Genomic DNA, 57,032 nt, shown 5'->3' with positions numbered 1-57,032 from the left:
CGGGCCAGGCCACTTTGCTCAGGGCGCGTCGTGTCAGCAGGATTTCGCCGCGATCGTTGTGAATATAGCAGGAAAATGCAAGATGCAAGGGTGTCTGGCCGGTATGCACCAGCGCTTTGTCCATGGTGCCCGCCGGTTGATTTTTACCATCAAGTAATACGACTTCTTCAATCATAAAAACTCCCGTTAGTCCTCCATCATAGACCCTGTATAACCTCCTTCCAACCGTTCACTCCCCGTTGACATCCATCCCCTGATGCGGCCTGAGTCAGACATCCTGATCGATGGCGGTGGTTTCGAGGGACGACAATAATTTTCGGTGTTGTTACGCATAGCTTCAACGATGCCACTACGGATGAGTTTGATGATATTCCGTGCATGTAAAAAACCCGGCATTTAGCCGTCTTATTCCATCCTGAGTTATACCAATCTATACATCCTGGTTATTCACCATAAGCGGTTCTTCCATGCATCACTGTATTGAATACCAGCCCGGCTTGCCGCCGGGCTTTGATTACTCTTTCTTTCTCAGTAAAAAGGCGACAAGCCAGATCAGTGAAATGTTCAACAGGAATGAAGTCAGATGGATAAAGGTCATAAAGATATTTGCCCATGATTCTTCTTTTATAAAACCTGTTTTTTCTGTCAAAAGTGAGTACGCGATATTTTCGGGTATTAAGGCGAAAATGGTGACGAGTATTACGACAAAAGACGCCGAGCCAGCCATCCAGATCAGAATATATTGGTATGGTTTCATTAGTACACCTGCACTGTGCCAAACGCTTTCATTGTTGGGCTAACCATCGTGGTTGGTGTCTTGAGTAATGCTTCTCGAAGGATATCGAAGTGTGACTTACTGGTAAATGTTATGCAGCCGTTACTTGTCCCCTGATATCCAGCCGGATGTAATCTGAAATTTCCACGTTCGACATCCTCAATGAAAGTCGTGTCATCAATCAAGCTATCATCGCGAAATAATGCAAACCACGCTGCATGATCTGAACCGCTGACAATTGACTTAAGCCAATCACGCTGCTTGTACATTAAACCCCCCACAGGGCGGGATACGATGTAGTACCTGCCTGGTGGTAGTGGTCCTATGTTTTTGACCGCTGTCTGTTCAGGATCGTTGCGCTGTGCGGGATTGCCTGAGTATGCAGGGAAAAAACCAATTCCCGGGCAACTTAGCGTTGATATACCCGCTCCGTTTAACCGAAACATGCACTTGATCATCTGTCATTCCACGCATCTGAAAAAATGATATTCCCATCGCAATGTTTCCACGTGATCCGCTCGTAACGCAGTGAAATTGACTCAAGATGGTTATGTTTATCAGTGGCAGGGTTTTTGCAATCATGCATTAGCGGGCAAACAGAAACGACCTTTACATTTTCCATCAGCATATTGAAATATTCAGCTTCCTGACCAGCATCGTTGATCCTGTACCACCTTATCTCCGCAGATTTTAAGGTTTGGCCTTTTGCTACGGCCTTGTAAAGGTAGGGCGAAGAGCTATCGAATTCTTTTTCAAAAGTCAGCGCGGAATGTACACGAGTGTACCGGTGATCTTGCCTGTGTTGTTGTCAGTAGGTAAAAACAAGCCGTGCCCAAATCCTTGAACCTCGATACTCCCCTCACGCCCATTCACATCGACAGATCCTTTGATGTCAGCGCCGCCGTCATCTTTAAGCCATAGGTAAGCGGGTATTGCCATTTTGATAAGTCCCTTTTGAAATTGAGGGTATAAGTTATGCCCATCAATCGCCGAAAACAATTAGCGAATATCGTAATAAGTTGATTTTCAGAGGTTTATTATCAGTGAGCGTTCACCTGGGGTAAGGCGCTGAATACAGATTAATGACTGGAATTATGGAACGAAGTGGGCCTTCACCTCATCAAGCCGCAAGGCTTTACGGCAAAGTTATACTGAATCCTCTGTCATAGACTTCAGCAGGCGGACTAAATGCTGTTGATCGTCTGGAGAAAGTCTTGCCAGAAATTCAGTATCTACCTGCTGACCGACCGGCTGGGTTTTCGCGAGAACCGTTTTCCCCTCCGCCGTCAGCGTAATAAAACGCCGGCGTTTATCTGCCGGATCGGCTTCACGGACCAGCAACCCGCGCGTTTCAAGGCGCGCCAGCATTTCCGCCAGTGTCGCTTTGCTGCTGACGGCGACATCCGTGAGCAGCACCTGCTCAATGCCGGGATTTTCAGCGACAGAGCGCAACACCGCATATTGCGGTTTGGTCAGTTCCGGGATGCACTGCTGCTATCTCGCGGTGTGTTGCTGGAAAACCTTGCGCATTAAGTGAAAGGCTTCCTGTCTCAGTTCTGTGCTCATCATCACTTCCCGAATTTCTTATTGGTCTGCCTCTATCTTAGCAATCTCTGAAGCGCGAACGCCACCGGCCGTATCGGCGAAGGCGCCCCGCGCTGTATTTCGATAATGTGGAAGGATTTACTGATGCGCGCATTGCGCTCAATACCCTTTAAAGTCAAAACCGTGGGTTGCCACCCACACTGGCCTCAAGGGGCGCCTATCGCCGCACCCCTTGAGAATCCCGGGCTCTTTCACTGCGCGCTACCGCTGGACACTATGTTTCAGAAAGCCATGTGATAGCCGCAAAATCCCGCCGCTGCGCGGTGCCCTCCCATCGGGTTACAACCCGCGTATAAAGACACGCGGTTTTCCACCTCTCGTCCGGCGTGATTTTGGAACCGGCCTCCGGATTCTACTGCGCAACCTTACTGCTTGTGGTTTTAAAAAAGCTAAAGGCGATTCAGAAATCTTGCTGAACGGAGCGGCCCGGAGACCAAAGGCTCCGGGACCGAGAGAAGGCACCGCGCAGCGGCAAGATTTCCAGCCTGTCACTGCGGTACCTGAAACATAGCGTCCAGCGGTAGCGCGCAGTTTAAAAAACGCAGGATTCCAAAGGGTTTCGTTTAAAACCTTTTGGGCCAGTGTGGGCGGCTAGCCCACGACCTTGACCTTGAAGCCTGTGTGGGTGGCAACCCACGGTCCTGACTCAAAGGCCAGGTCAAAGGACTGCAAGATCCTTTCCCCTCCTCATGTTACCGGTATCACACAAATCAAAAATCATAAGAAATTTATAACATCTCGTAATTGTGACTCGCTTTTAACCATTCTATAACAAGTCCTCGGGCCACGGACGGACTGACTTTTTTGTGTTTAACCTACAAAAGGCAGGACGAAAAATGACTGCGAAGTTATCCGTAAAAGAAAAAGTGAGTTACGGTCTGGGGGATATGGCGAGCCATATTGGTCTGGATAATGTGATTATATTTTTGACGTTTTATTACACCGATGTTGTGGGATTACCGGCAGTCTTTGTCGGGACAATGTTTCTTGTTGCACGCGTCGCTGATGCGATTGTGGATCCGGCGATGGGGCTGATCGCTGACCGGACACAAACCCGGTTTGGTAAATTCCGGCCTTATATTCTCTGGCTGGCGTTACCTTTCGGGGCAAGCTGTTTACTGGTTTACGCGGTGCCGGAATCTCTGACGCTGGGCGGTAAAATGGTGTACGCCAGCGTCACTTATTGCGTGATGATGCTGATGTACACCGCCATTAACATTCCCTATTGCTCGATGGGCGCGATCATTACGCCGGATAATACCCAGCGTATTTCCCTGCAATCCTATCGGTTCTTCCTCGCTACGCTGGGCGGCGCGATGTCCACATTCCTGATGATGCCGCTGGCGGAAATGATGGGCGGTGGCAATAAACTCGACGGCTATTTTGGCGCGATGGCGATCATGGCGTCGATTGCCGTGGTGATGTTCCTGCTGTGTTTTCTCAATACGAAAGAACGTATCAGCGCGCCGCCGACACATGAGAATTTTCTCTCCGATTTACGTGACTTAGTGCGTAACGATCAGTGGCGGGTGGTGGCAGCGCTGATCTTCTTCAACATCTCCTTCGGCGTGGTGCGTCTCGGCGCAATGATGTATTACGTCACTTATTATCTCGGCAATGCCAGCTACTTTATGTGGCTGCTGGCGGCACACATTGTCGGCAAAAGTCTCGGCAGTCTGCTGGTTAAACCGCTGACCCGCAACCGCAGCAAACTCGCGGCCTTCACACTGTGCGCCATTCTGACCGGTGCGCTGAGCGCGGCGATTTTCTTCGTTCCGGCGTGGATTTCCCTGCTGGTGGGCATGACCTTGCTGGTCTCCACCTTCTATCAGGTCACCACCACGCTGATGTGGGTGATGATGTCTGATGTGGTGGATTACGGCGAATACAAACAGGGCAAACGCATGGATGGCACCGTGTTTTCCACCTTGCTGGCGATCCTCAAAATGGGGATGGCGGTGAGCGGGGCGGTGGTCGGCTGGACACTGGGCATGAGCGGTTACGTGCCGCATGCCGCACAGCAGAATACTGTCGCGATGCTGTCGATTATCGCGCTGTTCTCGCTGGTGCCGGGCGTGCTGTCAATGTTCAGCGCGCTGTCGATGCGCTGGTACAAGCTTAATGACGCCACCATGAAACAAATCAATCAGTCAAAAATTTCCCGGGAACATGAGCCTGAACCTCAGGCCACCTTGCATACACAGGAGTCCGCATGAGCGAATTAATCGCCGAAAAGAACCGTATCCTCTRGCATTTTGATCAGCAAACGCTGGTGATTGAACCCTGGGGCGAGAACAGCCTGCGCGTGCGCGCCACCTGCCGTCCTGAACTCAATGATTCGTTGTGGGCGCTGCTGCCCGCGGACACTCAGCCACAAGCAGACATCAGTCATAGCACAGAAACCCTGACGCTGCGCAACGGTAACATCACCGCGACGGTGAATATCAAAGGGCAACTGGCGTTTTATAACCTGCGTGGTGAACTGATCCTCGAAGAGTACTGGCGTCAGCGTTCGACTGTGGGCATTGGCGCAACGGAAAAGAGTCAGGATAAATACATCAGTGCACTGAAGATGGATGCCCGCGAATTTAAAGCCATTCCCGGTGGCAAGCATCAATTAACCGTGCGTTTTGAATCGCGTCCGGACGAGAAAATTTATGGCATGGGGCAGTACCAGCAGAGCTGTCTGGATCTGAAAGGCTGCACGCTGGAACTGGCGCAGCGTAACTCGCAGGCCAGCGTGCCGTTTATGCTTTCAAGCCTGGGTTACGGCATGTTGTGGAACAATCCGGCGATTGGCGAAGCGACATTCGGCAAAAACATTACCCGCTGGGAAGCGCAGGTCACGGAGCAGATGGATTACTGGATCACCGCCGGAGACACGCCCGCTGACATCCTGCATCAGTATGGCCGCGCGACCGGCACTGCGCCGCAAATGCCGGAATACGCGACCGGTTTCTGGCAGTGCAAACTGCGCTACCGTACGCAGCAGGAAGTGCTGGAGGTGGCGCGTGAATACAGGCGGCGCAATTTGCCGGTTTCGGTGATTGTCATCGACTTCTTCCACTGGCCGAATCAGGGCACCTGGTGTTTTGACCCCGTGGACTGGCCGGATCCGAAAGCCATGGTCGCGGAGCTTAAATCGCTGGGCATCGAAACTATGGTGTCGGTCTGGCCGACGGTAGACAGCCGCACCGACAATTATAAGGAAATGAAATCCAAAGGTTATCTGGTCAATACCGATCGCGGTGTGTCGGTGAATCTGGATTTTCTCGGCAACTGTACCTTCTTTGATGCCACACATCCCGGCGCGCGTCAGTTTGTCTGGGATAAGGTGAAGCAGAACTATTACGATCTGGGCATCCGCACCTTCTGGCTGGACGAAGCCGAGCCGGAATACCGCGCTTATGATTTTGATAACTATCGCTATCATCTCGGGCCGGTGCTGGAAGTGGGCAACATCTATCCGCAAAAATTCGCGCAAGGTTTTCACGACGGTTTACAGCAGGAAGGTGAGCACGAGATCGTGAATCTGGTGCGTTGCGCCTGGGCAGGCAGCCAGCGTTACGGCGTGCTGGCGTGGTCGGGCGACATCCATTCTTCCTTCCACGCGCTGCGTAATCAGATTGCCGCCGGTCTGAATATGGGGCTGGCGGGCATTCCCTGGTGGACGACGGATATCGGCGGTTTCCAGGGGGGGAATGTGAATGATCCGGCGTTTCATGAGTTGCTGATCCGCTGGTTCCAGTGGGGCGTATTCTGTCCGGTGATGCGTTTACATGGCTACCGCGAACCGCAAATCCAGCCGTCAGAACCGTGGCGTGACGGCATTGCGCAATGCAACAGCGGCGCACCCAATGAAGTCTGGAGTTACGGCGAAGAGAATTACCAGCTGATGAAAAGCGGGTTATTCCTGCGCGAAAAACTGCGCCCTTACATCAGCCGCGTGATGCAGGAAGCGCATGAAAATGGCGATCCGGCGATGCGCACTATGTTCTATCAGTATCCGGGTCAGGCTGAAAGCTGGCAGGTGGAAGATCAGTACATGCTTGGCGCAGACATTCTGGTCGCGCCGGTGTTGTATGCCGGTCAGCGCGAGCGGGAAGTGTGGTTACCGGCGGGGGAGATTTGGGTGGGGCTGAATGGGGAACGGTATCAGGGAGGAGAGGTTATAGTGGCTTCCGCGCCACTGGACGGGATACCGGTGTTTGTGCGGGAGGGGGCAGACGTGAAAGGAGAACTTGGTATTTGACCTGCTCCTCCCCCTGCGAAGGGGGAGGCGGGGAGGGGGTTTAGCAGACAACCCCCATCTTCGTATACACTCTGACCTTAGTTTTTGACCTTAATACCCCACCCCAACCCTCCCCTTCGCAGGGGAGGGAGTTAAAACAATCCCCCCATTTATCACAAAACCGTTAACTCTCCGCGAGGATTCCGTAATCCCTCCCCTTGTAATCTGATGCCATCGACAGCAACCGGATCGGTGGCAAAAATGATTAACAGACGTAATTTCCTGCTGGGCAGTGGCGCGGTATCTGCCGCGGCCATGATGGGGCTGGTCCCGTCACTGTTTTCCCGCAATGCCGGCGCGCAGGTAAAACCTGCGAAATTCGAAATCATGCTGACGGATGCCCAGTGGCATCAGCGCCTCAGCGATGATCAGTACCGTATTTTGCGCGAAGCAGGCACCGAACGTCCTTATTCCAGTCCGTTAAACAACGAACATCGTGCGGGCGAGTTTGCCTGCGCAGGCTGCAACCTTGCTCTTTTCTCTTCAGCGACCAAATTCGACAGCCATACCGGCTGGCCGAGTTTCTGGCAACCTCTTGCCGATGCGGCGCAAACCAGCCGGGACACCTCGCTGGGTATGGTGCGCGATGAAGTGCATTGCCGCCGGTGTGGCGGCCATCTGGGACATGTGTTTGATGACGGTCCGCAGCCGACCGGTCTGCGTTATTGCATGAACGGGCTGGCCATGACGTTCACCCCTCAAGCTTAATCTGTCAGGAAATTGACTATGAAAATTGCATCGAAAAACCGGCGTAACTTTCGCCACTACAGCCTGATCGCCGGGCTGATGCTGGCGTCTGCGTTCGTGTTCGAAAATAATGCCTGGTCATGGGGCGGGGGCGCTGAACCGGCGGTCGTGATCCCGGCACCGGCAAAAGATGAGCCAGCAGGCACTGCACACAGCGAAACCGCGCTGTTTGCCGGTGGCTGTTTCTGGGGGATTCAGGGGGTGTTTCAGCATGTAAAAGGCGTGACCAGCGCGGTGTCCGGTTATGCTGGCGGTGTGGCGCAAACGGCCAGTTACGAGCAGGTCAGTACCGGCGAGACCGGTCATGCGGAATCGGTGAAAGTGACCTTCGACCCGACACAAGTAACGTATGGCGAACTGTTGCACATCTTCTTCTCGGTAGGGCATAACCCGACAGAGTTAAACCGTCAGGGGCCGGATACCGGCAGTCAGTACCGGTCAGCAGTCTTTCCTATGAACGCTGCGCAGGCGGAAGTGGCGAACGCGTACATCGCCCAGCTTAATGCCAGCCACAGTTACAGCGAACCGCTGGTCACCAAAGTTGAAAGCAATGCGCACTTTTATCCGGCTGAGGCTTATCACCAGAACTTTTTAAACGATAACCCGGACTATCCGTATATTGTGGTGAACGATCTGCCGAAGATTAAAGATTTAAAGCAATATTTCCCGGCGGAATATCGTGAACAGCCGGTACTGGTGAAACAATAACGGATTTATTTTTTCAGCCCTGAAAAATAACAGGAGAGTGCACATTCCGGGTCAATGCAATGTGCACTCTTTGCAGCACATTAAACGTTAAATCAGAAATCCATCTCTGCGCCTAAATACGCACCATCAATAATGCGTTCATTAGGATTTCCCGCAGTGCCGTCAAGGCCAACATAGCGGTAACCGGCTTTGACTTTTAATGGTGCGACCGGGATCCAGCTAAATCCGGCATCGGCTTCGGAATAAGATTTTACACGATTGCTTAATGCATCAGGTGCTGCATAACCCTCTGCATAAAATGCCAGACTGTCGGTGAAGGGGACGGTAATACCGCCGCCGACGGGAAATGYCACGCCTTCATTATCAGAAGTAGAACCCTGCATATAAAGCGCTTTCGCGCCGAGATTAATCATTGCCGGGCCTGCCGGAATATTAAAACCGGTGCTCACGCCACCAATCTGGCGGCCATTTTGAGTATTCTTCGCCCAGTTACCCTCGACATAAAGACCGGATGTCTGACGGCCCATACCGGCGTTCAGTTCAGTGAAATTTGTGCCCGCTTTTGCACCCAGTTCAACAGCCTGAGTCTGGCCAGAGAAAGCCATAAATACCGCAATTGCACTGCCAGCGACAGTCAGTTTGATTGTGTTTGTACGCATTTGTTTACCTATTTTTTAAGTGATCGGCGCTGAGCAGTCTTTGCCACTCTGCCGCCAGACGGATACCCCGTCAGTGAGTGGCTATAAAACACTCTTCCGGCCATCGTCATCAATTTATATGTAAAATTGCAACATAAATAGGTTTTTATTCTTAATTTTACTTTTATTAAAGATGAATAACCTGAAGAATGCGGGCGTGTTCAGTACGCGACACAAACAAATTGCGGGGAATAGGTACTGCTTACCACATACGCCTGGTCCCGTATCTTCTTAACACCAATGTTGAGTGAGGCATTATCGCCCGTGTTTTCCAGCCACATCTGGTCGAAATCAGTATCTGGCGTGTTATCCAAAGGTGACGGCGTCACTTTGTCAATGGTGAAATGATAGGTTTTATTATCCACTTTGACACCATGACTGAGATAGACGGTACGCTCAAGATAGGTACTGGCTTTGGCCGACTTTACATAGCCTTCGTACTGAATAATACCTTTGTCTTTATCGTAAAATTGCAGGCTTTCAACAATAGAAAAAACCAGTTGCCCCTGCTCAATATCCATATTCACTTTACCGAAGGCTTTACATTTTAAGGTAGGAATATCTTTGGATGGCCATAAATAAAGAACGGTTGCTGCGATGACGCAAACAGTTGCGACGGTGGCATAGAACCACTTCTTTTTAATCATGATCATGGATTGATCCACTTATAGTGATAGAAGTTATCACACGAAATAATCTCATTATTATTACCGCGGGTGCATAAGGACAGCAGTGTTCGGGCGTTGTTTTGAGATGAATAGGATAATTCACTGTTATAAATGAGCACGTTGGTTTTGTTGCACGTCAGATTATTGGTTTTTAGTGTGTGACTGACCCGTTCCAGCACCGCAGTTTTGGCATCGTCCGAAATATCTTTAAGGAAAATAATATCGCAGCCGGTGTCGGGCTGTTTTATTTCGGTCATTCCGTTGGTGGCGTCGTCGTATTTCCACGCGCCGAAAGACAGGCTAACCAGAACCAGCAGGCAGAGCAGAATAAAAAGAGCACGCCGTGCAGGTTTAACCGGAGCAGAAACTGAATCGGGTGTTTGCACCCTGAGCGGAGGCGGGGAGGCCGGTGCCTGCCCGGCAGGCGGTGGCGCTTCAAGGCGTTGCACACTGACCGCCGGATTCAGTTTAAAACCGACTTTGGGGAGGGTAATAATGAGTTCGTGGCATTCAAACAGCGCCAGATTGCGGCGGACAATACTGACGTACTGGTTAAGATTATTGCCGGAAGCATGCAGGCCGTGCTTGTCCCAGACTGTTTCCAGCAGATATTCCCGCGTCAGATCACGCCCTTCAGATGAAAGAAATTCTTCCAGCAACCGTGCGGCCGGGAGTGTCAGTTTGATCACGTCCTGGCTGGCAGGATAGTGCAATGTACCATCGTCTGAGTTGAATTCTATTTCGTTATCAATGAGATACTTCATCTGATCCTGACAGTAATAAGTAAAGCCACATCAAACCCGTTCGGATTTACACACCGCTAAGATTAATATTATACAGTCTACATTCCGCGATCAGAATCTGTGAAAGGTATAGGTAAAAACTTCAGCCAGTATAGGGAAAAAAGCCWATTATTATATCTGTTAAAGATACCATTAAGGAATAAAAACCTATATATACCCACTTTGGGCAATTAAATTGTCTGTCATCCCGAAATCCGGTTTCCTTCTCGCATTGTTGAATGAGTGGGAGTGGTTACGTGGACGTTACCTTTACGGATTTTCTTATCGGATTTTCTTCTGCGCTGGACTTGTTAAGCCCTGAAAACGGACATCGTGGTGTGCGGCGTGCTTATATCGTGATGAATATTGCCCGTCAGCGCCAGTTCAGTCTGTTGGCACAAAAGCGGTTGTTCATTGCTGCACTTTTACGTGATATCAGCAGGGGGGCACATGCTCCGCACGATTGCGCCAGCCAACTTGCGGATATCCCGTTACTGGCCGACAGCGCGGGTCTGATCGTCGCAAGAGGCCGGCAGCATTCAGAAAACCGCCTGCTGGATCTGGCCGATAATCTGGATTTACTGGCATTGCATGAATTTCCACGCGGTCATTATCCGGTGCGCGCGGTCGAAACCCTGTGTGATTCCATCGGATCCCGTTACCTGCTCGACGACATGCTGGCGTTACGCGAGCTTGGACTGGAAAAGGAATTCTGGACGGAATTCGCCTCCGCCACGCTTATCAGTACAGCCGCGTCCTTTTCACCCTTTGCTGACCGTGTGTTAAGTGACAAGGAAATGACGCAACTGTCTGCCCTGCTGGCTGTCGTCATTGACCTGCATTGCCGTTCAGCCGCACAACATTCTGTTGTGGTGGCAGGTATCGCCGCCAGGCTTGCGCAAATGTACGGGTTTTCTAAAAAAGGTGTCGCGCGGATCCGCGTCGCCGGTTTGCTGCATGATTTAGGTAAACTGGTTGTCCCCGCCGCCTTGCTCACCAAAGCGCAGCCTCTGACGGATTTCGAACGCCGCCAGATCCATATACACCCGCAGTTCACCTGGAAAATTCTTTCGCGGATTGCCGGCATGCAGGACATCGCCCGGATGGCCAGCTTTCATCATGAACGGCCGGACGGCAAGGGATATCCCTTCCATCTGCGCGGTGCACAGCTCGATCTCGGGCCGCGCATTATTTCGGTCGCCGACTGCTATGCCGCGCTGCGTGAAGCCCGTTGTTACAAACCGGCATATTCGCCGGAAAAAAGCCTCATCATAATGCAGGAGACCGCAGCGCGCGGTGGGCTCGACCCTGAAGTGGTGGAAGCGCTCCGTTCGGATTTGATGGGGGCGGGGCAGGATATGCTCAGTGCATCACTGCTTTTGCCTTAATACTGATTTCAACCGAATAGAAACAACAGCTGAAACGTTTACTCAGAGTCAACCTCTGGAGAACCCCTCATGCTGCGAGTGTTTTTATTTATTTTATCAATGAGTTATGCATCTTTGTCTTTCTCCGGCACCCCGGAGCATTATGTTATCAACGCAGATCGCACAACCATTACGTTGTCGTGGGTCATGCTCAGCACACATCCCTCGCAGGCGAATTTATCGCAGGTATCCGGCGATGCTTTTTTAGATCATCAGCAAAACATGCAGAATCATATAGATGTCAGAATTCCGGTTTCCTCGCTGGAGGCTTCGAACCTGCTGCTGACGCATCAGTTAAAGAGCAGTATGTTCTTTGATGAAAACCGTTATCCCTGGGTCACGTTCACCAGTCAAAAAGTCACGCAGTCGGGAAATGGGCAATTTAAGATTTTTGGCATGCTGACTATCAAAAATATCCAAAGACCGGTTGTGCTGGATGCTGTTATGAATGACGCCAGCGCGAAGTCCCTGATTCTGCACGCACACACGGCGATTTCCCGCTCTGCTTTCGCGATGGACAGTCTGCTGTCGTTGGTCGGTGACACGATTAACATCGATATTGATATTGCCGCGCAGCCTTATAAGGCATAACGCGGCTACGCGATTTATCGGAATAGTTTCGTCCGTGACAGGGGTAAAAAAGCGCACGGGCAAAACAACAAACAGGCGTAAAACGGGGCTGCTTACACCTCAGGCGGGTTTCCGGATAGTTGGCGATCGAAATGATCGCGCAACCCAGACAAAATTCTTTTTAAGTGATCGGCTATTTGGCGACGTTATTTAGCCAGCAGTTCTTTGCGGACAATTTCTGCGCCTGCACTTAATGCATCCAGCTTGCCTCTGGCGACGCTACGGGGTAAAGGAATCATGCCGCAGTTGGTGCAAGGATAGAGTTTATCGGCGTCTACAAACTGCAGCGCTTTACGCAGCGTTGCGGCGACTTCTTCCGGGGTTTCAATGGTATTGGTCGCCACGTCTATGGCACCCACCATCACCTTTTTACCGCGGATAAGCTCCATCAGTTCCATCGGAACATGCGAGTGATGACATTCCAGTGAAATGATATCGATATTAGATTTTTGCAGTTTGGGGAAAATCTCTTCGTATTGTCTCCACTCTGTGCCCAGCGTTTTTTTCCAGTCGGTATTGGCTTTGATGCCATAGCCGTAGCAAATGTGCACAGCCGTTTCACATTTCAGCCCTTCGATGGCTCTTTCTAACGTGGCAATGCCCCAGTCATTCACTTCATCAAAGAACACGTTAAAGGCCGGTTCGTCAAACTGGATGATATCGACGCCAGCAGCCTCTAATTCTTTGGCTTCTTCATTGAGAATTTTGGCAAATTCCCAGGCGAGTTTCTCGCGACTTTTATAGTGGTTGTCATAAAGCGTATCGATCATCGTCATCGGCCCAGGAAGAGCCCATTTGATCGGTTGTGTGGTTTGCTGGCGCAAAAACTTCGCATCTTCAACAAAAACGGCCTTTTTGCGACTCACCGGGCCAACAACTGTCGGCACACTCGCTTCATAGCGATTACGGATCTTAACCGTCTCACGTTTCTCGAAATCAACGCCCTCGAGATGCTCAATAAAGGTCGTGACAAAATGCTGACGCGTTTGCTCGCCGTCACTGACAATATCGATACCTGCCTGCTGTTGATCTTCCAGACACAAACGCAGGGCATCTTTTTTGCCGTCAATTAATTCCTGATCTTGCAATTTCCACGGGGACCAGAGCACCTCAGGTTGTGCCAGCCACGAAGGTTTAGGCAAACTGCCCGCAGTCGATGTCGGTAATAATTTTTTCATACACAGGTGACCTTATATTTTTTATGGTTAATCAGAGAGCGGAATGGGCAGACCATTGTTCAAGAACAGTTTGGTAAGGTTTGATGAAGCATTCTTCAGTAAACTTCCCCTGCTCAATAGCCAGATGGCTACGTTCTTCCCGGTCATAAACAATACGGGTTAAAGAATAATCCTGGTAATTCAGGCTGGGTTGATATTGCAATCCTGCCGCAGAATTAGCATTGTAAATCTCAGGGCGATAAATCTTCTGAAAAGTCTCCATCGTGCTGATGGTGCTGATAAGCTCAAGATTAGTGTAATCACTGAGCAAATCGCCAGAAAAATAAAATGCCAGAGGCGCAACGCTGTTTTCAGGCATAAAATACCGCGCCCGTAATCCCATTTTTGCGAAATATTCATCAGTCAGGGAGAGTTCATCCTGCTGATATTCAACGCCTAATACAGGGTGTTTATTTCCCGTGCGATAGTAAGTGTTTTTACTTGAAACACTCAGGCAGATAACCGGTGTTTTAGTAAAATTATCTTTGTAAGTCTCTGATTTTAAAAATTGTTTGAATATATTCCCATGTAATTCGCCAAAATTATCCGGCAGGCTAAATTCAGGTTGATCCTTATTATGCTCTGGCAGTAAAACGCTAAAGTCATAATCACGCACATAGGAGGAAAAGTTATTTCCTAAAATGCCTGCAATGCGTTGGTGGGTTTTTTTATCAACGATAGTTGTTTTCAGTATTTCAATCACCGGGAAGCTGTCGGCCTTGCCTTCAGCATCAATATTCAACTGAGCAGTAATAATATCGAGTTCGACACAATACCGGTCTTTATTAGGATTATCCCAGTTCGCCAGGGAATTGAAGCGATTATCGATCATCACTAAGGTGTTGCGCAGGTTTTCCTGGCGTTTTTCACCCCTTGCCAGATTGGCAAAATTGGTGGTAATACGCGTATTTTCCGAGGGGTTATAATTCTCGTCGAAACGGATGCTTTTAAGGGTAAATGTCAGTTTTTTATTCATTGTTATCAGGTGTCCCGGCTGCTGAAAAATCTACGTTATTTCAGTCGTTTTCGTATTTTTAAGAGTGAATCGCGATGACTCTTTTATGCCTGAGTCATTGAGTGAAAAAAAGTGATTTAAATTCACTGAACATGAGACAAATTCATGATCATGCCTCCCCGGATGCCGTTCCTGCCCGCAGGGAACAGACACACTTCGGTGTTGACCGAAGCATCTGATTTTTGCCGGTAATAAGCTGAACGAAATTCATGAGGGAGCAGAACGATGATCGCAGTACTTTTTGAGGCAGATGCAGTACCCGAAGCGCGTGAGCGGTACCTTGAACTGGCGGCAGAACTGAAACCATTGTTATCGGACACGCCGGGATTTATTTCCATTGAGAGATTCCAGAGCCTGACCACGCCCGGAAAAATCCTTTCATTATCATGGTGGGAAGATGAAGAGTCGGTGGCAGGGTGGAAACAGAATCTGATGCATCTGGCCGCGCAGAAAGAGGGTAAACAGTCGATTTTTTCATTCTACAGAATACGCGTTGCCCGTGTATTTCGTGACTATTCTTCCGACAAGTCTTCCGGTAAAGGAGCGCATCAGCATGTATGACATTCACGTGATCCTCGACCATTCACCCGGTTCGCTGGCCTCCCTTGGCCGTATTCTGGGCATGAACGGTGTGGGGCTGGAGGGCGGCGGCGTATTTTCCACGGCAGAAGCGGGGCATGCGCATTTCCTGATAGAAGACGGTGAAAAAGCCCGTCAGGTTCTGACTGATGCTGGCTTTGACGTGAGAAAGCTGTCACGCCCGCTGATAAGAAAACTACCCCAGAAACAGCCGGGCGAGCTGGGCGAAATCGCCCAGACACTCGCCCGGAATGGCATTAACATTCTGGTACAGTACAGCGACCACGATAACCGGCTTATTCTGCTGACGGATGACGATATCCGGGCGGCTGAAGTCACTCAACAATGGGCAATACCTTCTGCATGAATTTTCTTCAAACCGAATACGACAGTGAGCCGGATGAGTCTCTTGAAAAATCCATGTCACTGGTGGCTTCAGCAATATCTGACCCGTCAAGGGTCAGTATTTTGTGTGCCCTGATGGACGGACGCGCGTGGACCGCGACTGAACTCAGTGCGGTGGCGGGCATCGCCGCCTCCACAACCAGCGGTCATCTTACCCGGCTGCTCAGCAACGGGCTGGTGATTTGCCTGACGCAGGGGCGCCACCGGTATTACAGCCTGGCTGGCCACCATATCGCCGGATTGCTGGAAAACCTGATGGGGGTTTCCATGCATAACCACAAAACTTTTGCGTCGCGGACGCCGGTCGTTCTGCGTTATGCACGAACTTGTTATGACCATCTGGCCGGAGAGCTGGCGGTAAAAATCTACGATTTTCTGCTGCAGGAAAACTGGCTTGAAGCGGACGGTTACGCGCTGACTCCGGCCGGGAAAGCCCATTTTCAACGACTGGGCGCGGTGCTCAATCCGCGCCCGCGCCGCAAGGCTTGCTGTCCTTGCCTTGACTGGAGCGAAAGACGCTTCCATCTCGGAGGCGATGCGGGGCAGGCATTAATGACGCTTTTTCTGCAAAAAGCGTGGATATCCCGCACGCAGGGTTATCGTGAAGTGAGCGTCACCGACAGCGGCAGAATTGCCCTGAGCCGCCTGTTCGGTTTGAATCTGGCCTGATTCTGCAGGCTATGTTTACGCTTGCTTCGCCCCGCGTGACCGACGACTTAGCTTGTCTCCATACAAGACTGTGTTGAAAGTAACGGGGCATATCGCCACCAGATCAGCAGCCCCGTCAGGGCGATAACGCTCAGAACGCTGAACGCCGTAGCGAACGAATAATGCCCTGCAATCATACCCGTCAGGGCCGGGCTCATGGCCGCGCCGACGCCCTGCATCAGCATCACCACGCTTTGGCCCGCGTTGACATGACCGTTTCCGCGCAGCAGCACCACAATAAAGCTCGGCACTACCACGCCCAGTACGCCAGCCGCGAAACCATCAAGTATTTGCACCGGCACCATCATTAAAGGGGCGGCAGAACTCGCCGCCAGCGCTGCCCGGACGGGCATGATCAGTAGCGCCAGCATAATCAGGCGCCAGTAGCCGACTCTGTCGATGCGCGCGGCGGTCCAGATTGCTACCGGGATCATCACCATCTGAGAAATAATCACGGTTGCGGCAGCGTACAGGCCGGGATTGACGGAGCCGGGCGCTGCCGCGATTCTCATGCTGAGCATCGGCAACAGCGCCGCATTGGCCAGATGAAACAGCAACAGTGTCAGACCGGTGATCAGCAGCGGTTTATTTTGGGCCAGCACCGAGAAATCGGGGACCTGAGCGGATGCGCCAGACTCCAGCCCTCGCGCGGCATCATCGTCTATATCGCTGCGGCGGATGCCCGTCAGTGCGATGAGCGTTAATAACATCGTGCAGGTCATGAGAATGAAAATACCGCCGATGCCCCAGTACCAGGCGATCCCTCCGGCAATCAGCGCGGTGATAAAATTCCCGGCATGGTTAAACGCCTCATTTTTACCCATCTGCCCGCTAAAGCCTTTTTGCCCGGTCAGACCCAGCGTGATCCCGGTGATCAGCGGACCGACAAACGCAGCACATATTCCGCTCACGATCTGCGAAAACGCCACCACGCTGTTTGCCTGACTTAGCCAGAGCAGCAGCGTTGTGCCGGTAATCAGCACGCAGAGCAGCGCCAGAATCAGCCGCTTGTTTTTCGATGCGTCAGTCATGAAGCCCGCAGGGAGCGTTGCCAGCAACCCTGCCACGCCGCCAGCGGTCATCAGCAAGCCGATATCATCGGGCTGCCAGTGGCGTTGTGTCAGAAAGATCCCCAGAAAGGGCCCAAGCCCGTCACGAACATCCGCAATAAAAAAACTGGTTAAACACAGTGCCTGCAATGAACGAATCGACATTTTTTTACCCTTCAGCGTTATTAACCAGCTTTATACGCGATGAAGTATAAACAGGATTTTTCTATCAGGGATGACAGGAATGTTAAAACTCATGACGCGGTTTGCAGGGTTGCAACCCCTCCCCGACACCCGAAGGGTATTAAGGAGGGGCTGTGTGGTGAGGGGGAGCAGTCAGATTGTTTTGTATGACAACGTTCTCAGATCGCCGCTTTCGCCCGCTGTTTCACGGCATAAATCAGCACCACGGCGAAACATACCATCGGCAGGGCGTAAGAAACGGCGGTGTTGTAGTGGTCGGCAATTGCGCCCATCAGATACGGCATCACCGCGCCACCGACAATCGCCATGATCATCACCGAGCTGGCGCGTTTGGTTTGTTTGCCCATGTTCTTGACGCCCATCGCGAAAATGGTCGGGAACATGATCGACATAAAGAAGAAAATCGCCACCAGTGCAATCACCGAGACGTTATCAATACCGGCCACCACCACGCCGCACAGCACAATATTGATGATGGCGTAGACCACCAGCAGCGTGGCCGGGCGGACAAAGCCCATCAGCCAGGTGCTGAAGAAACGCCCGACCATAAAGCTGATCATGCCGACAGACAGCAGATACGACGCGTTCTGGTTCGACAGCGTGTGCCAGTGTTCGGTGGTGTAGTTAATGAAGAAGGCACCGACGCCAACCTGTGCCGCGACGTAGAAGAATTGTGCGATGACGCCGCCGGTGAAATGGCCGTGCTGCCACAATCCTTTCTCGATACCGTGATCTTCCGGAGCGCTTTGCTCGCGGATGTCCGGCAATTTTGTGCGTCCGAACAGGAAGGCAATCAGCAGCACTAACACGGCGATGGTGACGTAAGTGGTTTTCACCGAGGACAATCCGTCCGTCGTGGTGCCTTGTGTGGCGGAGAAGAACAGTGAACCACCGATGATCGGGCCGATGAACTGACCTAAACCGTTGAAGGACTGAGAAAGGTTCAGGCGGCGTTCGGCTCCGGCCGGATCGCCGAGAACGGTAGCGAACGGGTTAGCGGCGGTTTCGAGACAGCCCAGACCGAGGGCGATCACGAACAATGCGAACAGGAACATGCCGAAGCTGCCTGCGGAGGCGGCGGGCACGAACAACAGTGCGCCCAGGGCATACAGACACAGACCCACCAGGATCCCGGCTTTATAACCGAACCTGTCCATGAAGAAACCGGCGGGCAGGGCGATGATAAAATACGCCCCGAAATAGGCGGCCTGTAGCAGACCGGACTGGGCTTTATTGACGTGCAACACGTCCTGGAAATGCTTATTCAGGACATCCAGCAGCCCGTAGGATAAACCCCACAGGAAAAACAGCGTGGTGACCAGTATGAACGCCAGTCGGAAACCGGACGTCGTTTTGCGCTGCGCATAAGCGGGCGCGGCAGTTTTATCGGCGAGCATGTTGTATTCCTCAGTATCTGGTGACGCATGTAGGGGGTCAGCTCAGGTGGCTGATTTTTTATGTCAGATAACGTGAAAAACGGTTTCTCCCTCATAGCAGGGAGATGTATAGCTATTTCTGATCAGCCAGCGAAAAAATCTTCTCCATTTCCACCCACTTTTCACCGGCGGGCGTCCACGGCGTAGGGCGCTGATACTTCCACATCAGGGCTTCCCATTCGCAGACTTTCGGATCCTCCAGACTGCGGCGTTCGAACAGTCCGCTGTCAAAATCTTCCGTGGTTTCCATCACCATCATCAGGCGGTTGCCCAGCCGGTAAATTTCCATGTCTGCGATGCCATAGCGGCGCAGGTGCGCGGTAATTTCCGGCCAGATTTCGCGGTGATAACGCTGATATTCTTCGATAAGCACCGGATCGTCCGCCAGATCCAGCGCCTGACAATAGCGGCGTTTCATGTTAAGGCCCGGTCGAGATGCATATAACCGCCGTCCACGGTCAGCCACTGGCCGGTGGTGTGCGAGGCGCGGGAAGAGAGCAGGAACACCACGGTGTTGGCGATTTCCTGCGGCGTGGTCATACGCTGTCCCAGCGGAATATGCGAAGTGATTTGTTGCAGCTTTTCTTCGGGATGGTCGAAGCTTTTGATCCAGCGTTCGTACAGCGGCGTCATGACTTCCGCCGGGATCACCGCGTTCACGCGGATACCGTCGCCGAGCAGCGCCGCTGCCCATTCGCGGGTCAGCGCCAGAATGCCGCCTTTGGCCGAAGCGTAACCGCTGGTGTTGCCTTGTCCGGTGAGTGCGGTTTTCGAGCTGATATTGACGATAGCTCCCCGGCTGGCGCGCAGGGCGTTCAGGCTCAGGTGCGCCATCAGGTAATAGTGGATCAGATTCTGCTCGAGCGATTGCACAAAGGCTTCGCGACCGGCATCCAGCCCGACGCTGTCGTTGGCACCGGCATTGTTCACCAGCCCGTCGATGCTGCCGTAGCGGGTAAGCACCTCATTCACCGCTGCCTTGCAACTGGCTTCGTCGCGCAGTTCAGTCAGTACAAAACTGGCCTGTGGCGAAAGCTGTTGCAGTTTATGCATCAGTTCATTGGCCGGTTCGGTATTGCTGATGATCACCGGAACCGCGCCTTCTTCCGCCAGCGTCAGCGAAATCGCCGCGCCGATACCGGAACCGCCACCGGTGACCATCACCACTTTATTTTGCAGATGCAGATTCATCAGTCATTTCCTGTAATCGGTAAAGGCTGTAATCGATAAATCGTGCAGGCATTGCCGCCATAAATGGCTGCCTGCTCGTCAGAACTGAGTGCGGCCGTGGCCTGTTCACATAAATCCCACGGATTTTCATCCCCGTCTGCCAGTGAACACACCGGCCAGTCGGAACCAAACATCAGGCGTCCGGCACCGAAAACGTCCAGTGCGGCATCGAAATACGGCAACAGATCGCGGGCTGGCATACCTGCCGGACGCGGCTCGGTCAGCAACCCCGAGAGCTTGCAACTGACGTGTTTTAACCCCGCCAGCGGTGCAATCTGCTGCTTCCAGTACGCTGCACCCCGGCTGAGATCCGGCTTGCCGAAGTGATCGAGCACCAGAAAATGCCCGTCATGCTTTGCCGCGAACTGCACGGCATCGCGCAGATGGCGATGCGTCACCAGAATTTCATAGACATAGTCCTGCCGCTGAATCTGGCGAATACCCGCATTGATGGTCGGATTTTCCAGCCACTGCGCAGGTGAAGACTCGTCCTGAACCTGATGACGAAAGCCGCGCAGCATCGGGTGCGAAATAGCCTCCAGATCCCGTTGCAGCGCGGGTGACGACAGATCCACCCAGCCGGTCACGGCATGCACAAAGTCGGTTTGCTCTGCGATCTCCAGCAGCCAGCGGGTTTCCTGCACAGAGGAACAGGCCTGAACCAGAACCGTGCCCTGAATATCGTGACGTTGTAACGCAGGCCGCAATATCTCCGGCAATAAATCCTGTTTCAGCACCGCCATGTCATCGCCTATCCAGCGGTAATCCTGCGGGGTGTAGCGCCAGAAATGCTGGTGGCTGTCGATTCGCATCATCGGCGTTCTCCTTGCTGCTTTTCGATCATTAAGGTCAGGCGTGATGGCGGTATCTTTCGATCGACGCCTGATGCATCTCAATGGAGAATCCCGGTGCCTGCGGCGGCATATAGGCCGCGCCCCGGACGTCGCACGGATGCACAAAATGCTCGTGAAGATGGTCAACGTATTCGATGACGCGGCCTTCGTGCGTACCTGCGATGCACAGATAATCAATCATCGACAGATGCTGCACGTATTCGCATAACCCGACGCCGCCCGCGTGCGGACACACCGGCAGATTGTATTTGGCCGCCATCAGCATCACCGCCAGCACTTCGTTGACGCCGCCCATGCGGCAGGCATCAATCTGCACCACGTCGATGGCTTCGCGCATAATGAACTGCTTGAACATGATGCGGTTCTGGCACATTTCGCCGGTGGCGACTTTAACCGGTGCAACGCCCTGACGGATTTTGCGGTGGCCTTCGATGTCGTCCGGGCTAGTCGGTTCTTCGATAAACCAGGGGTTGGCAAAGGCGAGGGCGTTCACCCAGGGGATGGCGTCGTTGGTTTCCCATACCTGATTGGCGTCGATCATCAGTTTGCGGTCCGGGCCGATCACTTCGCGGGCGATGCGCACACGGCGGATGTCGTCTTCCAGGTCGCGCCCGACTTTTAGTTTCAGATAATCGAAACCGGCGTCGACCGCTTCCTGACATAAACGGCGAAGTTTATCGTCGGGATAGCCGAGCCAGCCCGCTGACGTGGTGTAGCACGGGTAGCCTTCCGCCAGCAGTTTCTCCGTGCGCCGGGGTTTGTTGTCGGCACGTTGCTGCAATAAGGCCAGCGCTTCCTGCGGCGTGATGCAGTCCGTGATGTAACGAAAATCGATGCAGCGCACCAGCTCTTCCGGCGACATATCCGCCACCAGTTTCCACAGCGGTTTACCGGCGGCTTTGCTCCATAAATCCCACACCGCGTTAACCACCGCGCCGGTCGCCAGGTGGATTGCGCCTTTGTCAGGACCAATCCAGCGCAACTGGCTGTCGCTGGTGAAATCGCGCCAGAACTGGCCCATATCGGCGGTAATGTCCGCCAGTTCGCGGCCCACGATCAGATGTTCCAGCGCTTTAATCGCCGCACAGCAGATTTCATTGCCGCGCCCGATGGTGAAGGTCAGGCCGTGGCCTTTCAGCGCCGGAGTGTCAGTGTCTAAAATCACATACGCAGCGGAATAATCCGGATCCGGGTTCATGGCATCCGAGCCGTCCAGCGCCAGCGAGGTCGGGAAACGCACATCTTCAACACGTAAAGCGGTAATCGTTGTCATCGCAAAATTCCTTTAGCTGTAAAGGGTTATGCCTGCACTGTCTTCTGGCGCTGCTCACCCAAACCTTCAATCCCAAGCCGCATCACCTGACCGGCTTTCAGGTACACCGGCGGTTTTTGCCCCAGTCCGACGCCCGGCGGTGTGCCGGTAGAAATGATGTCACCGGGTTGCAGGCTCATGAAGCGGCTGAGATAACTGATGATTTCGGGGATCTGGAAAATCATGGTGCGCGTATTGCCGTTCTGCCAGCGCTTGCCGTCAACTTCCAGCCACAGATTCAACTGGTGCGGGTCAGGGATTTCATCCGCTGTCACCAGCCACGGACCGGTCGGGCCGAATGTGTCGCAACCTTTACCTTTGTCCCAGGTGCCGCCGCGTTCAATCTGGAATTCGCGCTCAGAGACATCGTTAATCACGCAGTAACCGGCGACGTGCGACATCGCATCGGCTTCGCTGATATAGCGCCCGCCGGTGCCGATCACCACACCGAGTTCCACTTCCCAGTCGGTTTTGACAGAATCACGCGGGATCTCCACGTCGTCATTTGGCCCGACCATCGCGCTGGTCCATTTGCTGAAAACCACCGGTTCTTTCGGGATCTCCGCGCCGGTTTCGGCGGCGTGGTCGGCGTAATTGAGGCCGATACAGATAAATTTCCCCACCTTGCCGACACAGGCACCCAGACGTGGTTCACCGCCGACCAGTGGCAGCGTGTGCGGATCGAGCTGGCGCAGTTTATCCAGCGTTTCAGGCTGCAGAAATTCGCCGCTGATGTCGGCAATATGTGCGCTGAGATCCCGCAACGTGCCGTTGTCATCCAGCAGGCCGGGGCGCTCAGAACCTGCGTTGCCGTAACGTAATAATTTCATGGGTCAGTGTCCTTCTGTGAAAGTCAGATCGGTGAAAATCAAATGTTTAAAGCCGCTGGCGTGTCAGTTGCTCCAGCCGCCGTCAATAATTTGAACCGTGCCGGTGGTGTATGAACTGGCGTCGGAAGCCAGATACAGCGCAAGCTGGGCGATTTCTTCGGTTTTACCGATGCGCCCGATCGGTTGGCGGGAAACAAACGCCGCGTACACCTCGGCTTCGCTGCGGCCTTCGGCCTTTGCCTGTGCCGCGATGCGCTGGCGCAGGGACGGCGATTCCACCGTGCCCGGACAAATCGCGTTACAGCGAATGCCGCGGGTGACGTAATCCGCTGCAACAGAACGGGTCAGGCCAATCACGGCCGCTTTTGAAGCGCTGTAAGCAAAGCGGTTCGGCACACCTTTGATGCTGGAGGCGACGGAAGACATGTTGATCACTGAACCGTGGTTGCGCTCAAGCATGGCGGGCAGAAAAGCGCGGATCATGCGGAACATCGCGGTGACGTTAAGATCGAGCGCAAACTGCCATTCGCGTTCGGTGCAGGTCAGGATATCGCCGCTGTGCACCACGCCGGCGCAGTTGAACAGCACATCGAGCGCGCCGGTTTCTTCTGCCAGCGCAGCAATCGCCTGCGGGTCGGTCACATCAAGCAGGCGCGGGGTGATGCCGGGAATATTGTGTAATGCGTCGATGTTGATGTCGGTGGCAATCACCTCTGCGCCTTCACGGGCAAACAGCGTGGCGGTGTTGAAACCGATGCCTTGTCCGGCGGCGGTGATCAGAACTTTTTTCCCGGCCAGGTTCATAACAATTCTCCCTAAAAGGTGCTTTAAAGGCCTAATGGTCAGGCCATTGGAGGTGAAAAAAACGCGTTAAACGCAGTGCTTTTTGTTAAGATGTTCGGCAAGCTTCTGCTTAAAACGCCATTTCGGTTAACCAATTTTTTACATGCATAAAACAAATCAGCAAGATTTTTGTCCGGAAAATGCTAGCTGAATCACTTAATGAGAATTGACCTCAGGTGTCCGATGCCGATAAAAAAATTAGAAAATCCCAGAATATACAGGCAGATAGCTGACCAGCTTAAAACGTTAATTGATAACAAAGAATTTCCGCCCGGCAGCCGTCTTCCGGCCGAGCGTGAACTGGCGAGTCAGTTACAGGTCAGCCGCGCGTCGGTGCGTGAGGCGCTGATTGCGCTGGAAGTGATCGGGCTGGTGGATGTGCGGGTGGGAAACGGCGTCATTGTCCGTCAGCAACCTGCCGTTCCGGCCACGCCTTCGCAGGAGCCGGTGATGTCGCAGGCGGGGCGTAATCAGTGGGCGGATGTGGATGATGAGCTGAATATTGAGCTGGATTTTACGGCTGAACTGCCACCGTTTTCGCTGTTGCAAACCCGTCGTCTGATAGAACCTGAAACCGCCGCGCTGGCGGCAAGAAATGCCACTGACGCCGAACTTGCGGCGATCAGGCAGGCATATGAACAAAACTGTCGCGATAACCGCAATGGCTCGGCAACGCATCCCGGCGACCGGTTGTTCCATATCCGTATTGCGCAGGCCAGCGGAAATCCGGCTTATGCCTTCATCATCGCCCACCTGCTCGGCCACCGTTATGGCACCATGTTCCGCAGCCTGCAATTACACTACACGCCGCAGGACATGCCGCACCGTTCTGAGATTGAGCACCTCGAGATCCTGACCGCGCTGGAGGCCCGTGACAGTCGTGCAGCGAAGAAGGCAATGAAGGAACATCTGGATGCGGTGATTAAGATTTTCGGGCAAGGGTGACAACGGTCGCTGCATCTGACACCGTATTTTTAATGCGACTTCATTCCGGCTGCCGTCATCATCATTCTGAATAAGAATGCCACCACGGCCAGTGATAAAACACTCAATGAATAAATGACGATCAGCCAGACGACGCGTTTCCAGAAGGGCTTCTTACGATTAACGGTCATATCCTGCATCAGGAACCTCCGGTGATAACCGGGCGAAATGCGGTCATTTCGCCCGATACTGTTGCGATCAATGGTAGCCTTCGTTTTCCCTGATTTTCCCCCGGAAGACGTAATAGCTCCAGAAGGTATAAATCAGGATCACGGGGATGATGAACACCGCGCCAACCAGCATAAATGCCAGGCTTTTCTCTGACGATGCCGCATCCCAAATCGAGATGGCCGGCGGAATAATATTCGGCCAGATGCTGATCCCAAGCCCCGAAAATCCGAGGAAAATCAGCGCGAGAGTCAGCAGAAACGGCATATAGTGCGCGTGACTTTTTATCGCCCGCAAAATTCCCCAGGTACAGGCTAAGACCAGTACCGGCACCGGCAGAAAGGCGATCAGATTCGGCATGCTGAACCAGCGATGAGCAATATCGGCATGGGTCAGCGGCGTCCAGATGCTGATCACACCGGTGATCGCCAGCAGCGTTATCACCAGGGGTTTAGCCAGACGGCACATCTTCTGATGCAGGGCATTTTCCGTTTTCATGATTAACCATGTACAGCCCAGCAGCGCGTAGGCGACCACCAGCCCGATACCACAAAAAATAGGGAAGGGGGCCAGCCAGCTTAACGCTGAGCCGCTATACGTTCTGCCTGTCACCTCAAAGCCATTAAGCACTGCGCCGACGGCCACGCCCTGACTGAAGGTGGCCACGATGGAACCGGTAATGAACGATTTGTCCCAAAACGGACGGTGCTTTTCGGTCGCCTTGAAGCGAAATTCAAACGCCACGCCGCGAAAAATAAGACCGAAAAGCATCAGGGTTAACGGAATGGTGAGTGCATCGGTGATCACCGAATAAGCCAGCGGGAAAGCGCCGTATAAGGCCGCGCCGCCCAGTACCAGCCAGGTTTCATTACCGTCCCACACCGGTGCAACGGTGTTGACCATCATGTCGCGTTCGGTTTTGTCTTTATTGAACGGGAATAAAATACCGATACCCAGATCAAAGCCATCCATTACGATGTACATCAGGTTCGCAAATACGATAATTCCAAACCATATAATAGTGTAATCAATCATATTTTTTACTTCCCTCAGGATTGCTCAGCCCTTCCTGCGCCGCAGACAGCGGACGCGCCGGTGTGTTTGGCTTACCTGGTCCACCGTGAGAAACCTCATCACCTTCACCGGTCACCGGCCCTTTTTTGATAAGACGCATCATGTAAACGTAGCCAATACCAAAAACGGACGAGTACACCAGCAGGAAAGCTAACAGGCTGAGGCTCATGTGCATTTCACCGTGCGCGGAGACGGCATCGCGGGTGCGCTGAACGCCATAAACCACCCACGGCTGACGGCCAATTTCAGTAGTAAACCAGCCCGCAAGCAGGGCAATCAGACCGGAAGGTCCCATCAGCAGCGTGAACCAAAGGAACGGGCGGGACTGATAAAGCCGCTTTTTATAACGCAGCCACACACCCAGCACGCCTGCCGTGATCATCAGCAGACCGAGCGCGACCATGATGCGGAAAGACCAGAAAACTACCGGCGAATAGGGACGATCTTCTTTCGGAAAATCCTTCAGCGCGGGCACCTGTTTTTGCAGGCTATGTGTCAGGATCAGACTGCCCAGATAAGGGATCTCCAGCGCATATTTCGTGCGTTCCTGCTCCATATCCGGGATGCCAAAAAGAATTAACGGTGTGGCTTCTCCGGGCGGATTTTCCCAGTGCCCTTCAATGGCCGCAATTTTGGCGGGCTGATATTCCAGCGTATTCAGTCCGTGGGCGTCACCGACCATTGCCTGAATGGGGGCGACGATCAGCGCCATCCACAATGCCATGGAAAACATTTTCCGAACCGCTGGCGTATCGTTGCCGCGAAGCAGGTGCCAGGCACCGGAAGCCCCCACAAAGAACGCACTGGCGAGGAAAGCCGCGATTGACATATGGAACAGACGGTAAGGAAATGACGGGTTAAAAATGACTTTAAACCAGTCCGTCGGCACCACGACGCCATTGACAATTTCATAGCCCTGCGGAGTATGCATCCAGCTGTTCGATGCCAGGATCCAAAAGGTGGAGATAAGCGTGCCCAGCGCCACCATACAGGTCGCAAAGAAATGCAGGCCAGGCCCCACCCGGTTCCAGCCAAACAACATCACGCCCAGAAAACCGGCTTCGAGGAAAAATGCGGTCAGCACTTCATAGGTCAGTAAAGGGCCGGTAATGCTACCGGCAAATTGCGAGAATCCGCTCCAGTTGGTGCCGAACTGATAGGCCATCACCAGACCTGACACGACCCCCATGCCAAAGTTAACAGCAAAAATTTTGGACCAGAAATGATACAGATCCCGGTAACTGCGGTTGCCGGTTTTCAGCCACATCCCTTCAAGCACCGCAAGAAAACTGGCCAGCCCGATCGTAATGGCAGGAAATATGATGTGAAAAGACACGGTGAATGCGAATTGTATTCTTGCCAGGTGAAAAGCATCTAATCCAAACATTGCTGACATCCCCTGTGGAGAAAGTGGGACACGTTAATTAAAATTAACATACATAGTACACTTGTGATTTATACGTGATTAAGATGAAAGGATTGTGCACTGATATTATTTTGCGGGGTAGATACAGTTTGGTGAAAATACACTATAACAGTTCAGGTTATTTTCATTTTTATCATTAAAATTCAATGGGTTAATTGTTGTTTTTTTCGTGAAGCGAAATTGATTTTATTTCCCGCCTGCGCATGATAGAAATTAAAAACATTGTCGCCAGCATGGTGTAGTTTATTGATTTTTAAGGATTTATATTTCATCTGTATTTTTTACTCCGCCGGGAGTAAATTTTATCCCTAAAACGTATATTCAATTTTAAWAAAACTGTTATAGCTCAATCCGGTTCACGGAAATGAACCGGAAATAGTTTTAACATGATGATAAATTGAGTATTCGGATATAATGGTAACAATGTTTGTGTGGAATTAATTTTAGCTGTTTTTAGGAATTTACTGAATGTTCATCAGCCTATTTCCCTGACGCTATTCGTGCTGGAGGGACGGGGTTTCTGCGCCGTCACCGGACAGGCCAACCCTGACGCACAAGGCAATGATCAGCGCAGCACTTAACATCACAATACCTGCCGTGATAAATACCCCGGAGATCCCCCCCAGCCCGAACATGACGCCTCCCAGTGCCGCACCGGCCGCGATAGAAGATTGCACGGCAGCCACCACCATGCCTCCTGCGCTCTCAGCCTGATCGGGCACCGAGCGGGTTACCCAGTTTGACCAGGCGACGGGGACACCGCCGAATGCCAGCCCCCACAGCAAAACCAGCAGAGTGAGTCCGGTGATCTGAACGGGCAGTAATATCATCCCCAGCGCTGCGATACCGACTAAACAAGGCATCACAATCAGCGTCAGGCGAAGGCTGTAAGTCATTATCCATCCAGCCAGCAATGTACCCGCAAAATTTGCCACTCCGAATCCGAGCAATAGCAGGGCCAGTCCGCCCGCATTTACATGACTCACGCTTTCCAGAGAAGGGCGAATATACGTAAACAGGGCATACTGGCCGGTATGTGCCAGCACACAGCCGGACATCCCCGTGGCAATGCCGGGACGGCGCAGCAATGTTAAGACTGATGCTATATGTGTAACCTGACGGGGCGCCATGCGCGGTAATGTGAACCACTGAAAAGCAAGAGTGACTCCTCCCACCAGAGCCGCGGCAATGAACGCGCTGCGCCAGCCATAGAGTTCACCGAGAAAGCTTCCCAGCGGCACGGAAACGACGGTTCCCACCGCAATACCACTGAAGATAACCGACAGTGCCCGCGGCACGAGTTTCTCCGGAACCAGCCGCATCGCAACCGCTGCGGCCATACTCCAGAATCCGCCCAGCGCGACGCCAAGCAGGATCCGCATCACCAGCAACACGGCAAGGCTGGAGGAAAGGGCGACCAGCAGGTTTGAGGCGATCATCAGCACAGTAAAACTTAACAGAACGGTTCTGCGGTCAAGCTTACGGGTCAGGCCCGGTACCAGCAGTCCGGCAAACAGCGCGATAACCGCGGTGACCGTCACCGCCTGACCGGCTAATGCTTCTGTCACCTGCAGGTCTGAGGCCATGGGCGTTAACAGGCTGGCTGGCAGGTATTCTGCTGTTAACAAACCGAACACGCCCATGGTGAGGGAGAAGACTGCCATCCATGCTGGCGGAGCCTGTTGCACATCTTGTCGGGTCGCGGGCGCTGAGCCCTCTGTTTTATGATTCATTTCAAWTGTTCCTGAAGATTAACGTAGCGCAGAGTCTRGGCAGGATGGTTGAGATGATCTATGATTCGAAATCCTTGTTTTTTGACTATTACTCCTGAAATGACCCAGCACGATCCCTTTGCCCTTTCTTCTGACCTGATCAGTGAACTCCTGACAGGAATGCGTCTGCGTGGTGTGCAATATCGCCGCATCCAGACCGGCTCTGAATTTGGCATGGCGTTCAAACCGAGGCCCGGACATGCTTATTTTCACTATCTTGCCGTCGGTTCCGCTGTTCTTAAAACCGGGGATGGCGCGCTCCATCCATTGTCTGCCGGTGATGTCGTTTTTATGCCGCATGGAATGGCACATCAGCTTCTTTCTGAACCCGGCCATACCGCTCAGGACATTGACGACTTCGCTGTCGCGCCATTAGGGGAAGCCGTGAGTGGTGTGGATACCTGCCCGAGCAGGGATACGATACCGGGCGCGATTCTTTTTTATGGCTGCATGGCGTTTGATCTGGGCGGAATGCAAAGTCTGGGTAAACTGATGCCGGAAACCATGGTGGCGGATGCCAAAGGCGAACGCTATCCCGGACTGTTGCCGGTGATGGATTCGATGAAACGTGAAATATGCTCCGGCCGCATCGGCTTTGCAGGCATTCTGGCCCGGCTTGCGGAAGTTGCCGCGGCAATGATTGTTCGCGGGTGGGTGGAATGTGGATGTGAAAATGCCTCAGGCATTGCCGCTGCATTGCGGGAACCCCGGCTGGCTAGGGCAATTCTGGCGCTGCACCGGCATCCGGGCAGGAACTGGACCGTCGCGGAGCTGGCGGCAGAGTCGCACATCTCGCGCTCGGTTTTCGCCGCGCGTTTTCAATCGATGATTGGTGTATCGCCGTTGCGTTACGTGACGGAACTGCGCATGCAACTCGCCACGCAGTGGCTCTCAGACAGCAAGATTTCTATCGAGAACGTGGCATTTCGTCTGGGTTATACCTCACAGGCTGCGTTTAGCCGGGCTTATAAGCGCATTACCGGGCAATCGCCCGGTGTCAGCCGTTAATGCTGTGAGTCATCGGGGCATAAAGAATATTCCCTCAGGCTGCTTCGGGATAAGTCAGAAGCAGCCTGTATACGTCATCAGCGCGAGCTGTTGCTCTCCAGAAACTCCACGACGCATTTCATACAGGCTTCCCGTTCCTCGACGTGTGGCATGTGGCTCGAATTCTCGAAAATCACCCATTCAGCGCCTTTGATTAAATCCGCGAACGGCTGCACCACGTCGGGAGCGGCTTCATCGTAGCGGCCGGAAATCAGCAATACCGGCACGTTAATGGCGGGCAGGCGGTCGATCACCGTCCAGTCTTTCATGCTGCCAATGACATGGAATTCAGTCGGGCCGTTCATGGCGAGGTACACCGTCGGATCCTCGTCCATCGCCGCAAAGGTACGTTTTACCTCCTCCGGCCACGGATCGAGACGGCAGACATGGCGGGCATAGAATATCTGCGACGCCGCTTTGTATTCTGCGCTGTTGAGGGTTCCGGCGGCTTCATGTGCCAGTAAGGTTTCCTGAACCTCCGGCGGCAGTTCGCTGCGCAGGCGGGCGGCGGCCTGCAACCAGAGTTCCATCGAGGCCGGTGAGTTGGCGATGACCAGCGCTTTCAGGCCAGGAGGTTGCATGACGGCGTGTTCGGCACCGAGCATGCCGCCCCAGGACTGGCCGAGCAGCGCGTAATCTTTTTCAATGCCCAGATGGCGCAGCAAATTATCCAGTTCCGCCAGAAAGAACGCGGGCTGCCAGAAGCCGGCGGGTTTGTCGGGAAGGTGGGTCGAGCGACCATTACCAATCTGATCGTAGTGGATCACCGCGCGGCCGGTTCCGGCGATATCGCGGAAGGCATCAACGTAATCATGGGTGCAGCCGGGGCCGCCGTGAGCAATAACCAGCGGAGTTTTGCCGTTATGTAAATCGCCACAGATGCGGTACCAGGTCTGGTATTCCTGAAACGGCGCATAGCCTTCAGTGATGTTGTACATTTTGTTTCCCCTGTCGGTGAATAATAACCACAGGGTAAACATCGGGGCGGCGTTGAACAGCTAGTAAAAAAGATAGAAAACAGGGCAGATCAACTGTCGAGTAAACGGTAATGCATCGCGCGAACCACGGCCTGCACACGGTTACTGGCCCCCAGTTTGCGGGCGGCGGTATTGAGATGGAGCGTGACGGTGGCAATCGACCGGTTGAGTTTGCGGGCGATCTCTTTGGCGGTTAAGCCTTCTGCCGCCCACGTCAGACATTCGCGTTCGCGCTTGCTTAAGCGCACGTGGCGACAGGTGAGAATGCTGCTGTCGAACAGCGGAAACACGCACTCCTGAAAGGTCAGCGCCAGCAGGCTCAGTTCGGCCAATACATCATGAATATCCAGCTCATGTCCCGCACCGGTGTGAATGCCGGTGACCGTCACAAATCCACCATTTGGCAAATGCAACGGCACCGTCGCGCCGCTCGGCATGTTGTTATCGCACATGTAATGGGTGACCGGTTTGTTGAGGTCACTGAGGCGGTTTTGCAGCGAGGTATTGTCCGGGCGCTGATAAGACCAGACAAACGGTGCGCAGCTTTCGAGAGCGTAATGCTGCACCGGATCGACCTGATAATACCCGTTCTCCAGCCATAACCGCTGCATGTCGCCGGGCACATTACCCATCCGCAACAGCGACGGTGTGATCAGCTCGCCCTCAAGCGAACGCGGTACCGGCGTGTAGTCGTAAATCAGGGCGTCAAACCCCAGGCGCGAGGTCTGAGCGAAAAGCTGATCAAACGCACCATCAACGGTCGTTTCCCGCAAAGACACTGCACTCTCTTGCACCGCGAGCTTCATGAATTTATCTCCGCATCACTGTTTGCCAGTCTGAATGGGCTGATCGGGCACCGGTTTTGCTCAATCTCACCTGGTAAGGAAAATTTATGCAATCGCGGTGCCACATCGCTGGCGGTGCAAACCTAGTATTTTTGCTAACTACCGGCGCGGCCTGACTGCGGATAACGTAAAGCCACAGGGGAAAAGACTCTCGCTCTGCACCAGAAACTGTCATTAAGAGGATTGTCATGCACCGTTACCGATTTTTGCTCTGGCGACCGCTGCAACTGCTGCCGGTGTTGCTGGGGATAAGTATTCTGACTTTCGTGATGGTGCGCGCCATACCCGGCGATCCGGCGCGGATCCTGCTTGGGGTACGCAGCACACCGGAAGCCATCGCCCGAATCCGGGTGCAGTACGGACTGGATCTGCCGGTCTGGCAGCAATATCTCTATTTTCTGCGCAACCTGTTTCATGGCGAGATGGGCAAGTCACTGATTTACCGTGTGGATACGTTAACGCTGATCATGTCGCGTATTGAGCCAACCCTGTATCTGGTGCTCGGCAGCGTGCTGCTGGCGATGCTGTTTACTGTGCCGCTGGCGGCCGGAGCGGCACGACATCGCGGGCAACTGGCAGATCAGGTGATCCGTTTACTTTCTACTATCGGCCTCGGATTACCGGCGTTCTGGCTGGCGATCATGATGATTTTACTGTTCAGCCTGTCCCTCGGCTGGTTCCCGGTGTCGGGTTATGGCAGCGATGTCGGCGAGCGTATTCATCACCTGTTTCTGCCGTGCCTGACCGTTGCGCTGGCGCTGTCAGCGGTTCTGACCCGTAACCTGCGCGCCAGTCTGCTGATGGAATTACAGAATGATTACGTCACCGCCGCCCGTGCGCGGGGGCAAAACGAAAACCGTATTTTCTGGCGACATGTGATGCCCAATTCACTGGTGCCGACAGTCAATCTGCTGGCAGTAAATATCGGCTGGCTGATTGGCAGCACGGTGGTAATTGAGAGCGTATTTGCCATTCCCGGTATGGGGCAGTTGCTGGTGAAAGCCATTATCAGCCGTGATTACATGGTGGTGCAGGGTGTGGTGCTGGTGTTCGCCCTGGCGACAGTCATCGTGAACCTGATTGCAGACTTACTGACTGTGGCGCTGGATCCGAGGGTGAAGCTATGAGCATGACCGAAAAGATAGCGACACAACGCATGGGGCATTTTCACCTGCGCGGGTTGCCGCGCCAGCAGGCGTTACGGCTCGGCATGCTGATGCTGAGTGTCTGGGTTCTGATTGCGCTGCTCAGTCCGTGGATCGCGCCGTTCGATCCGATTGCGCAGGATGCATCTGTGACACTGTCACCGCCAACGTTCATCCATCCGTTTGGCACCGATAACTTTGGCCGCGACATTCTTTCCCGCGTGATGTGGGGGGCACGGATTGATCTGCAAATCTGTCTGATTGGTGTGATTTTTCCGTTTACCTTCGGCACGCTGATCGGCGCGTTTGCCGGATATCTCGGCGGCGCAGTCGATACTTTTTTCATGCGGGTGATAGACGTGGTGCTGGCGTTTCCTTTTCTGGTGCTGATGCTGTCGATCATCGCCATTCTCGGGCCGGGACTGGGCAGTTTTTATATCGCGATGGCGATGGTGGGCTGGGTGTCGTATGCCCGTCTGGTGCGCTCGCAGGTGCTGACGCTTAAACACCGGGATTTCATTCTGGCCGCGCGCAGCCTGGGCTACAGCCATCCGCGTATCTTACTTTTGCATCTTCTGCCCAACGCGCTGACCAGTTCGCTGGTGTTCTCGATGTCCGACTGCGTGCTGGTGTTACTCAGTGGCGCGTCGGTGAGTTATCTCGGTCTGGGCGTCCAGCCGCCGGTAGCGGAATGGGGCGTGATGGTCGCCGAAGGCCAGAGCTTTATTACTACGGCGTGGTGGATAACCACCTTCCCCGGTTTGGCGATTGTGGTGCTGGCGATGAGTTTCAGCCTGCTGGCGGACGGACTGGGTGACAAACTGGGGGAACGGCCATGACGTTAATGCAGGTTTCCGGCTTAACCATTGAAGACCGGCAGGGCGTGGCGCTGGTGGACAGTCTCTCGCTGACATTGAATGCGGGCGATATTCTCGGGCTGGTCGGCGAAAGTGGCTCCGGCAAAACCCTGAGCTGTCGCGCCATGATGCGCCTGCTGCCCGGTGAAGGGCTGCATATTCGTGCCGGGGAAATCCGCCTCAATGGCACCGATTTACTGACGCTGAACGATAAACGCATGACGGCCATTCGCGGGCGGGAGATCGGCATGATTTTCCAGAATCCGGCCAGCCATCTGAATCCGGTGATGACCATCGGTCAGCAGATTGCTGAAAGCCGCCGTCTGCATTTTGGGGCCAGCCGCCGTGAAGCGCAGAGTCAGGCGGTGGAACTGCTGCGTCAGGTCGGTATTCCGGATCCGCAGCGACGGGCAGATAACTATCCGCACGAGTTTTCCGGCGGCATGCGTCAGCGGGCAATGATCGCCGTGGCGCTGGCCTGCGAACCCAAAATGCTGATTGCTGATGAACCGACCACGGCGCTGGATGTCACGGTGCAGATGCAGATTTTGCGTCTGCTCCGCGATCTGCGCGACCGGCTGGGTATCGCGATTATTCTGATCACTCACGACCTTGGCGTGGTGGCGCAAACCTGTGACCGCATTGCGGTGATGTACGGCGGGCGTTTATGTGAAACCGGTGAAAAACGGCCGGTTCTGGCCCAGGCGCAGCATCCTTATACGCGCGGCCTGATTGACTGTCAGCCGGTCAGTGAAGGCGGCAGCGGACGGCTGATCACGCTGCCCGGTCAGCCACCGGTCGCAGCACATTTTCCCAGTGGTTGCCGTTTTCATCCGCGCTGTGCGCAGGCGTCCGCGCTCTGCCGTGAAAATCAACCCGCGATGTCAGCGGGCGGCCACGCAACGGCCTGTCATCATCCGCTGAACCACGGGAGGCACAATGAGTCATTCGTCTGATCTCACGCCGCAGCCGTATCCGCTGCTGGAAGTGGAAGCACTCTCCGTGACATTTCCGGTCTCCGGCTTTGGCCTCAAAAAGCGTCACGTTCAGGCGGTAAACGGTGTGTCCCTGCATATTCACGCAGGCGAAACGCTGGGGCTGGTCGGTGAATCGGGCAGCGGAAAAAGTACCCTCGGGCGGGCGATGTTGCAGCTGGAAAATGCCAGCGCCGGACGGGTTCGTTTTAACGGGCAACTGATTACCGACGGCATGAAACCTGACATTGCCCGTCTGCGACAGCAAACCGCGATGATTTTTCAGGATCCGTTTTCCTCACTCAACCCGCGCCAGACGATTGGCGAAAGTATCGGCGAGGTGTTGCGGGTACACAACAAAGTGGCGAAAGCGGAGATCCCGGCGCGGGTCAGCACGCTGCTGACGCTGGTCGGCCTCAGCCCGGAACATGCCACGCGCCGTCCGCAGGCGCTGAGCGGTGGACAATGTCAGCGCGCCGGCATTGCCCGGGCGCTGGCTATCGAGCCACGCCTGATTGTCGCTGATGAATGTGTTGCGGCGCTGGATGTGTCGATTCAGGCGCAGATCATCAATCTGCTGATGGATCTGCGCGAAAGCATGGGGCTGGCGATCTTATTTATTGCCCATGATCTGGCGATTGTGCGCCGCCTGTGTGACCGCGTGGCGGTGATGTATCTCGGACGTATTGTCGAAAGCGGGCCGACGCAAACGGTGTTTAATGCGCCGCGCCATCCGTATACCGCCGCGCTGGTAGCGGCAATCCCTGAAATCGACCCCGACCGGCCGCTGCCGGAGCATCCGTTACAGGGAGAACCACCCAGCCCGGTTTCGTTGCCTGCGGGCTGCGCTTTCCATCCACGCTGTGCCTTTGCGCTGCCTGAGTGCAGGCACGGTGCGGCACCTGAAACCCGGCATATTGCCGACCATGCCTTCGCCTGTGTTCTTGATAACCACAAAAGCGACGGGATCAATCCGATGACTGAAGGAATGTTACATGAAGCAAAAGCATTTTAACGTTGTGGCCGCCGGGGTGCTGCTGGCGTTGAGTCTGGTCAGCGAAATGGCGCAGGCTGCGGGGGTACTGACCATTGGCCGTCGTGAAGACAGCACCACATTTGACCCGATCAAGTCGGCGCAAAACGCCGATAACTGGGTGTTCTCCAACGTGTTCGATCCGCTGGTGCGCGTTGACAATACCGGCACCAAACTGCTGCCGGGCCTGGCTGAAAGCTGGACGATTTCGCCGGACGGTAAAACCTATACGCTGAAAATGCGCGACGCGAAATTCTCTGACGGCACGCCGGTGACCGCCTCTGATGCCGTGTTCAGCCTGACGCGTATCCGTGATGACGCCGGATCGCTGTGGAAGGATTCATACAGCATTATCGATACGCTGAAAGCCCCCGATGCCCATACGCTGGTGATCACCCTGAAAACGCCGTCGGCAGCATTCCTTTCTCAACTGGCACTGCCGAATGCCTCGGTGATTTCGCAGCAGGCGCTGACCAAACAGGGCGCGGATGATTTTGCCGAACACCCGTTGGGTTCCGGCGCGTTCAGCGTGAAAGAGTGGACGCGCGGTGAGAAAGTCGAACTGGTGAAGAACCCGTACTACTGGGACGCCGCAAAAGTGAAACTCGATGGCGTCGAGTGGCTGACGCTGCCGGACGACAATACCCGCATGCTGAAAGTGCAGGCCGGAGAAATTGACGCGGCACTGTCGATCCCGTTCTCGCGCATTTCATCGCTGCAAAAAGACCCGAAACTCGCCGTCGAACTGGATACGTCAACCCGTGAAGATCACCTGCTGATCAACCATTCTCACGGTGACCTGGGCAAAGTGGAAGTGCGTCAGGCGCTGGACTTCGCCATCGATAAAAAAGCCATTATTGATACCGTGACGTTTGGTTACGGCAAAATCGCCAACTCCTACATCCCTGATGGCGCGCTGTATCATTACGCTGACAACCTGCAACGCCCGTACGACCCGGAAAAAGCCAAACAACTGCTGGCCGCCGCCGGAGTGAAAAATCTGACCCTGAAATATCTGGTGAATGCCGGTGATGAAGTGGATGAACAGATTGCGGTATTGCTGCAACAGCAACTGGCAAAAGCCGGGATCACTGCCAACTTGCAGAAAGTGGATCCGAGCCAGAGCTGGGACATGTTAGTGGCGGGGGACTATGACATTTCGGTGATGTACTGGACTAACGACATTCTCGACCCTGATCAGAAAACCACCTTTACGCTGGGCCATGACTCGAACATGAATTACATGACGCGTTATCACAATGACAAAGTGAAAGCGCTGGTGGCCGCCGCGCGGGTGGAGATGGATCCGAAGAAGCGTGAACAGATGTACATCGATTTGCAGAAAATGGCGAAAGCCGATGTGAACTGGATTGATCTGTATTACAGCCCGTACCGCAACGTGACCCGTAAAAATATCAAAGATTTCCACCAGAATCCGTTAGGGCGCTTCACACTCGAGGAGACGGTGAAAGAATAAGAAATCCTGCACCAGGGAGATAATAAGAAAGTTGAGACAAAAGTCTGTTTTGCCCTTTTTAGCCCGCTTCCGAGCGGGCTTTTTTATTGCCTGTAAATCTGACGTTTTCCCCCGTTACATCTTCAACGCTTCATCAACTGTCAGGCAGATGCTGCTTGATTTTGAGCTATTGCTCAAGTACCTTGCTGGCCTTGAGCGCTTGCTCAAAATCTATCTGAGGCACTTTTTATGTTCGTCAATAACCGCTGGCTGATACTTGCGATTGTCACCAGTACACTCTTTTTGATCATCATTGATATGACCGTGCTGTACACCGCTTTACCGCGTCTGACGCAGGCGCTGGGCGCCACGGCATCGGAAAAATTATGGATAGTGAATGCCTATCCGCTGGTGGTCGCCGGTCTGTTACCGGGCGCGGGAATGCTCAGTGACCGCATCGGACACAAAAATCTTTTTATGAGCGGGCTGCCGGTATTTGCGTTCGCTTCCCTGTGCGCGGCGTTTTCTGCCAGCGCTGAAATGCTGATCGCCTCCCGCGTTTTCCTGGCGATTGGCGCGGCGATGATGATGCCTGCGACGCTGGCAATTGTGCGCCACGTATTTACCAACGAACGTGAACGTGCGCTGGCGATCGGCATCTGGTCGGCGGTGGCTTCCGGCGCTGCGGCGCTCGGGCCAGTCATTGGCGGCGTGCTGCTGGAATATTTCTGGTGGGGCTCGGTGTTCCTGATCAACGTGCCGATTGTGCTGGCCGTTTTCCCGTTTGCACAGGCGCTGATCCCGCGCGGTGAAGGTAATAAACAACGTCCGTGTGATTTTGCCGGTTCTGCGCTGGTGATGGCGGGGCTGGTGGGCGTGATTTACGCGCTGAAAGAGCTGAGCCAGATTAATTCGTCGTGGCTGGTGATCATGGGTTCTGCGGCCGCAGGCGTCCTGTTCCTCGGTTTATTCGTCAGAAGACAAAAACGCGCAGTACAGCCGATGATCGACTTTTCACTGTTCCGCAACCGTGCGTTTGCCTGTGGCGTGGGCGTGGCGATCACCTCAATGATTGCGCTGATCGGTATCGAACTGGTGCTGAGCCAGCGGTTGCAGCTGGTGCTCGGACTGACGCCGTTTATGGCGGCGATGTTTATCCTGCCGATCCCGGTGGCGTCTGCGCTGGCCTCGCCTCTGGCGGGTATGCTGATCCCGCGTGTCGGTGTGCGCAAAATGATGCTCGGCGGCTTCGCGATATCTGCACTCGGCATCGTCATTCACGTCCTGGTCTACGACGGCAGCGCGGTGATACAGCTGATCAGTCTGTTTATTTTAGGTTTTGGCCTTGGTGGCGCAGTGACCGCAGCCTCGACGTCGATCATGCTCAACGCCCCGGAAGACAAGGCCGGAATGGTGGCCGCGATAGAAGATGTGTCGTGGGAAATGGGCGGCGTGCTCGGCGTGACCTTGCTGGGCGGCCTGATGACGGCGGTTTACAGCCGCAGCCTGACACTTCCGCAAGGACTGGTCAGCGGTGAAACGGCGTATGACAGTCTTGATGAAGCCTTGGCGCTCGCCGGGCATCTCAGTCCTGAGCATGCTTCGTTACTGACCAGTCTGGCTCGAACCGCATTTGATCAGGCGTTTCTGGCGGTGCTGATTTCTGCGGCTGTGCTGGTGATTACCAGCGTCGTGGTGCTGAAAATCGTGCTGCGTAAGTCCGTGGGCACACGCCAGGCTTCCTGATAAAATGCCGGTCTGAGCAACTGCTCAATGCCAGTACAGGATAAATTATGAAAGAAAACCGGGAAGCGTTAAGGGCTAAAATTCTTGACGGAGCCATCAGTCTCTTTATCGAAAAGGGGATTGAAAAAGTCACGACGCGCGAGCTGACGGAGTACGTCGGGATTTCCCGCAGCCACATTTATCATTATTTTCCTGACTGGCAGACGCTGTGCGTTGAAGCGCTGTCGGTGGTGATGATGGCGGAGCTGAAAGAGTTTTCCGCTGAAATTTCACCGCTTGAGCCCAAAGCAAAATTACACACGCTGGTGTGCAATTATCTGCCCGATACGCAGGGCGATATCTGGCAGTTGTATGGTTCGCTGTGGCAACTGGCGGCGCATAATGAGGCTTACGCCGAACTGGCGCGGCTGATGGTGCATAAGTGGCTGGCGCTGCTGGCCGACATTATCCGCGCCGGGATCGACAGCGGCGTGTTCCGCCCGACCGATGCCGGACGCGTTACCCGCCAGTTGTCTGCCATCATGAATGGCTATTCCGATCAGCTGATCGTCATGCCTTCCGCCGCAGCGCGTCAGGAAGCGATGGACGATATTCTCGATTTTATCGGGCGGGTGCTGGAGAAATAAAAAAGGGAGAGGGTATAGCAGAGTTGTCTGCTAAACCCCCTCCCAGCCTCCCCCTTCGCAGGGGGAGGAGCAAGGCAAACCGACCCTTAATCTCCCGATGCTGAGGAAGACAGCGCCCGGCTCCCTCCCCTGCGAAGGGGAGGGTTGGGGTGGGGTATTACAGCAATTTTAGGGAGTTGAAGCTTGCTTCGACATTGCGTGCACCAGCAAAATTCCTCCCAATCGTTTTCACTTAATGACTTCTCATTCCCGCCGCAAACATCAGCAGATGAAACACCGATGCCACAACAAATAACGCCAGCACGCTGCCGCCCCAGATGACGGCCATCCAGCCGACACGCTTTAAGAACGGGGCTTTAGTGATGTTGCTGTCATCCATTTTTCTGATGAGATTCATGATGCAATTCCTCAGTGATAACCCTGATCCGGTGTGACTTTCCCGCGGAACACGTAGTAGCTCCAGAAGGTGTACACCAGAATGATCGGGATGATGAACAGGGCGCCGACCAGAATAAAGCCCTGACTTTGCGGCGGTGAAGCCGCTTCCCAGATAGAAATGGACGGCGGAATGATGTTCGGCCAGATGCTGATCCCCAGACCGGTATAGCCGAGGAACACCAGCGCCAGCGTCAGCAGGAACGGCGCGTGATGCGCATTTTTGCTGATGGCGCGATACATCCACGCGGAGACCAGCACCACCAGCACCGGTACCGGCAGGAACCAGTAAAGATTAGGGCGCGAGAACCAGCGGGTGGCGATATCGCTGTGGGTCAGTGGCGTCCACAGGCTGACTGCAAGCGTCACCAGCAGGAATACCAGCAACAGGGGTTTAGCGATTTTGTGCATCGCTTCCTGCAATTCGCCTTCGGTTTTCATAATCAGCCAGGTGCAGCCGAGCAGGGCATAAGCCACCACCAGCGCAAAACCACAGAACAGCGTGAACGGCGTCAGCCAGTCCAGTGCGCCACCGGCATAAGTCCGGTTCACCACCGGAATTCCGTTGATCACCGCGCCCAGCACTACGCCCTGACAGAAGGTGGCGATCACCGAACCCCAGATGAAAGATTTGTCCCACACGTGACGTTTGGCCGGACTGGCTTTGAAACGAAATTCAAACGCCACACCCCGGAAAATCAGACCGAACAGCATCAGGGTCAGCGGGATAGTCAGTGCATCCAGAATCACCGAGTACGCCAGCGGGAATGCGCCATACAATGCCGCACCGCCGAGCACCAGCCAGGTTTCGTTGCCGTCCCAGACCGGCGCAACGGTGTTCATCATCACATCACGGTCGTGTTCTTTTTTCACCAGCGGGAATAGCAGGCCGATACCCAGGTCGAATCCGTCCATCACCACATACATCATCACGCCGAAGATGATGATCAAAAACCAGATCAGCGGTAAGTCGATACCCATTATCAAGCTCCCTTATTTTCGTCAGTCAGTGATTCTGAAATCGCAGACAGCGGACGCGCAGGCGTGCGGTGCTGGCCCGGACCACCGTGATCAACACTTTCACCTTCGTGCGCCTGCGGACCCTTGCGGATCAGACGCATCATGTAGCCGTAACCGACACCAAACACCGAACAGTAAATGACGATGAACAGGATCAGGCTGACGCTCATCTGGATGACGTTATGGTTAGATACCGCATCTTTGGTACGCAGCAGGCCATAAACTACCCACGGCTGACGCCCCATTTCCGTGGTGATCCAACCCGCCAGCAACGCCAGCAGACCGGAAGGCCCCATCAGGAAAGCAAAGCGCAGGAACGCTTTAGAGGTATACATTTTGCCGCCACGGCGCAGGATCAGGCTCAGCACCCCCAGCAAAATCATCAGCATGCCGAGACCGGCCATGATGCGGAAGGTATAGAAGATGACGGAAGAGTTCGGGCGGTCTTCTTTCGGGAAGGATTTCAGCGCCGGGATCTGATGCGTCAGGCTGTGCGTCAGGATCAGGCTGCCCAGATACGGGATTTCAATCGCGTAACGGGTTTCTTCACGGTTCATATCGGGATAGCCGATCAGCACCAGCGGGGAAGGTTTGTTGTCTTTATTTTCCCAGTGGCCTTCGATGGCCGCGATTTTAGCAGGCTGATATTTCAGGGTATTCAGGCCGTGCGCATCGCCCAGGAATGCCTGAATTGGCGAGACGATCAGCGCCATCCACATTGCCATCGACAACATGGTACGGATGGCTGGCGTATCGCGACCGCGCAGCAAATGCCATGCCGCAGCAGAACCCACGAAGAAGGCAGACGCCAGAAACGCGGCGGTAGTCATGTGCATTAAGCGGAACGGGAAGGACGGGTTGAAGATAACCTTCATCCAGCTGACCGGCACCACCAGGTTGTTAACAATCTCGTAGCCCTGCGGGGTTTGCATCCAGCTGTTGGAAGCGAGGATCCAGAACGTCGACATCAGTGTGCCGAGCGCCACCATGCAGGTAGAGAAGAAGTGCAGGCCCGGTCCGACGCGGTTCCAGCCGAACAGCATCACGCCGAGGAAGCCAGCTTCGAGGAAAAATGCAGTTAACACTTCGTACGTCAGCAGCGGACCGGTAATGCTGCCCGCGAATGACGAGAACATACTCCAGTTGGTGCCGAACTGGTAAGCCATCACCAGACCGGAGACCACGCCCATACCGAAGTTAACGGCAAAGATTTTCGACCAGAAATGATACAGGTCGCGATATGCCTCTTTTTTTGTTTTCAGCCACATGCCTTCCAGAACAGCCAGAAAACTGGCAAGCCCGATAGTAATAGCGGGAAAAATGATGTGAAAAGAGACGGTGAAGGCAAACTGGATCCGGGCCAGTTCTAGCGCATCAAGACCAAACATAACAACCTCTTTTGTGTGTCAGGTTACCCTTCCAAACAGCAATACCGGTACGGGAACCGGCGATGTATGACATTCGCAGGTGAAGTCATGAATGAAAGGGTGGGACTGCCGGGGTTTTGCGAGAAACCGATTTAAGCACATCGCGCGAAGGGATTAACAGGGACCGTTCCGTGGGGAAATTAGTCGCTGAAACACTTTCAGTACGGGTAAAAAGCAGGGGAGGGAAAACTAAATTCGGAGAAAAGCGGGGGAAGGGAATTAACCACAAAAAGTGAGAGGTCATGTTGTTGCATTGATCTGGATCAAAAAGTTGTGATGTTTTTCAAATGTAATTTCCCTGCATTCGGTAATGGCTTGTTGTGTGCAAAATTGGTAACAAGAAAGTTAAATTTGCAGGAGCGGCAGCGCATTCTTATTTTTAATGCAATGTAAATTTATGTCATCGGTTTTGGTGAAAAATGCAGCCGGAAGGTAATTTTTGTAGCATTTTTTTACATTTTAACGGAAGTCTGCCCGGGTGACTGAGGAAAAAAGACGCCCGCAGGCGTCAGGGTAATAAGCCTTCTATCAGCTCAAAAAAGGCATCTTCACTAAACGCCCGCTCTGGCCCGGTGAAGGGATTTGCAGGGCGCCATGTCCAGTCCCTGTTTTCGCCAGCACGCATAAACAACCGGCACAGGACAGTCACGCGACCCTGAACGCAAAGACTGGATTCCACACAGCCTGTGACGCCCTGGCCATATAAATAGACCGGCGTGAATTTCACCTGCCTGTCTTCATAAAACAGCCGTATACCCGGAACGCTGAATGATTTCCCGCCCATCAGACATTCAACCAGTGAGATAGTGGTGCCTTCGATCCGTATACCGGTGCCTTCCAGCCATTCTTCCATGTTTTCCTGCAGCAGGCTGATCCGCTGCCGGAACTCGGCGATATCCGCCTGACCTTTATTTTCAAAAGAGCCAGTGCGAGGCTGGCTGTCTTGTAATTTTTTTAGAAACCGTTCTTTTGCTGACATACTTCCTCTGTAATTTAAGATGGCTGACGTCCGCCGCCACAAACATCAGTTAGTGATCTGCCTGACCATTTTTTTCGGTTGTCGCCGGTAAGTTCTGGATGAGCAACACATACCTGTTCAGCAACTGCGTGAACTGGTTATCCAGTTGCATAATCCGCTGCGGGGATATGCCTTTTTGCTGTTGTTTATCCTGCGCCAGCTTGCGCAGCGATTCTTCGACTGGCGGCGAACTGTTCAGCGCCTGCTGGATGGCGAATACCGAGGATTTTAGCTGTGAGACGGTCATGTATTTACCGCGTTGTTCATCCAGCCCGTTGAGTTTGTCCGCCAGTTGCTGTAACTGCGTATTCGCCTGTTGCCAGCCATCGAGGTTTTCCAGCGGTATCGCACTGGCGTTAAGCTGCTGTGTCCAGTTTTTTGCCAGTTGTTGAGATGCGGGGTTATCCGGCCAGAGGATTTGCGCCTGTTTTACCAGTTGTGCTCCGGTGTCCTGTGCCCAGCGCGGTGGCAATGCTGCCAGCTGGCGTGTTTGCTGTTGGGTGGCGGCCAGAAATGCCGGTGCCTCGCGGTGGAGCATCTCAGCCTGTTGGTTCTTAAGTGTTTCCAGCGTCTGTGCGTTCAGCGATTTTGGTAATACCGGCAGCGTCGCCATCAGTTGCTCTGCCGTTTGCGGATGATAAAAAGCATCTATCCCGGCTTTAAAACCGGTACCGGCCAATGCCGTCACCACGATACCTGCGATAAACCCTTTCCACTGCACCGGACGTTTCACTGGCGAAGGCGGTGCAATCAACTGCGGTTCGGCAGGTCCGCTCTGCGCAACATACACCCATTGTTCACCGGGTTGCGCGGTCCACTCTTTTTCCGCTTTTTCTGCCGCTGCCGCCGGTAAAACGATTGCTGCATCGCTGGTCGCGTGCATATTCTCCAGCCTGACGGCAGTACCATGCATGAAACTAGTCAGTGCTTCCAGCTGGCTGACGTGTTTCAGTTCAAGGCGTTGCAACACATTGCAAAGCGAAGCGATCAGTTTTTCTGCCTGATAAATCTGCGATAAATCATGATATTCCAGTGACATACCGCGCAATATTTGCTGAAGACGCTGACTCAGACCCGAAAGAATTTCCATCCGCGCGTGCACCGGCTGCGGCCACAGTCCCGGCCACTGACGTGAAATTAATGCCTCGAGGATCGCCAGCCCTTCATTTAATCCCGGCATGCCCGCTAGCCGCGCTCTGGCCTGTGTGTACCAGGAGGCCGTTTGCAGCTCGATACCGTTTTGCTGGAACAGGTTCAGACACAGGTGTTCCACCTTTTTCCAGTCCACATCCGGACGCGCCGGATGGGTTAATTTGCTCAGTTCTTCGCGTAAAACCGCGTAATCAGCCAGCGCACGCGGGTCATCCCCGGTGCGCAACTGGCGTTCAATAGACATGGTTGTTTTCCTTAACTGACGTAATTCTGCTGTTTCATATGGCGCATCAGCACGCGGCCTTCCGGCATAAACTCGGTACCGAATCGCACTAAGCCAAGCTCTTTCAGTTCGGCGTCAATGGCGTATTCGAGATGTCCGGGGCTGGACTGGGGCAATAAAATAACGTGCAGTTTTTTGATGCGTGGCTCGTATTTCAGCAAGGTCTCTGACAAGACATCCAGGAGTGAATGCGCCGTACCGGGCATTCCTTGCAGGATTTTGCTCATGTCCGGCAGACCGTAATCCGGCAGATGGGTAAGCGTTCCGGCTCGGCAATTGAGGATGCGCTGCATGTTGTCGAGTACGGAGAGGATCACCTGATTTTCTTCGCTGACGTTGTGCAGATCGAGGCCGCCAGCAAAGTTGCCGAGCAGCATTTCGTAAAGTGAGGGTTGCGACATATCACTTATCCTTCAGTGGCAGCAGTTTCATTCCCTGATTATTCAGTTCGATCTGGCGCGCCTTTTCCGGATCCAGATCGTTACGGCTTAGCACGATACGCCAGGTATTGTTGGTAATATCCGGTGAAAGGAACATACCCGCGACCGCCACAAACTGTGCTTTTTCATTCATCGGCACGTCGATAGTCACTGCTGCCCCCGGAAGAACCCGGATATCTTTTTGCTCCAGCAGATCGGCTTTTATCGCCTGACTGTCTTCAGTAAACAGCGACGGATAATCGGTATCGTCAAAGACTTTTCTGTCTTTCAGCTGATAGATACGCACCACCGTTGAAAGCGGAGCGCCGCTGGCATTGTTGTTGATAGCGTCGCGTGCTGTGATATCCAGATGCAGCGTTTTCACCTGCTTGTAAAAAATGGATTTGGTCACAGCAACCGTACCGTCGCTGACTTTCTGGGTCAGCCCGCATCCGCTCAGGGTCGTTACCATTGCCAGCATCAGTAATGTAAAACGGGTTTTACCAGCGGTAGTCGCCATATTCATCAGTTTCCCTTCTGTGAAGATTTTCCTGAACGCGCTGATAGCGGCCCAGATTAATAGTGATCATTTCAGTTTTATTTTGGGGTGCAGACGTAATCCTTAACCTGCGCATCACTGCGGTTCTTCCCAGCAGCACACCGGATTTTTCCGGGCGGCAGGAAAGCTTTGCATCGGGCAGCAGCGCGCGTGACACCGACAGTTGTAAACGGACGTGCAACCGGGAGCCGAGATACACCTGCAACAACGCCAGCAAATCGGTGTAAAGCTGGCCACCCGGAAGCCATTCACGGGCTTCATCCGGATTTTCAGTTTTCAGTTTCAGCAAAACCTGACAGTTCACATCGACGGTCTGGCGCCCCATCACCGGGCTGCTGCTCATACTGACCGGCGCGCTGGCGAGAAAGTCGCTCAGGACGTGATTGGTACGATGGGGCGTATTAACAGCAGTTCGAAAAAAATCGAAGATATTACAGGTGTGATCAATAGTATCGCTTTCCAGACAAACATTCTGGCGCTCAATGCCGCTGTTGAAGCGGCACGCGCGGGTGAGCAGGGGCGTGGATTTGCAGTGGTGGCCAGTGAAGTGCGCAGTCTGGCGCAGCGCAGCGCCATGGCAGCAAAAGAAATCGAAAGTCTGATTTCTGAATCGGTGGCGAATATTCGCGAAGGTTCGGATGAGGTCTCGCGCACCGGCGATTCCATTTCAGCGATCATTTCCTCTGTCACTCAGATTAATATATTAATGGAACATATCTCGATAGCCTCTGATGAACAAAGCCGCGGGATTAGCCAGATTGAACAGGCGGTGACAGAAATTGATGGCGTGACGCAACAAAACGCAGCGCTGGTTCAGGAATCAGCTGCCGCAGCGGCCTCGCTGGAAGAACAGGTTCTTCATCTGACCCGCTCAGTATCAGCTTTCAGATTGGCAACAGTGTAATCAGATCGTTGTAATGACATAGCTTATTGAAATAGATGCGGTGATTAGCCGCCTCTATTTTACTCAATAACGTTACCGGAACACCCCCACGGCTTCAACCAGACGGTCGGCCTGTTGCTTCAGACCTGAAGAAGCATTGGCACCTTCCTGAACCTGAATTGAATTTTGATGTGTGATGCGGTCCAGTTCTTCAATGGCTTTAGCAATATCCAGTAATCCCTGATTTTGTTCGCCAGTGGCACTTCGGATTTGCCCGATCAGTGACGTCACATTTCGCACCTGAGAGACGATGTCGGCCATCGTTTTCCCTGCCTGATCAACCTGCTTCGATCCCGACACTACCGTTTCCACACTGCTGTCGATCAGGCGTTTGATTTCGCTGGCTGCGCTGGCACTTCGTTGCGCCAGGCTGCGCACTTCTCCGGCAACCACGGCGAAGCCTTTGCCTTGTTCACCCGCGCGAGCCGCTTCAACAGCGGCATTGAGCGCCAGAATGTTCGTCTGGAAAGCGATGCCATCAATAACATTGGTGATGGTGGCAATTTGTCGCGAACTGCCGGTGATTTCCTGCATAGTGCCGACAACTTCCTGCATAGCATTGCTGCCTTTTTCTGCCGCCGCACTTGCTATCAGTGAAAGTTTGTCGGCTTCGGCTGCCGTCTGTGTGTTGCTTTCAACTGTCGTGCTCATCTCATTCATTGCTGCAGCAGTTTGTCCAACGTTAGCGGCAGTTTGTTCAGTACGTTGACTCAGGGCTTCATTACCATTCGCCAGTGACTCACTGGCCGTGCGGACTTTGTGCGCCTGGTCGTTGACATCATCCACCATCCAACGGCAAATCAATCCGAGCTGGCCAACAGATCGTAACGTCATACCAATTTCATCGACCCGCTCCATTGGCGTGATCGTATGACTCGCGCCGCTGGCAACACGCAAGGTCTGACTGCAAAGCTGTTCGACCGGGCGGGTAATCTGCCATTCCATCCAGAAATTCAGCAACAGAATGAAAAATGCATTGAGTGCCAATGCGGTATTCATCTGTATCACGGGCAGGGTAGTCAGCGCAGAAATGACGAGTGAGTTAAGGACGAGTAAAACCAGCAAACCGCTGCGGATCCGCCAGCGCACAGAAAGTGTTTTTAAAATAGAAAAACTGCGGGTAATGCCGGTACGGATCAACAACCCCCGATGCAAGCGGCGGTTGTTCAGTTCGCCGCGATTCATTTTGTCATAAAGCGCCTGGGTCGCATTAATCTCTGCAGTAGTCGGTTTGGTGCGGACAGAAAGGTAACCTTTGGTTTTACCACCACGAATGATCGGTACGACGTTGGCACGAACCCAATAATGATCGCCATTGCTGCGGCGGTTTTTCACCAGTGCTGTCCAGGGGAAACCCTGTTGTAATGTAGCCCACATATCTTTGAATGCCGAAGGAGGCGCGCACAACATTGTGAGGCTGCCCGATAATATCTTCACTGGCAAAACCGCTAACTTCTATAAATGCATCGTTGGCGTAGGTAATACGGCTTTCGGCATCTGTCGTTGACATCAATGTTGCGTCGTCAGGGTATTGATATTCCCGTTGTGATATTGGCTGATTATTGCGCATAGTGACATTTCCATGGCCAGACTGCGGTTTAAGTGAGATTAAGGATCCTTAACTATTAACATTTCGGCATAAGCAAAATTTTCTTTAGGGAAACATGACGTTATTTATGACGACAATCGTTATTAGGGCGAATGCATACGGGTGAAAACGTCGATTTTTTCGCCAATCCATAACGTATAACGAAGATATGAGTAAAAAATATGCGTTATATCATTATGTCTGTCGATTTTATGAACAACACACAACGGCTGGCTCACCATAATTCCCCTTCATAATCGCTCTATTTTTCGTTATTAGTGATCTGTGTGACTCCAGACTTAATAGGTCTGGAGTCATAAACCTTTTGCCTAAGATCCTCAGGCTTGTTATAACTCCGGCCTGTGATTTTTGAGGTGAATTGGGCAGATGAGTAAGATCGGATCCGTAACAATAGTCGAAGGAGATTTTGCTGCCGGAAATGTTGGTCAGCATGTTTTGGCTTATCTGCAGAATGTGAAAATGACACCGCTTGCCAAACTGGATGATTTTGATGAGGAGGGCAATGCGACGGTCGGGCAGGTGATCAATATCTGGATCCGGCTTTCACTGATCCTGACACGACGTCGGCCAGAAATTGCTGTTTCATCCCTGATGAAACATGTGTTGCCAGTGATCGGCGAAGTGCCTCTGAATAAAATCACCCGTTTACGACTGAACCGTTTGTTTAATGTACTGCTGGCGGACGGGAAAGTTTCAGAAGCAAAACGGGTATTCGCGCTTTGTAAGCAATTTTTTGGCTGGGCAGAAACCCAGGGATATCTGGCACATTCGCCACTAAGTACCATGAAGCGCCGCGACGTCGGCGGTCGGAATACCCCGCCACGCGAACGAACGTTAACCGATGCTGAAATCTGGGTTTTCTGGCATGGCCTTGATTTATGGGATATTTCTGAACAATGTCGCTGGGCATTGCGGTTGTGCCTGCTGACTGCACGACGACCAGATGAAGTGGTGCGCGCCAGAAAAGATGAGTTTCATTTGCAGATCGGCATCTGGCGACAGGGTACGCGAAATAAATCGGCCCGTGATCACAGCCTGCCGCTGACGCCATTAATGATCACCTGCATCAATGCTCTTCTATCAGCCAGTCCGAAACACAGTCCCTGGCTGGTGCCTTCACCGCTCGATGCACAAAGGCCGTTATCACGCGGTGCGGTGACACAGGTTATACGCCGCCTGCTACGCGCGGAACGGGGGCCGGGGATTGATGCTTTTACCACCCGCGATTTACGCCGTACGGCGCGTTCCAAGTTATCCTCCCTGAATGTGCCGAATGATGTTGCGCGCAAAATTATGAATCATTCGCTTGAAGGGATCGACCGTGTTTATGACACTCACGATTATCTGCCGCAGATGAAACAGGCGCTGGAAGCATTTTCTGACAATATTCAGGGCATCATTGATGCACCAGATTACTACGATTTACGTCATCATTTTGAGGGCGAATCTCTGCATGTTCGTGAAAGTTCGCTGTTGTTTATGGAGAGATAGCGAGCATAGGCCCGATTTTAAGGTTATGTTAATGTCTGACGATTGAGAATATAAAGCCGGTAAAAACCAGACCGGGAATAAGCCAAAGATGTGACCTGCTACAATTGTGTATTGATTTGGCAACGCAAGAAGACAGAGGACTAATAATGCTTTCAACACAAAACAAGGCTATCGGGTTGCCAGAACCGACGCAGACCATTTTGCTAAGCACCGGAACAGCGGAAGAAAAACGTCAGGAAATTCGCGATTATTTCATTCAAACCTGGGAGCTGTACGAGAGCCTGTTTGATTGTCTCGCGGATGAAAGAGCCTATTTCAATAAGGCAATTTCGCTTCGCCACCCGCTGATTTTTTATTTCGGTCATACCGCCACTTTTTATATTAATAAGCTGATGGCTGCAGGGCTGATTCCTCAACGTGTTGATTCACACATCGAAGCGATGCTGGCGATCGGTGTGGATGAAATGAGCTGGGATGATCTCGACGATCAGAACTATAACTGGCCATCTGTTGTTAACTTGCGTCAATACCGCGACAAAGTACGTGAAGAAGTGCTCGGTATTATTGACACCATGGCGCTGAGTTTACCCATCGGATGGGACAGCCCTGCCTGGGTGATTCTGATGGGCATTGAACATGAGCGCATTCATCTGGAAACATCCAGTGTATTGATCCGTCAGTTGCCGGTGGAATGGGTTAAGCCACAATCTCACTGGCCTGTGTGTGGAATCGCCCGTCATGACCGCAACAGCGTACCTGATAACACTATGCTGGCGGTGAAAGGTGACATTGTCACGTTGGGTAAGCAGGATGATACCTACGGCTGGGATAACGAATACGGCACATCTCAACAGAAAATTCAGGCATTTAGTGCCAGTAAGATGCTGGTCAGTAACGCTGAATTTTATACTTTTATACAGGCGGACGGCTATCACGATGCCCAGTGGTGGGATGAGGAAGGGCTTGGCTGGCGGGATTTTGCGCGGGCTGAAATGCCCACTTTCTGGGTGGGTTCGCCCCGCGAACCTGAACGGCTGAAACTTCGCCTGATGACTGAAGAAGTACCGATGCCATGGGACTGGCCTGCTGAAGTTAATCAACTGGAAGCGGCAGCATTCTGTCGCTGGAAAGCGGCGCAGACCGGTGAATCAGTACAGTTGCCGACCGAAGCTGAATGGATGATTCTGCGTAATCAGGTGCAGGGTGATCAGCCAGACTGGGAAACAGCACCGGGAAATATCAACCTCGCATGGTGGGCATCATCCTGTCCGGTTGATCATTTCGAACAAGGTGATTTTTATGATGTTGTGGGGAATGTCTGGCAATGGGCGTCTACGCCGATCAGTGGATTTGACGGCTTTCGTGTTCATCCTTTATATGATGATTTTTCGACGCCAACATTCGATGGTAAACATTCCATGATCAAAGGCGGAAGCTGGATTTCAACGGGCAATGAAGCGCTAAAATCTTCGCGTTATGCTTTCCGTCGCCACTTTTTCCAGCATGCCGGTTTCCGCTATGTGATTTCCAGCCATCAGGAAGTGGTGAAAGTGAATCCTTATGAAACTGACGGGCTGGTGGCGCAGTATCTTGATTTCCAGTACGGTCCGCGTCATTTCGACGTAACGAATTATGCGGTTCAACTGGTTGATATTGCAGTTGAAAATACAGTTAATCGTGGCAGGGCGCTGGATATCGGGTGTGCTACGGGGCGTGCCAGTTTTGAACTTGCGCGTCATTTCGACTCTGTGGTTGGAATGGATTATTCCGCGCGATTTATTGATGTCGCTCTGGCTCTGGCACGCGGTGAAGCCYGTCGGTATGTAATCCCGGAGCAGGGAGAACTGGTGGATTATTGCCAGGCTTCGCTCGCTGATGTCAATATCTCAGCAGAGCAGACAGTGCKGGTGAATTTTGTGCAGGGTGATGCCTGTAATCTGAAGCCGCAGGCGGAATTATACGATCTGGTCCTGGCGGCTAATTTGCTGGATCGACTGCGTGAACCTGCACGTTTTCTGACAGATATTACGCCAATGATTCGTTCTGGCGGCTTACTCATGCTTTCTTCACCTTACACCTGGCTCGAAGAGTTTACACCGAAAGAGCACTGGCTGGGCGGGTTCCGGGAAAATGGTGAAGCTGTTACGACGCATCAGGCTTTGAAACGTTTGCTGGCGAATGAATTTGAAGAGGTTAGGAAACCGACAGATGTTCCGTTTGTGATCCGTGAAACGGCGAGGAAATTCCAGCATACCGTAGCGGAAGTTACACTGTGGCGTAAGCGGTAAATTCTCTATTTCTGAAAGAGGTTAATGGTCGCTTATGCGGCCATTTTTTTATCCGTGCTGATGGAGGCTGGTCAATAAATCTAAGACACGTTCGTCCTGAAGAAATACAGAAGACACTTTTGGTTAAGTTTTTGGTGTTTTTGATTTATCTGGCATATGTATGTTGTAACTAAAATTGGGCTCGTATGATCTTATGGCTTGGTAATGAAAAAAGGGGGGAACGGTAAAAATTATGAATTCAGGCGTTGCAGAATAGCAAATGCCGGACACAAAGGTCCGGCATGACAAAACCCGCTACTTATTTCTCTGCCGGACCACAACCCCCGATCATTTTAGAAATTGAAATCGCAGGGTGCAGCAAATAAGTATAGTCACAATTTTTCTCTTTATTAAAAACGCTACCGGTACAGCCTGAAAGTGTCGTAACTACCGCAGCGAGGAGAGCTAACTTAAATAAGTTTTTCATATAAATTCCTTTTTAAAATAGATGATTATGTATATAGGCCGTCATTTTAAATTCAGGCAAACGCGAATATACGCTTAACATCAATAACAGGCAAATAAATACCCATCACTGCGCATTTTTAATATTACCCTGCCTTGCTTTATTTTAAGATATTCATTATTAATATGTTTATAAACTTAATGATGTCGGTAATTTTCCGAGAGATTAATATTCATCAGATATATAATTAATGCATAATGTGACCATTTTTTTAAACACTCAATAGTCAAAAGGCTTCTTTCACAGGTCATTTAATGACAAACTGCCGCTACTTAGCCGCCGGAATGAACGTTGTCTGATGAAAGCTCCCTTCTGCCTCTGCTTGCTTATGCTGTTCACCGCTACTGTTTTAGCTGCCCCTGAAAAAGGCCTCACCGAAGCACAGTGCGTCGCCTTAAAAAATGTGCATATCAATGCAGACGCAATCGGGCTTCCGACAAGGGGGGCGCGGGTCACCACAGTGGCAATGGCGGGCCATCCGGGTAATCAACATTGCAAGATTGAAGGGCAGATCAGGCCCGTCGATCTCAACGCGCCCGATATTAATTTTCAGCTTTACCTGCCACTTGACTGGAATGGTAAAGCCCTGCAACTGGGTGGCAGTGGTTTTGACGGCGCGATTAAAGACGCTGATACAGCACGTCTGGCGCCGGCAGCAACACCTGGCGCAATAAAGCAAGGTTATGCCACGTTTGGCAGTGATTCAGGCCATCAGGGCGGAGTATCCGATGCTTCCTTTACCCTTAACGGGGAAGCCTGGGATAACTTTGCCGGTGCGCAAATCAAGAAAACACACGATGTGGCCGTTGCCTTGATCCAACAGGCTTATGGTCGAAAACCTGCTCACATGTATTTTCAGGGTAATTCGCAAGGCGGCCACGAAGCGCTTGCGGCGATCCAGCGTTTCCCGCTTGACTATGACGGCGCGATTGCCATTCATCCGGTGTATAACGTCGTTGAACTGCACATGGCCGGGATCAGTATCGGGAAGGCAATCTACAACACGCCGGGCGCGTGGATTTCGCCGGCCAAAGCCGCACTGATTGCCAATGCCGTTACCGGTGCCTGTGACAAACTGGATGGTCTGGCTGATGGTGTAGTCGCCAATCCGGATGCCTGCAGTTCGACATTTAAACTGGCTCATCTGCGCTGCCCGGATGGGAAAGATATGGGCGCCAACTGCCTTTCAGATACGCAAATCGCGCTGGTCCAGATGCTTAATAAACCGGTGCCTCTGGGTGTCAACCTGCTAACTGGCGATCACTTTGCCCCATGGCCAATTTTACGTGGTGCAGACGCTTCTGCGTTGGTCAGTGTTTTTGGTTCCGGTGCAAACAAGCCAAAACCAGAAGCCAGTAATATCATTATTTCATTCCCTTACATGATGGGCGATCAAGCTGTCCGCTACGAAGTGATGCGAGATGCAAATTACGACTCTCTTCAGTTTAATCCCGCAGCCCATGAGACGAGGCTGAAAGAACTGGCGGCACAAATCGATAATGATAGTGCCGATATTCACACTTTTGTGCAGCATGGAGGCAAACTTTTACTGATGCATGGCACGGCGGATATGGCTGTTCCGCCGGGAAACACCGTAGCGTATTACGAGAAGCTGAAAGCTGAATTTGGTGAGCAAGAACTTCATCAGTTTGCCCGTTTCTACCTGGCACCGGGTTTCACGCACAGCAGCGGGGCATATCGGGTGAGTTGGGATTCATTAGGAGCCCTGGATAAATGGGTTGTTCATGGGATAGATCCGGGTCAGCAAGTGATGATTGATACAAACAAAGCAACTGCCGGGCGCGAAATGCCGTTGTGTGATTATCCGTTATTCCCACGATACAACGGACAGGGTGACACGAAAATGGCCTCCAGTTTTACCTGTTCCGCCAGATAATATTTCTCATATTCACTTTTCTGCCTGCCTCGGCGGGTATGCTTTTACAGGAGATTGCAAGTCATTTACCTATATAAATTCACAGGTGAATGAGCGTTCTCAAATAACTTGAACATCCGTTCAAGTCTTGGCATTATCCTCAGCTATCTACTTTTCTTCGGTTACTCCTGTGGCTTATCTGTGTAAAGCAGCATGGATGCCATGTCACGCCTGGAAACGCTCGGGCTGAGCGCAGGCTGTGCAGAATACAATCTTAACCGCGCCATCGAAAATGAGCTTTACGCCTGCCGAACGGTATGTGAGGAAACCTCTGATGTTTAAAAAACGTTAGCCAGAGCGCGGATGCCATTGTAGTGCATATGATTTCAAAATCTGTCGCGTCCTAATCACGCGACTTTATTGCAGCACAGGGAGTTCATTTTGCAGAGCGAACAAAAACCTGATTTTCATGATGATTTGATCAAAGAGTTACTCGACTGGATCGAAGTCAACTTAAGTGATCGTCTGACCATGGAAAAAGCCTCAAAAAAAACCGGCTATTCACCATGGTATCTTCAGCGTTTGTTTAAAAGTAAAACGGGTTACGCACTAGGTAAATACATTCGTGACCGCCGTCTCACGATGGCTGCTATCGCGTTGCGTCTGACCAATATGCCCATCCTCGATATTTCGTTGTACTACTCGTACGATTCGCAGCAAACGTTCACCCGATCGTTCAAGAAGAATTTCGCCGAAACTCCCGGTACGTATCGCCGCAATGCATCATGGACCATGAACGGGATCACCGCGCCGCTTACCGTCGATGAGTTTCCGCAGCCGGAATATGAAATCGTAGAGTTACCGGTGATGGCGTTTGAAGGGGAGACGATCTCGCATTCTTACCCCATTGAAGCCTTATTCAACAGTAAGAATCACGTTCACCGCGCGGAGTTGCTGCGTTATCTGGAAACACCGGAATCTCTACAGGCACCGGTCTGGGGATTGTCGGACTGCCGGCCTGATACGAATGATGAAGTGGCGAATGCGTTGCAGATGGATTACACCGTGGCACATCAGGTACACACCAGCGACAGCCACAACATCCTGGTTCCGGCCAGCCGTTATCTGAAGATCAACTATCCGTACGATCTTAGCCGGTTGAACGATTTTATTCTTTATCTGTATTCTGTGTTTTTGCCTACGCTGGGTCTTGAATTTATTATGCAACCGGACCTGGAGAAGTACTCGCGTGAATCTGCGCTTAAAGGCGTGACCTGCGAATACTATATTCCGCTGGCCACGCAGTGATCAGGTAGAAAAGAGAAACAAAAAAGCCCCTCGTTATGAGAGGCCTGACGGGCGGGAAAGGGGATCAGTTGAACACCATACCGCCGTCGATCAGCAAAGCCTGACCCGTCATGTAATCAGAATCCGGCCCGGCCAGATAAGAAACGCAAGCCGCGACATCTTCCGGCTCAGAAAGGCGTTTCAGCGTAATATTCTTGGCGAATTCTTGTGTACCATAGCCCGCCGGTTTTCCGGCTGCCGCTGACACCTGACGGTCTATTTCTTCCCACATCGGCGTTTTCACAATCCCAGGACAGTAGGCATTGACAGTAATACCCAGCGAGGCCAGGTCACGCGCTGCAGTTTGTGTCAGCCCGCGCACCGCAAATTTACTCGAACTGTAGATCGCCAGTTCAGGGTTACCCACATGCCCGGCCTGTGATGACGCATTAATAATTTTGCCGCCATGCCCTTGTGACTTGAACGCTTTGACCGCCGCCTGAATGCCCCAAATGACACCTTTCACGTTGATATTATAAACTTTATCGACGATTTCCGGGGTGATGTCTTCAATCAG

53 protein-coding genes and 6 pseudogenes (1 of these 59 running past the window's edge) are annotated in these 57,032 nt (G+C 52.8%); 24 read left to right on the top strand and 35 right to left on the bottom strand.

Annotation, left to right across the window (positions count from 1 at the left end):
* The 5 genes and pseudogenes from idi to AC1DUO_RS13325 form a co-directional block, all read right to left on the bottom strand.
* On the bottom strand, positions 1–175 hold the start of the coding sequence (gene idi / locus AC1DUO_RS13345) for an isopentenyl-diphosphate Delta-isomerase (RefSeq protein WP_119262399.1). 359 nt of this gene lie to the left of the window's left edge; 175 of the gene's 534 nt are visible here — the first part of the coding sequence; the start codon lies at positions 173–175; its stop codon lies off the left edge, out of view.
* A 268-nt stretch (positions 176–443) separates the two neighbouring features.
* The gene (locus AC1DUO_RS13340) at positions 444–614 is read right to left on the bottom strand and encodes a hypothetical protein (protein WP_153376364.1); all 171 of its coding nucleotides are present in this window, start codon (positions 612–614) and stop codon (positions 444–446) included.
* Positions 615–756: 142 nt separating this feature from the next.
* Positions 757–1,233 carry a DUF2778 domain-containing protein gene (locus tag AC1DUO_RS13335; protein WP_014416566.1) on the bottom strand — a complete coding sequence of 159 codons (477 nt, stop codon included), beginning with the start codon at positions 1,231–1,233 and terminating at the stop codon, positions 757–759.
* Positions 1,230–1,714 (bottom strand): annotated as a pseudogene (locus AC1DUO_RS13330) (Hcp family type VI secretion system effector). The gene AC1DUO_RS13335 and the pseudogene AC1DUO_RS13330 overlap by 4 nt, the downstream one beginning before the upstream one ends.
* A gap of 207 nt (positions 1,715–1,921) precedes the next feature.
* Positions 1,922–2,341 (bottom strand): annotated as a pseudogene (locus tag AC1DUO_RS13325) (MarR family winged helix-turn-helix transcriptional regulator).
* A 51-nt stretch (positions 2,342–2,392) separates the two neighbouring features.
* Here AC1DUO_RS13325 and AC1DUO_RS13320 point away from each other — a divergent pair.
* From AC1DUO_RS13320 to msrA, 5 genes and pseudogenes are all read left to right on the top strand, one after another.
* Positions 2,393–2,490 (top strand): annotated as a pseudogene (locus AC1DUO_RS13320) (hypothetical protein); the annotation flags it as partial.
* A 726-nt stretch (positions 2,491–3,216) separates the two neighbouring features.
* The gene (locus tag AC1DUO_RS13315) at positions 3,217–4,596 is read left to right on the top strand and encodes a glycoside-pentoside-hexuronide (GPH):cation symporter (RefSeq protein ID WP_014416564.1); all 1,380 of its coding nucleotides are present in this window, start codon (positions 3,217–3,219) and stop codon (positions 4,594–4,596) included.
* Positions 4,593–6,632, top strand: a complete 2,040-nt coding sequence (locus AC1DUO_RS13310) for a glycoside hydrolase family 31 protein (protein ID WP_477987600.1) — start codon at positions 4,593–4,595, stop codon at positions 6,630–6,632. Before AC1DUO_RS13315 ends, AC1DUO_RS13310 begins: the two co-directional genes overlap by 4 nt.
* A 240-nt stretch (positions 6,633–6,872) precedes the next feature.
* Positions 6,873–7,379, top strand: a complete 507-nt coding sequence (gene msrB / locus AC1DUO_RS13305) for a peptide-methionine (R)-S-oxide reductase MsrB (protein ID WP_013577892.1) — start codon at positions 6,873–6,875, stop codon at positions 7,377–7,379.
* A gap of 18 nt (positions 7,380–7,397) precedes the next feature.
* On the top strand, positions 7,398–8,126 hold the full coding sequence (gene msrA, locus AC1DUO_RS13300; protein ID WP_013577891.1) for a peptide-methionine (S)-S-oxide reductase MsrA: 729 nt from the start codon (positions 7,398–7,400) through the stop codon (positions 8,124–8,126).
* A 92-nt stretch (positions 8,127–8,218) separates the two neighbouring features.
* Here msrA and AC1DUO_RS13295 read toward each other — a convergent pair whose 3' ends face one another.
* The 3 genes from AC1DUO_RS13295 to AC1DUO_RS13285 all read right to left on the bottom strand — a co-directional run bounded on the left by AC1DUO_RS13295 (position 8,219) and on the right by AC1DUO_RS13285 (position 10,256).
* On the bottom strand, positions 8,219–8,785 hold the full coding sequence (locus AC1DUO_RS13295) for a YfaZ family outer membrane protein (RefSeq protein ID WP_477987599.1): 567 nt from the start codon (positions 8,783–8,785) through the stop codon (positions 8,219–8,221).
* A gap of 200 nt (positions 8,786–8,985) precedes the next feature.
* Complete coding sequence (locus tag AC1DUO_RS13290; RefSeq protein WP_250981496.1) at positions 8,986–9,471, bottom strand: FidL-like protein; 486 nt, start codon at positions 9,469–9,471, stop codon at positions 8,986–8,988.
* Positions 9,472–9,473: 2 nt separating this feature from the next.
* Entirely contained in the window at positions 9,474–10,256 is a 783-nt protein-coding gene (locus AC1DUO_RS13285) for a winged helix-turn-helix domain-containing protein (RefSeq protein ID WP_119262402.1), read from the bottom strand.
* Between the two features lie 275 nt (positions 10,257–10,531).
* Here AC1DUO_RS13285 and AC1DUO_RS13280 point away from each other — a divergent pair, with 275 nt between their 5' ends.
* Positions 10,532–11,662, top strand: a complete 1,131-nt coding sequence (locus AC1DUO_RS13280) for an HD-GYP domain-containing protein (protein WP_119262403.1) — start codon at positions 10,532–10,534, stop codon at positions 11,660–11,662.
* A 69-nt stretch (positions 11,663–11,731) separates the two neighbouring features.
* Positions 11,732–12,292 (top strand): YceI family protein, encoded by a 561-nt coding sequence (locus AC1DUO_RS13275; RefSeq protein ID WP_013577886.1) that lies wholly within the window; start codon positions 11,732–11,734, stop codon positions 12,290–12,292.
* A 185-nt stretch (positions 12,293–12,477) separates the two neighbouring features.
* Here the strand turns inward: AC1DUO_RS13275 and AC1DUO_RS13270 are convergent, their stop codons facing one another.
* Together AC1DUO_RS13270 and AC1DUO_RS13265 are read right to left on the bottom strand one after the other, a co-directional pair.
* Positions 12,478–13,509: a methionine synthase gene (locus AC1DUO_RS13270; RefSeq protein WP_037033118.1), complete on the bottom strand. Its 1,032-nt coding sequence runs from the start codon at positions 13,507–13,509 to the stop codon at positions 12,478–12,480.
* 31 nt (positions 13,510–13,540) lie between these two features.
* Positions 13,541–14,524: a DUF1852 domain-containing protein gene (locus tag AC1DUO_RS13265; RefSeq protein WP_112151513.1), complete on the bottom strand. Its 984-nt coding sequence runs from the start codon at positions 14,522–14,524 to the stop codon at positions 13,541–13,543.
* Between the two features lie 264 nt (positions 14,525–14,788).
* Between AC1DUO_RS13265 and AC1DUO_RS13260 the strand changes: the two genes are divergently transcribed.
* Genes AC1DUO_RS13260 through AC1DUO_RS13250 form a run of 3 tightly spaced genes read left to right on the top strand, consistent with a single transcriptional unit; the run spans position 14,789 to position 16,216 of the window.
* Positions 14,789–15,124 (top strand): antibiotic biosynthesis monooxygenase family protein, encoded by a 336-nt coding sequence (locus AC1DUO_RS13260; protein WP_013577883.1) that lies wholly within the window; start codon positions 14,789–14,791, stop codon positions 15,122–15,124.
* On the top strand, positions 15,117–15,509 hold the full coding sequence (locus AC1DUO_RS13255; protein ID WP_013577882.1) for an amino acid-binding protein: 393 nt from the start codon (positions 15,117–15,119) through the stop codon (positions 15,507–15,509). Before AC1DUO_RS13260 ends, AC1DUO_RS13255 begins: the two co-directional genes overlap by 8 nt.
* A complete protein-coding gene (locus tag AC1DUO_RS13250; RefSeq protein WP_014416555.1) occupies positions 15,506–16,216 on the top strand; it encodes an ArsR/SmtB family transcription factor in 711 nt (236 codons plus the stop codon). Before AC1DUO_RS13255 ends, AC1DUO_RS13250 begins: the two co-directional genes overlap by 4 nt.
* 47 nt (positions 16,217–16,263) lie before the next feature.
* On the opposite strand, the gene AC1DUO_RS13245 is transcribed toward AC1DUO_RS13250, so the two are convergent.
* The 8 genes from AC1DUO_RS13245 to AC1DUO_RS13210 form a co-directional block, all read right to left on the bottom strand.
* Positions 16,264–17,469: an MFS transporter gene (locus AC1DUO_RS13245; RefSeq protein ID WP_014416554.1), complete on the bottom strand. Its 1,206-nt coding sequence runs from the start codon at positions 17,467–17,469 to the stop codon at positions 16,264–16,266.
* 197 nt (positions 17,470–17,666) lie between these two features.
* Positions 17,667–18,905, bottom strand: coding sequence for an L-fucose:H+ symporter permease (gene fucP / locus AC1DUO_RS13240; RefSeq protein WP_014416553.1), 1,239 nt, complete (start codon positions 18,903–18,905; stop codon positions 17,667–17,669).
* Between the two features lie 112 nt (positions 18,906–19,017).
* A complete protein-coding gene (locus AC1DUO_RS13235) occupies positions 19,018–19,362 on the bottom strand; it encodes an L-rhamnose mutarotase (protein WP_013577878.1) in 345 nt (114 codons plus the stop codon).
* Positions 19,359–20,135 (bottom strand): L-fucose dehydrogenase, encoded by a 777-nt coding sequence (locus AC1DUO_RS13230; protein ID WP_013577877.1) that lies wholly within the window; start codon positions 20,133–20,135, stop codon positions 19,359–19,361. The genes AC1DUO_RS13235 and AC1DUO_RS13230 overlap by 4 nt, the downstream gene beginning before the upstream one ends.
* Positions 20,135–20,989, bottom strand: coding sequence for an amidohydrolase family protein (locus tag AC1DUO_RS13225; protein ID WP_119262404.1), 855 nt, complete (start codon positions 20,987–20,989; stop codon positions 20,135–20,137). The genes AC1DUO_RS13230 and AC1DUO_RS13225 overlap by 1 nt, the downstream gene beginning before the upstream one ends.
* 34 nt (positions 20,990–21,023) lie before the next feature.
* Entirely contained in the window at positions 21,024–22,301 is a 1,278-nt protein-coding gene (locus AC1DUO_RS13220) for an L-fuconate dehydratase (protein ID WP_013577875.1), read from the bottom strand.
* Between the two features lie 26 nt (positions 22,302–22,327).
* A complete protein-coding gene (locus AC1DUO_RS13215) occupies positions 22,328–23,170 on the bottom strand; it encodes a fumarylacetoacetate hydrolase family protein (RefSeq protein ID WP_013577874.1) in 843 nt (280 codons plus the stop codon).
* Positions 23,171–23,233: 63 nt separating this feature from the next.
* Positions 23,234–23,974 carry an SDR family oxidoreductase gene (locus AC1DUO_RS13210; protein WP_013577873.1) on the bottom strand — a complete coding sequence of 247 codons (741 nt, stop codon included), beginning with the start codon at positions 23,972–23,974 and terminating at the stop codon, positions 23,234–23,236.
* Positions 23,975–24,196: 222 nt separating this feature from the next.
* Between AC1DUO_RS13210 and AC1DUO_RS13205 the strand changes: the two genes are divergently transcribed.
* Positions 24,197–24,958 (top strand): FadR/GntR family transcriptional regulator, encoded by a 762-nt coding sequence (locus tag AC1DUO_RS13205; protein WP_112151518.1) that lies wholly within the window; start codon positions 24,197–24,199, stop codon positions 24,956–24,958.
* A 29-nt stretch (positions 24,959–24,987) separates the two neighbouring features.
* Here AC1DUO_RS13205 and AC1DUO_RS13200 read toward each other — a convergent pair whose 3' ends face one another.
* The 4 genes from AC1DUO_RS13200 to AC1DUO_RS13185 form a co-directional block, all read right to left on the bottom strand.
* Positions 24,988–25,137 (bottom strand): DUF2474 domain-containing protein, encoded by a 150-nt coding sequence (locus tag AC1DUO_RS13200; RefSeq protein ID WP_072012255.1) that lies wholly within the window; start codon positions 25,135–25,137, stop codon positions 24,988–24,990.
* 58 nt (positions 25,138–25,195) lie between these two features.
* Entirely contained in the window at positions 25,196–26,200 is a 1,005-nt protein-coding gene (gene cydB, locus AC1DUO_RS13195; RefSeq protein ID WP_112151519.1) for a cytochrome d ubiquinol oxidase subunit II, read from the bottom strand.
* Positions 26,193–27,626 (bottom strand): cytochrome ubiquinol oxidase subunit I, encoded by a 1,434-nt coding sequence (locus tag AC1DUO_RS13190; RefSeq protein ID WP_112151520.1) that lies wholly within the window; start codon positions 27,624–27,626, stop codon positions 26,193–26,195. The genes cydB (AC1DUO_RS13195) and AC1DUO_RS13190 overlap by 8 nt, the downstream gene beginning before the upstream one ends.
* A gap of 533 nt (positions 27,627–28,159) precedes the next feature.
* Positions 28,160–29,398, bottom strand: a complete 1,239-nt coding sequence (locus AC1DUO_RS13185) for an MFS transporter (RefSeq protein ID WP_119262405.1) — start codon at positions 29,396–29,398, stop codon at positions 28,160–28,162.
* 60 nt (positions 29,399–29,458) lie between these two features.
* Between AC1DUO_RS13185 and AC1DUO_RS13180 the strand changes: the two genes are divergently transcribed.
* Positions 29,459–30,445 carry an AraC family transcriptional regulator gene (locus tag AC1DUO_RS13180; RefSeq protein WP_119262406.1) on the top strand — a complete coding sequence of 329 codons (987 nt, stop codon included), beginning with the start codon at positions 29,459–29,461 and terminating at the stop codon, positions 30,443–30,445.
* A 77-nt stretch (positions 30,446–30,522) separates the two neighbouring features.
* Here the strand turns inward: AC1DUO_RS13180 and AC1DUO_RS13175 are convergent, their stop codons facing one another.
* Together AC1DUO_RS13175 and AC1DUO_RS13170 are read right to left on the bottom strand one after the other, a co-directional pair.
* On the bottom strand, positions 30,523–31,422 hold the full coding sequence (locus AC1DUO_RS13175; protein WP_119262407.1) for a proline iminopeptidase-family hydrolase: 900 nt from the start codon (positions 31,420–31,422) through the stop codon (positions 30,523–30,525).
* 89 nt (positions 31,423–31,511) lie between these two features.
* Complete coding sequence (locus tag AC1DUO_RS13170; protein WP_037033099.1) at positions 31,512–32,267, bottom strand: LuxR family transcriptional regulator; 756 nt, start codon at positions 32,265–32,267, stop codon at positions 31,512–31,514.
* A 227-nt stretch (positions 32,268–32,494) separates the two neighbouring features.
* On the opposite strand from AC1DUO_RS13170, the gene AC1DUO_RS13165 reads away from it, so the two are divergent.
* From AC1DUO_RS13165 to AC1DUO_RS13135, 7 genes are all read left to right on the top strand, one after another.
* Entirely contained in the window at positions 32,495–33,433 is a 939-nt protein-coding gene (locus tag AC1DUO_RS13165; RefSeq protein WP_037033096.1) for an ABC transporter permease, read from the top strand.
* A complete protein-coding gene (locus AC1DUO_RS13160) occupies positions 33,430–34,290 on the top strand; it encodes an ABC transporter permease (RefSeq protein WP_119262408.1) in 861 nt (286 codons plus the stop codon). The genes AC1DUO_RS13165 and AC1DUO_RS13160 overlap by 4 nt, the downstream gene beginning before the upstream one ends.
* Entirely contained in the window at positions 34,287–35,264 is a 978-nt protein-coding gene (locus AC1DUO_RS13155) for an ABC transporter ATP-binding protein (RefSeq protein ID WP_119262409.1), read from the top strand. Before AC1DUO_RS13160 ends, AC1DUO_RS13155 begins: the two co-directional genes overlap by 4 nt.
* Complete coding sequence (locus AC1DUO_RS13150; RefSeq protein ID WP_013577861.1) at positions 35,248–36,297, top strand: ABC transporter ATP-binding protein; 1,050 nt, start codon at positions 35,248–35,250, stop codon at positions 36,295–36,297. The genes AC1DUO_RS13155 and AC1DUO_RS13150 overlap by 17 nt, the downstream gene beginning before the upstream one ends.
* The gene (locus AC1DUO_RS13145; RefSeq protein WP_112197596.1) at positions 36,278–37,792 is read left to right on the top strand and encodes an ABC transporter substrate-binding protein; all 1,515 of its coding nucleotides are present in this window, start codon (positions 36,278–36,280) and stop codon (positions 37,790–37,792) included. Before AC1DUO_RS13150 ends, AC1DUO_RS13145 begins: the two co-directional genes overlap by 20 nt.
* A gap of 228 nt (positions 37,793–38,020) precedes the next feature.
* Complete coding sequence (locus AC1DUO_RS13140) at positions 38,021–39,517, top strand: MFS transporter (protein WP_119262410.1); 1,497 nt, start codon at positions 38,021–38,023, stop codon at positions 39,515–39,517.
* Between the two features lie 47 nt (positions 39,518–39,564).
* Positions 39,565–40,143, top strand: a complete 579-nt coding sequence (locus AC1DUO_RS13135) for a TetR/AcrR family transcriptional regulator (RefSeq protein WP_013577858.1) — start codon at positions 39,565–39,567, stop codon at positions 40,141–40,143.
* 232 nt (positions 40,144–40,375) lie between these two features.
* Here AC1DUO_RS13135 and AC1DUO_RS13130 read toward each other — a convergent pair whose 3' ends face one another.
* From AC1DUO_RS13130 to AC1DUO_RS13095, 8 genes and pseudogenes are all read right to left on the bottom strand, one after another.
* A complete protein-coding gene (locus tag AC1DUO_RS13130; RefSeq protein ID WP_013577857.1) occupies positions 40,376–40,540 on the bottom strand; it encodes a DUF2474 domain-containing protein in 165 nt (54 codons plus the stop codon).
* Between the two features lie 11 nt (positions 40,541–40,551).
* Entirely contained in the window at positions 40,552–41,559 is a 1,008-nt protein-coding gene (cydB, locus tag AC1DUO_RS13125) for a cytochrome d ubiquinol oxidase subunit II (RefSeq protein WP_013577856.1), read from the bottom strand.
* A 2-nt stretch (positions 41,560–41,561) separates the two neighbouring features.
* Positions 41,562–42,986 (bottom strand): cytochrome ubiquinol oxidase subunit I, encoded by a 1,425-nt coding sequence (locus tag AC1DUO_RS13120; RefSeq protein WP_013577855.1) that lies wholly within the window; start codon positions 42,984–42,986, stop codon positions 41,562–41,564.
* Between the two features lie 547 nt (positions 42,987–43,533).
* Positions 43,534–44,004, bottom strand: a complete 471-nt coding sequence (locus AC1DUO_RS13115; RefSeq protein ID WP_119262411.1) for a hypothetical protein — start codon at positions 44,002–44,004, stop codon at positions 43,534–43,536.
* A 49-nt stretch (positions 44,005–44,053) separates the two neighbouring features.
* Complete coding sequence (locus AC1DUO_RS13110; RefSeq protein WP_119262412.1) at positions 44,054–45,439, bottom strand: VasL domain-containing protein; 1,386 nt, start codon at positions 45,437–45,439, stop codon at positions 44,054–44,056.
* Between the two features lie 11 nt (positions 45,440–45,450).
* On the bottom strand, positions 45,451–45,888 hold the full coding sequence (gene tssE, locus AC1DUO_RS13105; protein ID WP_037033085.1) for a type VI secretion system baseplate subunit TssE: 438 nt from the start codon (positions 45,886–45,888) through the stop codon (positions 45,451–45,453).
* The gene (gene tssJ, locus AC1DUO_RS13100; RefSeq protein WP_276145821.1) at positions 45,881–46,417 is read right to left on the bottom strand and encodes a type VI secretion system lipoprotein TssJ; all 537 of its coding nucleotides are present in this window, start codon (positions 46,415–46,417) and stop codon (positions 45,881–45,883) included. Before tssJ ends, tssE begins: the two co-directional genes overlap by 8 nt.
* Positions 46,398–46,817, bottom strand: a pseudogene (locus AC1DUO_RS13095) (type VI secretion system baseplate subunit TssG); the annotation flags it as partial. The pseudogene AC1DUO_RS13095 and the gene tssJ, both read right to left, overlap by 20 nt.
* On the opposite strand from AC1DUO_RS13095, the pseudogene AC1DUO_RS13090 reads away from it, so the two are divergent.
* Positions 46,815–47,360: pseudogene (locus tag AC1DUO_RS13090) on the top strand (methyl-accepting chemotaxis protein); the annotation flags it as partial. The pseudogenes AC1DUO_RS13095 and AC1DUO_RS13090 sit on opposite strands and share 3 nt — an antisense overlap.
* 72 nt (positions 47,361–47,432) lie before the next feature.
* Here the strand turns inward: AC1DUO_RS13090 and AC1DUO_RS13085 are convergent.
* Positions 47,433–48,969, bottom strand: a pseudogene (locus tag AC1DUO_RS13085) (methyl-accepting chemotaxis protein).
* Between the two features lie 405 nt (positions 48,970–49,374).
* Here AC1DUO_RS13085 and AC1DUO_RS13080 point away from each other — a divergent pair.
* Positions 49,375–50,499: a tyrosine-type recombinase/integrase gene (locus AC1DUO_RS13080; RefSeq protein ID WP_119262433.1), complete on the top strand. Its 1,125-nt coding sequence runs from the start codon at positions 49,375–49,377 to the stop codon at positions 50,497–50,499.
* A 146-nt stretch (positions 50,500–50,645) separates the two neighbouring features.
* A complete protein-coding gene (ovoA, locus tag AC1DUO_RS13075; RefSeq protein WP_477987567.1) occupies positions 50,646–52,787 on the top strand; it encodes a 5-histidylcysteine sulfoxide synthase in 2,142 nt (713 codons plus the stop codon).
* Positions 52,788–53,085: 298 nt separating this feature from the next.
* Here the strand turns inward: ovoA and AC1DUO_RS13070 are convergent, their stop codons facing one another.
* Positions 53,086–53,253, bottom strand: coding sequence for a YhfL family protein (locus AC1DUO_RS13070; RefSeq protein ID WP_013577820.1), 168 nt, complete (start codon positions 53,251–53,253; stop codon positions 53,086–53,088).
* A gap of 505 nt (positions 53,254–53,758) precedes the next feature.
* Between AC1DUO_RS13070 and AC1DUO_RS13065 the strand changes: the two genes are divergently transcribed.
* Both AC1DUO_RS13065 and AC1DUO_RS13060 read left to right on the top strand, forming a co-directional pair.
* Positions 53,759–55,189, top strand: coding sequence for a tannase/feruloyl esterase family alpha/beta hydrolase (locus AC1DUO_RS13065; protein WP_240433062.1), 1,431 nt, complete (start codon positions 53,759–53,761; stop codon positions 55,187–55,189).
* A 420-nt stretch (positions 55,190–55,609) separates the two neighbouring features.
* Complete coding sequence (locus tag AC1DUO_RS13060; RefSeq protein WP_477987565.1) at positions 55,610–56,476, top strand: helix-turn-helix domain-containing protein; 867 nt, start codon at positions 55,610–55,612, stop codon at positions 56,474–56,476.
* 64 nt (positions 56,477–56,540) lie between these two features.
* Here the strand turns inward: AC1DUO_RS13060 and AC1DUO_RS13055 are convergent.
* On the bottom strand, positions 56,541–57,032 hold a 492-nt coding region (locus AC1DUO_RS13055), incomplete at its 5' end, for an SDR family oxidoreductase (protein WP_477987563.1).

Source organism: Rahnella sp. P4_A8 (assembly GCF_056402435.1).
This window is presented reverse-complemented; position numbering and strand designations above follow the sequence as displayed.

What these genes read in the sequence shown, in the direction of transcription:
- AC1DUO_RS13340 (WP_153376364.1), bottom strand. Translation starts at nt 614, where the DNA reads ATGGGCAAATATCTTTATGACCTTTATCCATCTGACTTCATTCCTGTT.
- AC1DUO_RS13335 (WP_014416566.1), bottom strand. Translation starts at nt 1,233, where the DNA reads ATGATCAAGTGCATGTTTCGGTTAAACGGAGCGGGTATATCAACGCTA.
- AC1DUO_RS13315 (WP_014416564.1), top strand. Translation starts at nt 3,217, where the DNA reads ATGACTGCGAAGTTATCCGTAAAAGAAAAAGTGAGTTACGGTCTGGGG.
- msrB (WP_013577892.1), top strand. Translation starts at nt 6,873, where the DNA reads ATGATTAACAGACGTAATTTCCTGCTGGGCAGTGGCGCGGTATCTGCC.
- msrA (WP_013577891.1), top strand. Translation starts at nt 7,398, where the DNA reads ATGAAAATTGCATCGAAAAACCGGCGTAACTTTCGCCACTACAGCCTG.
- AC1DUO_RS13290 (WP_250981496.1), bottom strand. Translation starts at nt 9,471, where the DNA reads ATGATTAAAAAGAAGTGGTTCTATGCCACCGTCGCAACTGTTTGCGTC.
- AC1DUO_RS13285 (WP_119262402.1), bottom strand. Translation starts at nt 10,256, where the DNA reads ATGAAGTATCTCATTGATAACGAAATAGAATTCAACTCAGACGATGGT.
- AC1DUO_RS13275 (WP_013577886.1), top strand. Translation starts at nt 11,732, where the DNA reads ATGCTGCGAGTGTTTTTATTTATTTTATCAATGAGTTATGCATCTTTG.
- AC1DUO_RS13270 (WP_037033118.1), bottom strand. Translation starts at nt 13,509, where the DNA reads ATGAAAAAATTATTACCGACATCGACTGCGGGCAGTTTGCCTAAACCT.
- AC1DUO_RS13265 (WP_112151513.1), bottom strand. Translation starts at nt 14,524, where the DNA reads ATGAATAAAAAACTGACATTTACCCTTAAAAGCATCCGTTTCGACGAG.
- AC1DUO_RS13260 (WP_013577883.1), top strand. Translation starts at nt 14,789, where the DNA reads ATGATCGCAGTACTTTTTGAGGCAGATGCAGTACCCGAAGCGCGTGAG.
- AC1DUO_RS13255 (WP_013577882.1), top strand. Translation starts at nt 15,117, where the DNA reads ATGTATGACATTCACGTGATCCTCGACCATTCACCCGGTTCGCTGGCC.
- AC1DUO_RS13250 (WP_014416555.1), top strand. Translation starts at nt 15,506, where the DNA reads ATGAATTTTCTTCAAACCGAATACGACAGTGAGCCGGATGAGTCTCTT.
- AC1DUO_RS13245 (WP_014416554.1), bottom strand. Translation starts at nt 17,469, where the DNA reads ATGTCGATTCGTTCATTGCAGGCACTGTGTTTAACCAGTTTTTTTATT.
- fucP (WP_014416553.1), bottom strand. Translation starts at nt 18,905, where the DNA reads ATGCTCGCCGATAAAACTGCCGCGCCCGCTTATGCGCAGCGCAAAACG.
- AC1DUO_RS13235 (WP_013577878.1), bottom strand. Translation starts at nt 19,362, where the DNA reads ATGAAACGCCGCTATTGTCAGGCGCTGGATCTGGCGGACGATCCGGTG.
- AC1DUO_RS13230 (WP_013577877.1), bottom strand. Translation starts at nt 20,135, where the DNA reads ATGAATCTGCATCTGCAAAATAAAGTGGTGATGGTCACCGGTGGCGGT.
- AC1DUO_RS13225 (WP_119262404.1), bottom strand. Translation starts at nt 20,989, where the DNA reads ATGATGCGAATCGACAGCCACCAGCATTTCTGGCGCTACACCCCGCAG.
- AC1DUO_RS13220 (WP_013577875.1), bottom strand. Translation starts at nt 22,301, where the DNA reads ATGACAACGATTACCGCTTTACGTGTTGAAGATGTGCGTTTCCCGACC.
- AC1DUO_RS13215 (WP_013577874.1), bottom strand. Translation starts at nt 23,170, where the DNA reads ATGAAATTATTACGTTACGGCAACGCAGGTTCTGAGCGCCCCGGCCTG.
- AC1DUO_RS13210 (WP_013577873.1), bottom strand. Translation starts at nt 23,974, where the DNA reads ATGAACCTGGCCGGGAAAAAAGTTCTGATCACCGCCGCCGGACAAGGC.
- AC1DUO_RS13205 (WP_112151518.1), top strand. Translation starts at nt 24,197, where the DNA reads ATGCCGATAAAAAAATTAGAAAATCCCAGAATATACAGGCAGATAGCT.
- AC1DUO_RS13200 (WP_072012255.1), bottom strand. Translation starts at nt 25,137, where the DNA reads ATGCAGGATATGACCGTTAATCGTAAGAAGCCCTTCTGGAAACGCGTC.
- cydB (WP_112151519.1), bottom strand. Translation starts at nt 26,200, where the DNA reads ATGATTGATTACACTATTATATGGTTTGGAATTATCGTATTTGCGAAC.
- AC1DUO_RS13190 (WP_112151520.1), bottom strand. Translation starts at nt 27,626, where the DNA reads ATGTTTGGATTAGATGCTTTTCACCTGGCAAGAATACAATTCGCATTC.
- AC1DUO_RS13185 (WP_119262405.1), bottom strand. Translation starts at nt 29,398, where the DNA reads ATGAATCATAAAACAGAGGGCTCAGCGCCCGCGACCCGACAAGATGTG.
- AC1DUO_RS13180 (WP_119262406.1), top strand. Translation starts at nt 29,459, where the DNA reads ATGATTCGAAATCCTTGTTTTTTGACTATTACTCCTGAAATGACCCAG.
- AC1DUO_RS13175 (WP_119262407.1), bottom strand. Translation starts at nt 31,422, where the DNA reads ATGTACAACATCACTGAAGGCTATGCGCCGTTTCAGGAATACCAGACC.
- AC1DUO_RS13170 (WP_037033099.1), bottom strand. Translation starts at nt 32,267, where the DNA reads ATGAAGCTCGCGGTGCAAGAGAGTGCAGTGTCTTTGCGGGAAACGACC.
- AC1DUO_RS13165 (WP_037033096.1), top strand. Translation starts at nt 32,495, where the DNA reads ATGCACCGTTACCGATTTTTGCTCTGGCGACCGCTGCAACTGCTGCCG.
- AC1DUO_RS13160 (WP_119262408.1), top strand. Translation starts at nt 33,430, where the DNA reads ATGAGCATGACCGAAAAGATAGCGACACAACGCATGGGGCATTTTCAC.
- AC1DUO_RS13155 (WP_119262409.1), top strand. Translation starts at nt 34,287, where the DNA reads ATGACGTTAATGCAGGTTTCCGGCTTAACCATTGAAGACCGGCAGGGC.
- AC1DUO_RS13150 (WP_013577861.1), top strand. Translation starts at nt 35,248, where the DNA reads ATGAGTCATTCGTCTGATCTCACGCCGCAGCCGTATCCGCTGCTGGAA.
- AC1DUO_RS13145 (WP_112197596.1), top strand. Translation starts at nt 36,278, where the DNA reads ATGAAGCAAAAGCATTTTAACGTTGTGGCCGCCGGGGTGCTGCTGGCG.
- AC1DUO_RS13140 (WP_119262410.1), top strand. Translation starts at nt 38,021, where the DNA reads ATGTTCGTCAATAACCGCTGGCTGATACTTGCGATTGTCACCAGTACA.
- AC1DUO_RS13135 (WP_013577858.1), top strand. Translation starts at nt 39,565, where the DNA reads ATGAAAGAAAACCGGGAAGCGTTAAGGGCTAAAATTCTTGACGGAGCC.
- AC1DUO_RS13130 (WP_013577857.1), bottom strand. Translation starts at nt 40,540, where the DNA reads ATGAATCTCATCAGAAAAATGGATGACAGCAACATCACTAAAGCCCCG.
- cydB (WP_013577856.1), bottom strand. Translation starts at nt 41,559, where the DNA reads ATGGGTATCGACTTACCGCTGATCTGGTTTTTGATCATCATCTTCGGC.
- AC1DUO_RS13120 (WP_013577855.1), bottom strand. Translation starts at nt 42,986, where the DNA reads ATGTTTGGTCTTGATGCGCTAGAACTGGCCCGGATCCAGTTTGCCTTC.
- AC1DUO_RS13115 (WP_119262411.1), bottom strand. Translation starts at nt 44,004, where the DNA reads ATGTCAGCAAAAGAACGGTTTCTAAAAAAATTACAAGACAGCCAGCCT.
- AC1DUO_RS13110 (WP_119262412.1), bottom strand. Translation starts at nt 45,439, where the DNA reads ATGTCTATTGAACGCCAGTTGCGCACCGGGGATGACCCGCGTGCGCTG.
- tssJ (WP_276145821.1), bottom strand. Translation starts at nt 46,417, where the DNA reads ATGGCGACTACCGCTGGTAAAACCCGTTTTACATTACTGATGCTGGCA.
- AC1DUO_RS13080 (WP_119262433.1), top strand. Translation starts at nt 49,375, where the DNA reads ATGAGTAAGATCGGATCCGTAACAATAGTCGAAGGAGATTTTGCTGCC.
- AC1DUO_RS13070 (WP_013577820.1), bottom strand. Translation starts at nt 53,253, where the DNA reads ATGAAAAACTTATTTAAGTTAGCTCTCCTCGCTGCGGTAGTTACGACA.
- AC1DUO_RS13065 (WP_240433062.1), top strand. Translation starts at nt 53,759, where the DNA reads ATGGCGGGCCATCCGGGTAATCAACATTGCAAGATTGAAGGGCAGATC.